Here is a 55807-nt window from a genome sequence, read left to right as displayed (position 1 = left end):
AGCGTCTGCTCGGAGATCGGTTCGCTGCCGTTGACCATGGCGGCGACGGACCCCAGCGACAGCTCGCCGCGCTCCTCGTCGGTGACGCGGCGGGCGCAGTAGTCGTAGGCGAAGTTGGGGGCGGCGGTGATCGCCCCTTGGTGCGCGGTGAGCAACCGCAGCCACCGGACGGGCTGTTGGACGAAGGCCAGCGGGTCCATCAGCACGGAGGGGACATGGCCGACGAGGGGGAGCACGACCGCGAGGACGAGACCCATGTCGTGGTAGAGCGGCAGCCAGCCGACGGTGCAGTTGTGTCCCGGGCGGATGCCGTAAGCCTCAAGAGCCTGCCGGGCGTTGGCGCAGACGTTGGCGTGGGTGATCTCCACGCCGGACGGCACACGCGTGGAGCCCGAGGTGTACTGAAGGTAGGCGCAGTCCCCGGGGCGGACCGGGACGACGTCCCCGCCCGCCGCCGGGCCCCCGGCGACCGGCTCCGAGACCAAGTCCCGCTCGGTGACCACGCGTACGCGCAGCCCGTCCTGGTTCGCGCAGAACTTCTCGACGGTCGGCAGTGAGTCGGGGCTGGTGAGGGCGAGTACCGGGTCGGCGTCGGCGAGGACGGCGCTGAGCTTCGCCGCGTGGCCGGGCAGGTCGGGCGGGAAGAGGGGCACGGCGATCGCGCCGGAGCACGCGGCTGCGAGGAAGCCGACGACGTAGTCCAGGTTCTGCGGCGCCACGACGGCGACCCGTTCGCCGACCGCGCCGGCGCGGCGCAGGGCGGTCGCGAGCGCGTCCACCCGCCGCTCCAGCTCGCCCCACGTCAGGCTTGAGGGAACGCCCCCGCGGTCGCCGGCGAAGTCCACGAAGGTGAACGCCGTTTCGTCGGGTGTGCGTGCCGCGGCTTGAGCGAGATAGTGACTGATCGTGTCTCTCACGGTTTCCAGCACTAAGTCACCGAACCTTTGTCTGAGGAAGGGGGCTGACTCCTGGCAGTGGTGAAGGAACAGCCAAACACGGAGGGATGCCGGGCATCCAGTGACACGCCGAGGCGAATCGCGGGCCGAAAAGGTCGACGGAATACCCGCGAGTCGCCCTTGATATGCCCAGGGTGCGGCGTATGCAGGAGGGGATTTGAGAACGCGGCTCCCCTTCCGCATCCTTCCCCTATCGCACGAGGCAGGTATCGTGAGCCGACCGCGTGTCATCGCCCTTCTCGTGGCCGTTCTCCTGCCGTCGTTCATGACGGCTCTGGACAACACCATCGTCAATGTGGCGCTGCCCGCAATTCAAGTCGAACTCGCTTTGAACGACGCCGACTTGAAATGGGTTGCGGCTGTTTATCCGCTCACGCTCGCCAGCTGTCTCCTGCTGGGCGGACACCTGGCCGACACCGTCGGGCGGCGCGCGACGCTCCTGCTGGGCGTCGCGCTCTTCGGCGTGTCCTCGGCCGGCGGCACGACGGCGGGCTCGGGGGAGGTGCTGATCGCGCTGCGAGGGCTCCAGGGCGTCGGCGCGGCGCTGATCCTGCCGGCGTCGCTGGCCGTCATGGCGCAGGACCTTCCCGCCCGCTCGCGCAACGTCGCCTTCAGCGCCATGACCGCCACGCTGGCCACGGCGCTGGCCTGCGGCCCCGTCGTCTCCGGCGTGATGACCCAACACCTGGGCTGGGAGTCGGTGTTCGCGATGAACGTGCCGCTCGGATGCGTCAGCCTCCTCTTCGGCTGCGCCGTCCCCCGGCGCGCCCTCTCGGACCGCTCCCCGTCCGCGCGACCGGTCACGCTGTCCCTGCGTGTCGTCGCACTGGCCTGCTGCGCGCTGGCGGCCCTCGCCCACTGGCTGATCGAAGGGGCCGCGTACGGTTTCACCGGCATTCCCGTCGTCATCTCGGGAACCGTGTTCGCGGCCTCGGCCGTCGGTCTGTCGTACGAACTGACGCTCCGCAGAAACGCGGCGCTGCGGCTCCTCTTCCGGCAACGCCCCTACCTCGGCGGAGTCATCACCCAACTGCTGGGCGGACTGAGTGTGAGCGGGGTCTATTTCTTCACGTCGCAATTCCTCCAGAACGGGCTCGGACTCACCCCGACATCGGCCGGTCTCACCTTTGTCCCCCTGGCCCTTTCCGTACTCGCCACCGCCCCTTTCATCGGCCGTGTCGCGAACCGCTGGGGGGACGGAAGGGTCTCGGCCGCGGGCCTTCTCCTGGTCGGCTCGGGATTGCTGCTGATCGCCCTGGGGAGCCAGGGAGGAACCGTCGTCCATATCCTGCCCGGACTTTCCGTCGTCGGCTTCGGATCCGCGCTCGCCGTGCCACTGACCACCCGCGCCCTGGAATCCTCGCCCGATCACCTTTCCGGTGTCGCCGCCGGATTGTTCAGCGCGATCCGGGAGGCCTCCGGGGTCGTCGGGATCGCCCTCGTGGGCGCGGTCGTGTCCTTCGTGGAACAGGGCGCCGCCACCGCGGGAGCCGGAGAGACGGACGCCTTCCTCTCCGGCTACCAAGCCGGCCTGTGTCTGGCGGCGGCGCTGGTCGGGGCCGGCGCCCCCGTCGCGCTGTGGGCGCTGCGACAGGGCGGGGACACCCCGGAAGGCGGCAGGGAGGCGTCCCCGTACTCCTCGGAACAGGGACGGTGACGATCGACACGCCGACGTCGCCAGCCGTTCACCCCGGTGGCCTGCCGTGACTTGCCGGTGCACCTCGCACGCCCAGACTGGGAAGGAGCCTGCGCACCGGCGGGAGCCGGGCCGGCCCACAGTCACCCTCGCCTTCTCACACAGCACAGCCATGTCCCGCCCCTCTCCTGACGGAAGGAACAGGTATGGCCACGCTCCTCTACCGGCTGGGCGCCTTCGGGGCCCGGCGGTGGCGAACGATGCTGACCGGCTGGCTCCTCGTTCTCTGCGCCGTGGCCGCACTGGGCGTCTCCTTCGCCGGCGCGTTCCAGGCCAGCAACTCCATCCCCGGCTCGCCGACGGAGGAGGCGCTGACCCGGATGGAGCGGCACTGGCCGGCGCCGGCCGGCACGTCCGGGCAGATCGTCTTCCAGGCGCCGCCGGGCCACCGGGTGAGCGAGCCCGGCCTGCGCAAGTCCCTGGCCTTCGCCCTCGACGCGGCGGGACGCGTGGACGGGGTGATCCGGGTGAGCGACCCGGCCACGAGCGGCCGGATCTCCGGCGACGCGCGCACGGCGGTCGCCCAGGTCCTCTTCACCGAGCGGGACGGCCACGTGCCCGGCGCGACGCTGCGGGCCGTCGAGGACGCCGCGGCCGAGGCCCGCAGGGCCGGCTTCGTCACCGCGTACGGCGGCGAGGCCTACGCCCCGCACAGCTCGCCCTTCGGCCCCACCGAGACGGTCGGCCTCGCGGTGGCACTGGCCGCTCTGGTGATCACGTTCGGTTCGCTGCTCGCGGCCGGCCTTCCGCTGATCACCGCCGTGCTGGGCGTCCTCGGCACGATGGTCGCCCTGACCGGCCTGGCGTCGGCGTTCGACATCTCCGACAACGCCCCGACCCTGGCCGTCATGCTGGGCCTGGCCGTCGGCATCGACTACGCCCTGCTCATCGTCTCCCGCCACCGCGCCCAGCTCGCCGCCGGCGTCCCCGTCCGGGAATCCATCGCCCGGGCCACCGCGACCGCGGGCAGCGCCGTCGTCTTCGCCGGGGTCACCGTGGTCATCGCGCTGGCGGGACTGTGCGTCGCGGGCGTCCCGATGCTGACCTCGATGGGCCTCGCGTCCGCCGGGGCCGTGGCGGTCGCCGTCGTCGTGGCGCTCGCCCTGCTGCCCGCGTTGATGGGCATGGCCGGCCGCAGACTCGTCCCCGGGCCCGGATCACGCGCCACCCGCCTGGCTCTCCAGGCCGGCCGCAAGGACGGCCAGTCCGCTCTCGGGGTGCGCTGGACCGAGGGAGTGCTGCGCCACCCCTTGCGCACCCTGATCCTCGGCACGGCCGTCCTCGTCGCCACGGCGATTCCCGCCGTGCGGCTCCAACTCGCCCTCACCGACGAGGGCTCCCAGGCCGTCAGCACGTCCAGCCGTCAGGCCTACGACATGATCGGCGACGCCTTCGGGCCCGGCGCGAACGGGCCGCTGGTGGTCGTCGTCGAGGACGCCGACCCGCGGGCCGTCCGGGCCACGGCCGCAGCCGTGGTGGACGAGCTGGCCGGCGTCGAGAACATCGCGCACGTCAGCGGCGTCGAGGTGGCCGGGGACGGGAAAGCGGCCCGGGTCCAGATCGTCCCCCGTACCGGACCCCGCACCCAGGAGACCAGCGACCTGGTCTCCCGGCTGCGGGAAACGACCCGGTCCGTCGCCGACGCGCACCACACCTACGCGGCGGTGACCGGGCTGACCGCCGTCAGCGTCGACGTCTCCTCCAGGCTCGGCGGCGCGCTGGCGCCCTTCGCCGTCGTCGTGATCGGCCTCTCCCTGCTGCTCCTGCTGGTCGCGTTCCGGTCGGTCGCGATCCCCCTCAAGGCGACCCTGGGCTTCCTGCTGTCCATCGGCGCCGCCTTCGGCGCGACCGTCGCGGTCTTCCAGTGGGGCTGGCTGGCCGGCCCGCTCGGCGTGCCCAGTCTGGGCCCGGTGGCCAGCTTCGTGCCCATCATCGTCATGGCCGTCCTCTTCGGCCTCTCCATGGACTACGAGGTCTTCCTGGTGTCCGCCGTGCGGGAGGACTACGTCCGCCACCGCGACGCCCGCGCGGCGATCACCGCGGGAGCGCGCGCCTCGGCCCGGGTGGTGACCTCGGCGGCCGTCATCATGATCTCGGTGTTCGTCAGCTTCCTGTTCTCGCACGCCATCGACATCATGCCGATCGCGTTCGCGCTGGCCTTCGGCGTCATGGTCGACGCCTTCCTGGTCCGGATGACCCTGGTGCCCGCGGCCCTGGCCCTCCTCGGCGACCGGGCCTGGTGGCTGCCCGGACGGCTCGACCGGATCCTGCCCCGCCTCGACGTCGAGGGCGGGAACCTCCCCGGCCCCGGGGCGGCCGGGCCCGACGCCGAGGAACACCGGCCCGGCGAACCCGCGAGACGGTGACCGGGGCGGCACGAGGACCGCCCCGGTGAGCGTCGGTCATTCGTGCGCGATCGCCGCCAGCACGTTCATCCGGGACGCCCGCAGCGCCGGCAGCAGCGCCGCCACCACGCCCACGACCGCCGAACCGACGACCACCGCGACGATCGTGCCCCACGGGACGGCCAGGGCCTTCATCCCCTGGAGGGCCAGCACCTGCTGCGTGCACAGACCCCACACCAGCCCGAGCCCGAGCCCCAGCACCGCGCCGAACACGGCGATCACCACCGACTCCAGCCGGATCATCCGGCGCAGCTGACGCCGGGACAGCCCGATCGCCCGCAGCAGCCCGATCTCCCGGGTCCGCTCCACCACCGACAGCGCCAGCGTGTTGACCACCCCGAGCACCGCGATCACGATCGCGAGCCCCAGCAGCGCGTACACCAGGTACAGCAGCACGGCGATCTGGTCGTGCACCAGGTCCTTGTAGTCGGCCTGGTCGCGCACCTGCACCTGCGGATACGGGTCGAGCGTCCGCTCCAGCCGGGGCCGCAGCGCGTCGGCGTCCGTGCCGTCGGCCGCGTTGACGTACAGCGCGGAGTCCTGACCGCCCGGCACGTACTTCTCCACGGTCGCGATGCCGACGAACAGACCGCCCTGCATGCCGTAGCCCTCTGCGGCGTCCTGGTCGGTCAGCGCGCCGACCCGCAGCGACGCCGTCCGCCCGCCGGGGAACTGCACCGGCAGCACACTGCCGAGGCGCACGCCGTGGTCCTTCGCGAAGTCCACGTCCATGCCCATCGCCCCGTCGGCCAGCGCCGCCGCCGCGCCCCCCGCCGTGTACGTCACATGGGCGACGTCGTCGACCCGGTCGTCGTACCCGGCGGCCGTGGTCTCCACCCGCTTGCCGTCGGGCAGCCGCACGGCGAGCGGCGCGAACCGCTGCCGTACGACGAGACCGACGCCGTCCGTCGCGCGGACCTTGTCGGTGACCTCCTTCGGGAACGGCGTGAAGTTGGCGTTCTGGACGACGAAGTCGGCGCCCAGGGTCTGGTCGATCTGCTCGTCGAAGGACTTCGACATCGAGGCGCTCGCCACCGACATGCCGCCCACCAGGGCGAGGCCCACCATGAGCGCCGCCGCGGTGGCGCCCGTGCGGCGCGGGTTGCGCAGGGCGTTGCGCTGGCTCATCCGGCCGACGGAGCCGAACAGGGCGGGGAAGGCCGCGCCGAGCACCCGGATCACCGGACGCACCAGCAGCGGTCCGGCGATGACGGTCGCGATCAGCGTGAGGACGACGCCGAGGCCCAGCAGGGACGCCGAGGTCGCCGTCCGGGAGGCGGTCGCGCAGCCGGCGAGCGCGGCCGCGCCGATCGCGCCGACGACCACCCCGACCACCGCCCGCGTCTTCAGCGGGCGGCCGACGCCCGCGACGTCCGCGTCCGACAGCGCCGCCATCGGCGACACGCCCGCCGCGCGACGGGCGGGCAGGTAGGCGGCGACGAAGGTGACGCCGACGCCGACGACGTACGCCGTCACCGGGGTCGCCCACCCGACGACCATCTCCGTCGTCTTCAGGTTCATGCCGAGCGTGCCCATGAGCCGGATCAGGCCGGCCGCGAGGCCGATGCCGGCCGCGAGGCCCAGCGTCGAGCCGACCAGGCCGAGCAGCACCGCCTCGGTGAGCACCGAGCGCCGTACCTGGCGCCGGTCGGCGCCCAGGGCGCGCAGCAGACCCAGCTCACGGGTGCGCTGGGCGATCAACATCGAGAACGTGTTGACGATCAGGAACACGCCCACGAGCACGGCGATGCCCGCGAATCCGAGCATCACGTACTTGATGACGTCGAGGAACCCGCCGAGATTCTCCGCCGCCGACTTGGCCTGCTCGTCGGCGGTCTTCACGTCGTAGGGGCCCGCGCCGACCGCGGCGGCCACACGCGTCTTCAGCTGCTCGTCGGTGACGCCTTCCGCCGCTTCCACGGAGACGGCGGTGGCCAGGCCGGGCGAGCCCAGCAGCTCGGTCGCGGCGACCTTCGGGTCGAGGAAGACCAGTGCCGCGCCCGGGTTGGTGGTCTTGAACGTGGCGATGCCGACGACCTCGACCCGGAACGAGCCGGGCTGCGCCATCACGGTGAGCGTGTCGCCGATCCGCACGTGCTTCTTGTCGGCGGTGTCGGCGTCGAGCAGGGCCTCGCCGGCGCCCTTCGGGGCGTGACCGGAGGTCAGTTCCACGGGGCTGCGGTCGGTGACGTTCCAGCCGGAGGCGATGGTGGGGGCACCGGTGGTGGGCCCCACGGACTGGTTCCTGCTGTTCATGACGGTGATGTTCTGCACGCCCACGTCGGCGTGGGCGGAGGCCACCCCGGGGACCCTGGCCACCGTGCCGGCGAGTGAGGCGGGCAGCGTCCGCACCGCGCCCGTCGGCACGGAGGAGGTGATGTCGTCCTTCGGCTCGACGGACACGTCGGCCGCGGTGGAGGCGAACAGCCGGTCGAAGGTACGGGTCACCGTGTCGGAGAAGATCAGGCTCCCCGCGACGAACGCCACCGAGAGGATCACCGCGAGCGCGGACAGGAGCAGTCTGCCCTTGTGGGCGAGGAAGCTCCGCAGGGTCGCTCTGAGCACGGTCAGTCCTCCCCGACGGGCTCGCCGGCCCGGGCGGCGACGCCGTCCCCCTCGGCGGCGCGGGCGGTGTTCCCCCCGGCGAACAGGCGCATCCGCTCCAGCACGGCTTCGGCGCTCGGATGCTGCATCTCGTCCACGATCCGCCCGTCGGCGAGGAAGAGCACCAGGTCGGAGTGGGCGGCGGCGCCCGGATCGTGGGTGACCATGACGACGGTCTGGCCGAGGTCGTCGACGGCCTCGCGCAGGAACGCCAGGACCTCCAGGCCGGCGCGCGAGTCCAGGTTGCCGGTCGGCTCGTCCGCGAAGATCAGCTCGGGGCGGGAGGCGAGCGCCCGCGCGCAGGCCACGCGCTGCTGCTGGCCGCCGGACAGCTGGGACGGCCGGTGCCCCAGGCGGTCCCGCAGACCGAGCGTGTCGATCACCTGGTCCAGCCACTCCCGGTCGGGCTTCTGCCCGGCGATGTCCATGGGCAGGGTGATGTTCTCGGCGGCGTTCAGTGTCGGGATCAGGTTGAACGACTGGAACATGAAGCCGATCCGGTCCCGTCGCAGCCGGGTCAGGTCCCGGTCCTTCAGGCCCGTGATCTCGGTGTCGCCCAGCCACACCTGGCCGGCCGAGACGCTGTCCAGCCCGGCCAGGCAGTGCATCAGCGTGGACTTCCCCGAACCCGACGGGCCCATGACCGCGGTGAAGCGGCCGCGCACGACGTCCACGTCCACCGAGTCCAGGGCGAGCACGGTCGTCTCGCCGGACCCGTAGGCCTTGGTCAGCCCGCGGGCGCGGGCCGCCACGTCGTGGGCCGAGGCCAGGCCGGGGGCGTGCTCCGCAGCAGGTGTGGACAAGGTGCCTCCTCGCTCGGTGGACGTGCCGACGTTCCTGTCCGGCCGAGCCTAGTGTGACCGGGCCCACACCCGGAACGATTTTCCGACTCACGGCGCCTCGGGTCCGGCTTCCAGGACCCCCGATCCGGCGGCGAGCTCGCGGGCGCGGCGGGCCCGCCGGGGCTCCCGCCCGCGTGAGCCCGCCGCGCCGCCTGCTACTGGATGAAGGCGCGCACCTGCGCGTAGACGCCCGGGTCGCTGTTCATGTCGGTGTGGGAGACACAGCCGACGCCGACGTTGGTCGCCCCGCTCAGCAGCGCGGAGTCGTCCGGGTCGATCGCCGCGTCGCAGTTCGACCAGTAGGCCGCGTAGGAGACGCTCCCCGGCGTCTCGTCACCGGAGTTGAGCGCGGTGACGAAGGAACTGCCGGTCCGCATCTCGTTGCACGAGGTGTACAGCCACCCGCAGAGCGAGGCGACCGACGTGCCGTGGTTGGTGCCGGCGAGGGAGACGAAGTCGTCGACGTACGCGGTGCCGCCGAGGTTCTTGAGGTAGTAGCGGGAGCTGAGCGCGCCCATGGAGTGCACCACGAGGTCGACCTTGCTCGCGCCGGTCCGCGCCAGCACGTTCTGGATCTCGGTGGCCAACTGCCGTGCCGTGGCGGCGTTCGACTGGGACCAGGTGTACGACCAGGCGTCCAGCTCGGCCGCCGTGTAGCCGTCGGCCTTGAAGGAGGCCGCCCATGCGTTCCAGCTGCCGCCGGAACCGTTGAAGCCGTGCACGAAGACGACGGGGTTGCGGGTTGCCGCGTGGGCCGGGGGAGCGGTGAGGGAGAGTGACAGAAGGAGCGATGCGGCCAGGGCCGACAGGGCCGTGGCGATGCGACGCCGGGAGCGCTGCATGGTGCCTCCTGGAACGTGTGGGGTAGCCAGGAGTGTCAGGCCGGGTCTACGCGCGCCGCATCGGTGAAGTCGCCGGTCTTTACGGTTCAAGTAACCCGTCGGTAGCGTGATGTGTGTGGTGTCTCCGGTGAACCCCCCACGTCTTGACCGCACTTGGCCACCACCGCCCCCGGCTCTCGCCCTCCGCGAAGGGGTCCGGGTGCGGATCCTGCGTTCGGTGCACGGTGATCCGCGCGCCGCCGCCGCCCTCGCCGTCCGGCTGACCGACCGTCAGCTGAGCGGCTCCGACCCCCTGCCTCCCGAACCGGCCGCCCTGCTCACCGAGTTGCTCGCCCCGTACCGACGCGCCGTCCGGGCGCTCCCCGACGGAACCCGGCTGCTGCTCCTCCTCGCCGCCGCCGACCAGTACCCGCTCGCCACCCACGCCTTCCTGCGCGCCGTCGCCGCGGCCCGCCTCGACACCCGTCCGCTGGAGGCCGCCGAGGCCGCCGGCCTCGCCCACGCCACCGCCGGCGGCGTCGGATTCGCCGACCCCTGGACCCGGATCGCCGCCTACGAGACCGCCGCCCCCGCCGACCGGCGCGACGCCCACCGACTGCTCGCCCGCGTCCTGCACGGCGCGGGCGAGTCCCCCCGCCGCTCCTGGCACCGGGCGGCGGCCGCGCTCGGCCCCAGCGCCCGGCTCGCCGCCGAACTGACCGCGGCCGCCGCGAGGGCCCGCGCCGCCGGGGAACCCGCCCTGTCAGGAGTCCTCGCCGAACGCGCCGCGGACCTCGTCCCCGACCCCCGCGCCGGAGCCCGCCTGCTCGCCCGGGCCGCCGCCGACGCCTGGAACTCCGGCGACGGCGACCGCGCCCGCCTCCTCGCCGCCCGCACCGACACCCCCGCCCTCGACGGCGTCCTCGCCCTGCGCGCAGGGCACGCGGGCGAGGCGTTCGACGCGCTCACCGAAGGGGCCGCACGGGCCGCCGACGGCTCCTCGGACCGGGCGGGCGAGCACGCCCGCCACCTTCTCGCCCACGCCACCGAAGCCGTCGTCTACACCGGCGACCTGCGCCGCTGCCGCGAGGCCGTCCACCTCGCCCACCGGCTCGGCATCGCGCCGCCCGGCGTCCTCGGCTCGCTCGCCGCCGCCGTCGACGGGCGCTACGACGACGCCCGGGACCTGCTGGAGGCCACCGCCGGGCGGTGCGGACCGGGTGGCGACCCCACCCTCCTGCTGCACGCCGGCATCGCCGCCCTGATGCTCGGCGACCACACCCGCGCCGCCACCGCCACCGTCCGCGCGGCCGGAGCCGCCCGTGCCCGCGGGCTCACGCCCCTCGTCTCCCAGGCCATGGAGTTCCGCGCCCATGCCGATCTGTGGACCGGCCGCCTGCGCGCCGCCGAGGCCGCCGCCCTGGACGCCCTGCGTCAGGCATACGCCACCGGCCAGGACAACGGCGCCTGCCACCTCCAGGCCGCCCTCGCGATGTTCGCCGCGCTCACCGGCGACGCCGCCCTGTGCCGGGACCGGGCCGCCGCCGCCCGCTCGTACGCCCTCGCGCACGGCCTGGGCCTGCCCGCCGCGCTCGCCCAGTGGGCGCTCGCCCTGCTCGACCTGGGCTTCGGCCGCTTCGACTCCGCCGCCGCACGGCTGCGCGCCCTCGCCGGCCTCGGACCCGGTCACGGACACCGAGCCGTCCGCCACCTGGCCACCCCGCACTACGTCGAGGCCGCCGTCCACACCGGGGACACCCGGATCGCCCGCGCCGCCCACGCCGACTACGACCGCTGGGCCCACGCCGTCCGCAGCGCCGACGACCTCGCCCTCAGCGCCCGCTGCCACGCCCTGCTGACCCCCGGAGCGGACGCCGTCGAGCACTACCGCACCGCCCTCGACCTCCATGACCGGGGCACCCGCGCCCTCGAACGCGCCCGCACGGAACTGCTGTTCGGCGCCGCGCTGCGCCGCCTGCGCCTGCGCGCCGAGGCCCGCGACCGGCTGCACAGCGCCAGGGAGGCGTTCGAGGCCTTCGGCGCCCCGCACTGCGCCGAACGGGCCCGCGCCGAACTGCGCGCCCTCGGGGCCCCCGCCGACACCGCACGCCCGCCGCAGAACCGGACGCCCCGTCTGACCGCCCAGCAACTCCGGGTCGCCCGCATGGCGGCCGACGGCGCCACCAACCGCGAGATAGCGACCTGCCTCGCGCTCAGCCCCCGCACCATCGACCACCACCTGCGCGGCGTCTTCACCCGGCTGGGCATCCGCTCCCGCATCGAACTGGTCCGCCTGCTGGAGGAGGACCACGACGCCTGAACGACGCCCTACGGCTGTGCCCGGTTGCGGAACGCCTCCGCCTCCCAGGTCCCGTCCAGCCGCGCCGCCAGCCAACCGGGTGCCCGCGTACGGAAGTCGGCGGGCGTGAGCGCGCCGGCGCCCTCGGGCAGGGCGCCCAGCAGCGGCGCGCCGGCGACGTCCGGGAGGTCGGTGACGTTGCACCGCATCGCCAGATCCGGGGAGTCGGGCCAGCTGCCGATCACGACTCCCAGCAACTCCAGGCCGCGCGAGCGCAGTTCACGGGAGGTCAGCTCGGTCGTGTTCAGCGTGCCCAGGCCCGGCGAGGCCACCACCAGCACCGGCGCCCGCAGCAGCTCCGCCGCGTCGGCCAGCGTCGCGCCCGTCTCGTCGAAGCGCACGAGCAGACCGCCCGCGCCCTCCACCAGGACCAGGTCGTGTTCGGCGGCCAGCTTGGCGGCGGCCTCGGCGATCGCCTGCGGACGCACCGCCGGCCGGCCCGCCCGACGGGCCGCCGTCGCCGGCGCCAACGGGTCCGGGTAGCGGGCGAGTTCAGCCGTCGTCACCGGCCCGGCGAGTCGCACGACCTCGTCGGCGTCCCCGCGCTCGTCCGGCCCCACACCGGTCTGCGCGGCCTTCAGGACGGCCACCGAGCGGCCCGCCGCCCGAGCGGACGCGGCCACGGCGGCCGTGGTGACGGTCTTGCCGACCTCCGTGCCCGTCCCCGTGATCACCAGGATCGGCATGCTCATCCCTCCCGCGCCGCGGCGCACACCGCGCGCGCGATCCGTGCCACGTCCGCGTCACCGGTGACGTACGGCGGCATCGTGTAGACGAGGTCGCGGAACGGCCGCAGCCACACGCCCTCGCGCACGGCCGCGTCCGTGGCGGCCTTCATGTCCACGTCGTGGTCGAGCTGGACGACGCCGATCGCGCCCAGGACCCGGACGTCCTTCACACCGGGAAGCGCGGCGGCCGGTGCCAGCCCCTCGCGCAGCCCCGCCTCGATCCGCCGGACATCGGCGAGCCAGTCCTGCCCGAGCAGCAGCTCGATCGAGGCGCAGGCGACGGCCGCGGCCAGCGGGTTGCCCATGAACGTCGGCCCGTGCGCCAGCACCGGCACCTCGCCCCGCGAGATGCCGTCGGCCACCCGGGCCGTGCACAGCGTCGCCGCCATCGTCAGATAGCCGCCGGTCAGCGCCTTGCCGACGCACATCACGTCCGGCGTCACCGCCGCGTGCTCCGCCGCGAACAGCGCGCCCGTGCGCCCGAACCCGGTCGCGATCTCGTCGAACACCAGCAGCACGTCGTGCGCGTCGCACGCCTCGCGCAGCACCCGCAGATACGCGGGGGAGTGGAACCGCATCCCGCCCGCGCCCTGCACCACCGGCTCCACGATCACCGCGGCCAGCTCGTGCGCGTGCCGCTCGATCGCGGCGCGCAGCCGCTCCGCGTACGCCTCGTCGTACTCCGCGGGCGGCGCGTCCACGAAGACCTGACGGGGCAGCACCCCGGTCCACAGCTCGTGCATCCCGCCCTCGGGGTCGCACACCGACATCGGCTGCCAGGTGTCCCCGTGGTAGCCGCCGCGCCAGGTCAGCAGCCGCTGCTTGCCGGGGCGGCCCAGCGAGCGCCAGTACTGCAGGCACATCTTCGCCGCGACCTCGACCGACACCGAGCCCGAGTCCGCCAGGAAGACGTGTTCGAGACCGTCGGGCGTCATGTCGACGAGGAGCTTCGCCAGCCGTACGGCGGGCTCGTGGGTGAGTCCGCCGAACATGACGTGGCTCATCCGGGCCAACTGCTCCCGCGCGGCCGCGTCCAGCACCGGGTGGCCGTAGCCGTGGATCGCCGACCACCAGGACGACATGCCGTCGACCAACTCGCCCGAGCCGTCCGCGAGCCGCAGCCGGACCCCGCTCGCCGACTCCACGACGAGCGGTTCGGACCGGCCGGGCATCGGTCCGTAGGGATGCCACACATGGCGCCGGTCGAGGTCCAGCAGCTCCGGCACACCCAGCTCAGGCATTGGGCGCGAGGTCCGTCCCGGTGCCCCTGCGGCGCACGGCGACCAGGTCCGTACGGGGCGCGGCGGCCGTCGGCGCGTCGACGGAACCCTGGGCGCCCGCGCTCTCGTCCTCCTCGGCGGCTGTGTGCGAGCCGCACACTCCGCCGCCCTCGTGCGAGCCGCACCCGCCGCCGGCGTGGGAACCGCAGCCCGCGCCCTGCGCGGATCCGCACCCGGCCCCGGCCTCGGCGTGCGAGCCGCAGCCGCCGCCGGCCGCCACCCGGTGCTCGGGCAGCGTGACCTCGCCCGCGCCCTCCACCTCGAACCCGGCGTCCGCGATCATCTCCAGGTCGGCCTTGCCCGCCTGGCCCTCGCTGGTCAGGTAGTCGCCCAGGAAGATCGAGTTGGCCACGTGCAGCGCGAGCGGCTGCATCGTGCGCAGGTGGACCTCCCGGCCGCCCGCGATGCGCACCTCGACGTCCGGGCACACGAACCGCGCCATCGCCAGAATGCGCAGACAGCGCTGCGGGGTGAGGTGCCACTCCTTGGCCAGCGGAGTGCCCTCGAACGGGATGAGGAAGTTGACCGGCACCGAGTCCGCGTCCAGCTCACGCAGCGAGAACACCACGTCGACGAGGTCCTCGTCGCTCTCGCCCATGCCGGCGATCAGACCGGAGCACGCCGACAGACCCGCCGCGTGCGCCTTGCGGACGGTGTCCACCCGGTCGGCGTAGGTGTGGGTGGTCGTGATCTCGCCGTAGGTGGCCTCGGAGGTGTTGAGGTTGTGGTTGTAGGCGTCGGCGCCCGCCTCGCGCAGCCGCTCGGCCTGGCCGTCGGAGAGCAGCCCGAGGCAGGCGCACACCTCGACGTCCTCGTTCTGCTCCTTGATCGCCTGGATCGTCTTGGAGACCCGGTCCACGTCCCGGTCGGTCGGGCCGCGCCCGGAGGCCACCAGACACACCCGCTTGGCGCCGCCGGCCAGCCCCGCGGCGGCCGCGTCGGAAGCCTCGTCGGGCTTGAGCCAGGTGTACTTGAGGATCCCGGCCGTGGAGCCCAGCCGCTGGGAGCAGTAGGAGCAGTCCTCGGGGCACAGCCCCGACTTCAGATTGACGAGGTAGTTGAGCTTCACCCGTCGCCCGAACCAGTGCCGGCGCACCTTGCCGGCCGCGGCCACCAGTTCGAGCAGGTCGTCGTCGGAGGTGGCCAGCACGGCCAGCGCTTCCTCGCGGGTCGGCAGCTCGCGCCGAAGCCCCTTGTCCACCAGCGTGTTCAGCAGGTCCATGAGAGCCGATCCTGTCCTACCGACCCGCTCCGGGCCAAGGTAGGGATCACACAACACACCCGCTTCGAGGTGTGGGTATTGCCACACCATGGGGGACCGGCCGGCCCGCTAGTGTCTGTCCGCTACCTACAAAAGACCCGGAGGACCCATGGCGTTCGACTGGATCGACGAGCAGTCGGAGTCGCGCCGCCGCGCCGGACTCGTACGCACCCTGCGCCCCCGTCCGGCCGACTCCCCGCTGCTCGACCTCGCGAGCAACGACTACCTGGGGCTGGCCCGCCATCCCGAGGTCACCGAGGGCGCGGCGCGTGCCGCCCGGACCTGGGGCGGCGGCTCCACCGGCTCCCGGCTCGTCACCGGCACCACCGAGCTGCACGCCGAACTGGAGCGGGAACTCGCCCGGTTCTGCGGCACCGAGGCGGCCCTCGTCTTCTCCTCCGGCTACGCCGCCAACCTGGCCGCGGTCACCGCGCTGGCCCCGCACGGCTCGCTGATCGTCTCCGACGCGGGCAACCACGCCTCGCTCATCGACGGCTGCCGACTGGCCCGCGGCATCACCCAGGTGGTCGCGCACGCCGACCCGGACGCCGTGCGCAAGGCGCTCGGCACCCACGACGGCCCGGCCGTGGCCGTCTCCGACACGGTCTTCTCGGTCGACGGCGACGCGGCCCCGCTGGCCGCCCTCGCGCGCGCGTGCCGGGAGCACGGCGCCGGTCTGGTCGTGGACGACGCCCACGGCCTCGGGGTGCTCGGCGACGGAGGCCGGGGCGCCCCGCACGCGGCGGGGCTGGCCGGCGCGGACGACGTCGTCGTCACGGTGACGCTGTCCAAGTCGCTGGGCAGTCAGGGCGGGGCGGTGCTCGGTCCCGCGCGTGTGATCGACCACCTGGTCAACGCGGCCCGGACGTTCATCTTCGACACGGGACTCGCCCCGGCGGCGGCGGGAGCCGCCCTGGCGGCCCTGAGGCTGCTGCGGCGGGAACCGGAACGCGCCGCACGCGCGCGTGCGGTCGCCGGCGAGCTGCACGCCCGGCTGACGGCCGCGGGCCTGGAAGCGGTGCGTCCGGACGCCGCGGTCGTCTCCGTGCGGGCTCCGTCCCCGGAGCAGGCTCTGCGCTGGGCGGCCGACTGCCGGACGGCAGGCCTGGCCGTGGGCTGTTTCCGTCCTCCCTCCGTGCCCGACGGTGTCTCACGTCTGCGGCTGACCGCCCGCGCGGACCTCGCCGAGCGGCAGATCGAGCGCGCCGTACGGGTGATCGACGAAACACGGCCCTGAGCGGGTGCGCCACGGCCGTGCGCCGGGGGGAACGGGCAGGGGTCAGCGGAACGCGGCCGTGAAGCCCGTCCAGCTCTCGGGGGAGAAGAGCAGGGCGGGACCGTCCGGGTCCTTGGAGTCGCGTACGGCGAGCAGTCCGGACCACGGTCCCGAGCCGGGGCGGGCCGTCTCCACGCAGTTGTTGGCTCCCGTGCTGTGGCTGCTGCGCAGCCAGCGCAGACCATCCGGGCAGCGGGGGTCGTCGAGTTCGATGCTGGAAGGTACGTGCCGAGGCAGTGCGGTCATGGTGCCTCCTTACACGCCGTCACCTATCGCGGCGATGTATTCCAGGGAGTCCTCGGGCGAAAGCGCGTTCGCCTGCAGGGCGTTGAAGGCCTCCGTGTAGACCCGGAGGTCTTCTTTCCGCTCGAGGTAGAGAGTACTCGTCAAGTGGTCGAGAACAACCACGTCCAGATCAGAAGTGCTCGAAAATGAGAAGAGAACGAAAGGGCCGGTGACGCCGATATGCGCCCCGGCAGTGAACGGCAGTACCTGCAGCCTCACTTGGGGAAGCCGCGCCGCCTCCAACAGCCGATCCAGCTGCCGCGCCATGACCTCGGGGCCGCCCACCTCCCGGCGCAGCACGGCCTCGTCCAGCACCGCGTCCAGCTTCAGAGGCGGATGGGCCCGCAGCACCTCCTGCCGGGTCAGCCGCACCTCCACCAGCGTGTCCAGCCGTTCCTCGGAGACTCCCTCCACGGCGGCCCGGGTCACCGCGCGGGCGTACTCCGCCGTCTGGAGCAGGCCCGGGACCACGGTCGTCTCCAGTGTGCGCATCGCGCCGGCCTGGGACTCCAGGCTGATGAAGTCCCGGTAGGTGGGCGGCAGGACGCCCCGGTAGGCGTGCCACCAGTGGTCCCTTCCGCCGCCGCCGTCGTCCAGGCCGGCCAACGCGAGCATCACCTCGCGCAGTTGGGGGTCGCCCACGCCGTAGGCGTCCAGGAGTGCGCGCACATCGGCCGGTTTCGCACCGCTGGCGCCGGTCTCGATCCGGCTCACCTTCGACTGGTGCCAGCCCACGAGCCGCGCGGCCTCCCCGCTGGTGAGGCCGGCCCGGGTACGCAACGCCCGCAGTTCCGCGCCCAGTTTCCGGCGGCGCACCGCGGGACCGTGCTGCATGGACCGCTCCTCACTCCTGGGGGCCGTGCAAATACGCTCTGCGGTAGCAGAGTTCACCGCATCGGGCGACAGATATATGCACTTCTTGGTGGATCGCCACCCGGGCGCGACGCGGTGATGGCACTCTGGCGGCGAAGCACCAGTCCGGGACCGTACTCGAACCATCCGCACCGTGTCGGACTCCGGTCCCGTGGGAAAGGGACGACGTCGCCATGGCAGACCATCTGGAAGCCTCCCTCACTCTGCCGAGCGATCCCGCCTCGGTGTCCACGGCCCGCGCCTTCGCACTCGACACCCTGGGGGAGTGGGGACTCCCGGCGGACGCGGACGTGTCCGACACCATCCGCCTCATCGTCTCCGAACTCGCCACCAACGCCGTTCAGCACACCTTCGGGATGTCGCCCACCTTCACCGTGGACCTCGTGCTCGACCGTGACGAGCACCTGCGCATCGGCGTCACCGACAGCCACCCCCGCTTCCCCAGGCGCCTGCCGGCCGCTGTCCAGCAGGACAACGGCCGGGGCATGGTGATCATTCGCTGTCTCACCGCGGAGCACGGCGGCAGACTCCGCGTCCGCCCCACCCGGGAGGGCGGCAAGACGGTGTCGATCGAGCTTCCGTGGGTCCTCCCGGCGGAACCGGTCCCGCCGAGCCCCGCGCCCGCGGCGTGACGCGGCGGACAGGCCCGGGCGGCCGGCGGGGGCCGTGGCGCGGGACTACTTGACCCGGCCGTACCAGACGCTCTTGGTCCAGATCTTCTGCAGCCGCACCACGTCGCCCGTCTTCGGCGAGTGCCAGATCTTGCCGTTCCCGGCGTAGATCCCGACGTGGTAGACGCTCGACCCCGAGTGGAAGAACACCAGGTCTCCGGCCTTGCGGCCGGACGCCCCGATGTGGCGCGTCTTGTTGTACTGCTGGGCCGCCGTACGGGGCAGCGTCTTGCCCGCCTTCTTGTACGAGTACATCGTCAGCCCGGAGCAGTCGAACCTGTTCGGACCGGTGGCGCCGTACTTGTACGGAGATCCCTTCTTCGAGGCCGCGACCTGGAGTGCCTTCGTCGCCGGGGTGGCGGCCGCGGCGTCGGCGGCGACGCCCGGAACCATGATCGAGCCGCCCACGGCGGCGATGGCGAAAGCCGAGGCCGTACCGGCCCGGGCCATGAGCGACGGGACACGATTGAGCGCAGTCATGCGCAACCCTTCGTCAGCCGCCTGTGAAGGATGACCTGTCGGATTCGGGCTGACAAAGTTGCCCGGCCGCTCGCGCGGCTTCACCCCAAGGGCTGCTCGACCCGGCGCCTCCAGTGCGGAGACGACCGTGCCGGCGACCCGTCGTGCTTGGGTCCTCCACTCCTGCCGATGCACTTCTGTCGACCTGTCATCCGAACGGCGGCAGGACTCGGCGTCCGCGCGGATCGCCCCGCCGCTTGTGGCGGGGTCTTGTCGTCAGTCAGGGATCTTGGCCTACCGATGTCCGAAAATCCCAACGGAACCGAGTATTTGTGGGGTTACTCACCACTCACCTGTTCGGGTGAACAAGCTGATGATCGATCAGATGTCTGCCCGCCATAAGCCTCCGACCAGCACCGGAACCCCTCGCGTCTCCCGCGGCGCGGTTCCGGCGCGCAACCGCAAGGGTCCAGAAGGAGCAGCGAGAACTCCTCCGAACAGCCGTACGCCATTTGGTCCGTTTCGGCTCCGCACCGGACACGCGGCGCGCGCGGCCCCCATCCGGCCCCACGGACACCCCGTCAGCCGTCGGAGAGCGGCGGCACCGCGACGCGCGCCGCCCTGCGCTCCCCGTCCAGCACGCGCAGCGCCCGCGCGAGCGTCGGCGCGTGCAGTTCGTGCTCGCCCCGCTGGTGCATCAGCGTCAGGGCGTCCCGCAGCGCCACCGCCTTGCCCACGAGCGCCTGTGCCGCGCGCAGCCCACGGTAGGTGTCCCCGTGGCGGGCGGGGTTGATCCGGCCGAGCAGGTCGACCGCCTCCAGGTAACCGTCGATCAGCTCGGCCTCCGCGCGGGTCAGCGCGGGCAGCGGCGGCAGCTCGGGCAGCATCGGCCACTCACTCCGCGCCCGGGCCGGTCCGGCGGTCCGGCACGATCCCGTCCGCCAGGCCGTACGCCACGGCCTCCCGCGCGTCGAGGACCTGGTCCCGTTCGAGGTCCGAGGCCACCTGCCGCAGGCTGCGCCCGGTGTGCCGTGCGAGCAGCTCCTCCAGCAGGGTGCGGGTGCGGACCAGCTCCTCGGCCTGGATCGCCAGGTCGCTGGGCTGTCCCCGCACCGGCTCGGGCAGCGCCGGCTGGCTGAGCACGACCCTGGCCCCCGGCAGCAGGTACCGCTTGCCGGGCGCGCCCGCCGCGAGCAGCACGGCCGCGTAGGCGCCGGCCTGGCCGAGGCAGGTGGTCGCCACGTCGCAGCTGATGTAGCGGAGCGTGTCGTAGAGGGCGGTCATCGCGCTGAACGAACCGCCGGGCGAGTTGAGGTACAGCGAGACGTCACGGTCCGGTTCCCGGTGCTCCAGGTACATGAGCTGGGCCATCACGTCGTTCGCCGCGATGTCGTCGACCGGCGTCCCCAGCAGGACGATCCGCCCCTCCAGGAGCTTCGAATAGGGATCCAGGGTCCTGAACCCCGTGCCGGTGCGTTCGGTGAACTCCGGCAGGACATGGCGGGCGAGCGGTCGGGTCATGGGTGCCCCTCCTTCTGCTTCTGTACAGAATGTACAGGACGTACGTGACGTTAGAATGGGGCCATGGCCTACGAGATTCCGGTGACACAAGCCCGGGCCGAACTCGCCGACCTGATCAACCGGGTGGTGTACGGCGGTGAGCGCGTCGTCGTGACGCGGCACGGAAAGCCGCTGGTCGCCCTGGTCTCCGCCGCCGATCTGGAGCGGCTGGACGCGCTCGACGCGCCGACGGAGGAGCAGGTGATCAGCTCGGTCTCCACCGTCCGCGACCCGGCGCCTTCCGCTCCCGGCGAACAGCGGCGGTTCGGCATCGCCGCGGAACACCGAAGGCCCGGCGCCTCCTGAGAACGCCCGCGAAGGCCGGGCAGCGCGGCGAGCGCTGACGGTCGTGCCCGGCGGGGGGAGCGGGCCGGACGCCGCGCAGGGCGTTGCCCCGGACGCCGTGCCGGGCCCCGTGGTGGACGGCGGGTGATCGCGCATGGTTAACGTCCGCGAAACGCGGTCCAACTAGCCTGCCCCTCCACGCCACCAGGCGCGTCGCCCGTGGCCGCGGCAGCCGGGCCCCGCACGGTCCGGAGCGAGGATGTGAGGTGGGAAGGTGCAACTGACCCCGCACGAGCAGGAGAGGCTGCTGATCCACGTGGCGGCCGACGTCGCCGAGAAGCGCCGGGCCCGCGGACTCAGGCTCAACCATCCCGAGGCGGTGGCCCTCATCACCTCCCACATCCTCGAAGGTGCGCGGGACGGGCGCACGGTCGCCGAGTTGATGGCCTCCGGCCGCAAGATCCTCACCCGCGACGACGTCATGGACGGCGTGCCCGAGATGATCCACGACGTCCAGGTGGAGGCGACCTTCCCGGACGGCACCAAACTCGTCACCGTCCACGACCCGATCGTCTGAGAGGGGCCTCGATGATTCCCGGCGAGATCCTCTTCGACGAGGACCCGATCGTGTACAACGAGGGCCGCGAGATCACCCGGCTCACCGTGCTCAACACCGCCGACCGGCCCGTGCAGGTGGGTTCCCACTACCACTTCGCCGAGGCCAACCCCGGCCTGGAGTTCGACCGGGCCGCCGCCCGGGGCAAGCGGCTGAACGTCGCCGCCGGGACCGCGGTGCGCTTCGAGCCCGGCCTGCCCGTCGAAGTGACCCTCGTGCCGCTCACCGGCGCCCGCGTGGTGCCCGGTCTGCGCGGTGAGACCGGAGGCGCCCTCGATGCCTGAGATCTCACGCCCCGCGTACGCCGACCTGTTCGGCCCGACCACCGGGGACCGCATCCGGCTCGCCGACACCGATCTGCTCGTCGAGATCGAGGAGGACCGCTGCGGCGGGCCCGGACTCGCCGGCGACGAGGCGGTGTTCGGCGGCGGCAAGGTCATCCGCGAGTCCATGGGCCAGTCCCGGGCCACCCGGGCGGAGGGCACGCCCGACACCGTCGTCACCGGCGCCGTCGTCATCGACCACTGGGGGATCGTCAAGGCCGACGTCGGCATCCGCGACGGGCGGATCACCGGCATCGGCAAGGCAGGCAACCCCGACACCATGGACGGAGTGCACCCCGACCTGGTCATCGGCCCCGAGACCGAGGTCATCGCCGGGAACGGCCGCATCCTCACCGCCGGGGCGATCGACGCGCACGTCCACTTCATCTGCCCGCAGATCGCCGACGAGGCACTGGCCTCGGGGGTCACCACGCTGGTCGGCGGGGGCACCGGGCCGGCGGAGGGCTCCAAGGCGACCACCGTGACGCCGGGCCCCTGGCATCTCGCCCGCATGCTGGAGGCGATGGAGCAGTACCCGCTGAACATCGGCTTCCTCGGCAAGGGCAACACCGTCTCGCACGACGCGATGCTGTCCCAGATCCGGGGAGGGGCGCTGGGGCTGAAGCTGCACGAGGACTGGGGGTCCACGCCCGCGGTCATCGACGCCTCGCTGACCGTCGCCGAGCGGACCGGCATCCAGGTCGCCATCCACACGGACACCCTCAACGAGGCCGGATTCGTGGGCGACACGCTCGCCGCGATCGCCGGACGCGGCATCCACGCCTACCACACCGAGGGCGCGGGCGGCGGACACGCGCCGGACATCATGACCGTCGTCTCCGAACCGCACGTGCTGCCCAGCTCGACCAACCCGACACGGCCGTTCACGGTGAACACCGCCGAGGAACACCTCGACATGCTGATGGTGTGCCACCACCTCAACCCGGCGGTGCCCGAGGACCTCGCCTTCGCCGAGTCCCGCATCCGGCCCTCGACGATCGGGGCGGAGGACGTCCTGCACGACCTCGGCGCCATCTCGATCATCTCCTCCGACTCCCAGGCCATGGGGCGGGTGGGCGAGGTCGTCATGCGGACCTGGCAGACGGCGCACGTGATGAAGCGGCGGCGGGGTGCGCTGCCGGGCGACGGGCGCGCCGACAACCGGCGGGTGCGGCGCTATGTCGCCAAGTACACGATCAACCCGGCACTCGCGCAGGGGCTCGCGCGGGAGATCGGGTCGGTGGAGACGGGCAAGCTCGCCGACCTCGTGCTGTGGGAGCCCGCGTTCTTCGGCGTCAAACCGCACCTCGTCATCAAGGGCGGCCAGATCGCGTACGCGCAGATGGGCGACGCCAACGCCTCCATCCCGACCCCGCAGCCGATCCTGCCCCGTCCCATGTACGGGGCGACGGGGCGGGCCCCGGCGGCCAACTCGTTCAACTTCGTGGCGCCGCTTGCGATCGAGGACGGGCTGCCGGAGCGGCTCCAGTTGGGCAAGAGGTTCGTCGCCATCGACTCGACGCGCGGCGTCACCAAGGCGGACATGCGGGAGAACGACGCCAGGCCGCGTGTGGAAGTGGACCCCGACAGTTTCGCCGTGCGCGTCGACGGTGAACTCGTCGAGGCGACACCGGCGGCCGAACTTCCCATGGCCCAGCGCTACTTCCTCTTCTGAGGGTGCGACGACATGACACGGGCAGCGCTTCTGGTCCTCGCCGACGGCCGCTTCCCCGCCGGCGGGCACGCCCACTCCGGCGGGGCGGAGGAGGCTGTGAAGGCGGGGCGGATCACCGACGCGGCGTCGCTGGAGTCCTTCTGCCGGGGTCGGCTGCACACGGCGGGTCTGGTGGCGGCGGCGCTCGCCGCGGCGGCCGCGGCCGGGGCGGACCCTGCGGAGCTGGACGCTGCCGCGGACGCGCGGACCCCGTCGCCGGCGCTGCGGCTGGTCGCCCGGAGGCTGGGCCGCCAGCTGATGCGGGCCGCTCGCGCGACTTGGCCGGGTGCTGAACTCGACGCCGTGGCAGATCGGTTCCCCAAGGGCGCGCATCAGGCGGTGGTGCTCGGGCTTGCGGCCCGCTCGGCGGGGCTGGGGCCGGAGGACGCCGCGTACTGCGCGGTGTACGAGAGTGTGAGCGGGCCGGCTTCGGCTGTGGTGCGGCTGCTGAGCCTGGATCCGTTCGAGGCGACGGGGGTGCTGGCCCGGCTGGCGCCGTCGCTCGACCGGGTGGTGGACCGGGCGGTGTCCGCGGGGGCGGCCGTCCTGGCGGAGGGGGTGGAGGCGCTTCCGGCTGCTTCCGCGCCGCTGCTGGAGATCGGGGCGGAGGTGCATGCGCAGTGGTCTGTGCGGTTGTTCGCCTCGTAAGGGGTCTCGCCCCCGCCGCCCCTGCCCGTCCCCCGAACCGGGGACTGCCGCCCCGGACCCCCGCTTCGGCCCTGGACGGGCCTCGTCCTCGAACTCCCCCAGAGGGGGGACCCCCAGACGGGCTGGATGTCCTGGACGGGATCTGTGTGGAGCCGTCGGACGGGCCGGGTGCCCCGGAGGGGACCTGTGAGCTGCCGCCCGGCGGGCTGGATGTCCCGGACGGAACCTATGTGGAGCCGTCGGACGGGCTGGATCAACGCCTTGGAGGAGTCGTACATGCATCTTGATCGCTCTCATCACGGTCCCGCCGCCGTCAGCGCCGACGCCCGGCGGGCCGACGGGGCTCGCAGGGCCCTGCGGATCGGACTCGGGGGGCCCGTCGGGTCGGGGAAGACCGCAACTGTCGCCGCGCTCTGCCGGGAGCTGCGGGAGGAGTTGGCGCTCGCCGTCGTCACCAACGACATCTACACGCGTGAGGACGCCGAGTTCCTGCTGCGGGAGGCCGTGCTGCCACCCGAGCGGATCACGGCCGTCGAGACGGGGGCCTGCCCGCACACCGCGATCCGGGACGACATCTCCGCCAACCTCGAAGCCGTGGAGGACCTGGAGGACGCGGTCGGGCCGCTCGACCTCGTGCTCGTGGAGTCCGGCGGGGACAATCTCACCGCCACGTTCTCCAAGGGGCTGGTGGACGCGCAGATCTTCGTCATCGACGTCGCCGGCGGTGACGACATCCCCCGCAAGGGCGGCCCGGGCGTGACCACCGCCGACCTGCTCGTCGTCAACAAGACCGACCTCGCGCCGTACGTCGGCTCCGACCTCGCCCGGATGGCCGCCGACGCCAAGGCGCAGCGCGCCGAACTGCCCGTCGTCTTCCAGTCGTTGCGGAGCGGGACCGGGGTGGCCGACGTGGCCGCGTGGGTGCGGACGCGGCTCGCCGCGTGGACGGCGTGACATGAGCGGTGTGCGTGCCACCGCGCGGATCCGGGCGGTGGCGGACGGGCGCGGGGGGACCTCGCTGCCCGTCCTGGAGAGCGACGGCCCGCTCGCGTTGCGCCGCACCCGCGCGGGCTCGGGCGGCGAGGCCCGGGTCGTGCTCGTCGGGGCGATGAGCGGGCCGCTCGGCGGTGACCGCTTCGCGGTCGAGACCGTCGTCGGCAGCGGCGCCCGGCTCCGCGTCGGCTCGGCCGCCGCCACGATCGCGCTGCCGGGCCAGACCAAGGACGAGGCCCGCTACGAGGTACGGATCGACGTCGCCGACGGCGGTGAACTGCATTGGCTGCCCGAGCCGTTGATCTCCGCCCGGGGCAGCGACCTGCACGTCGTCACCCACGCCGACCTCGCACCCGGGGCGCGGCTGGTGCTGCGTGAGGAGCAGGTGCTCGGGCGGGTGGGAGAGGAACCGGGACGGCTCACCAGCCGTCTCGTCGTACGGGTCGGCGGACGGGCCGTGCTCGACCAGGAGTTGGCCTGCGGGCCGGGGGCGCCCGGCGGCTGGGACGGGCCCGCAGTGCTCGGGGACGACCGGGCGGTCGGGCAACTGGTCCTGGTGCGCCCAGAGTTCGAAAATCGACCGGTGCCGGCGCGGATTCTCGGGGACGGCGCCGCGCTCATGCCGCTCGCCGGGCCGGCCGCGCTGGTGACCGCCGTCGCCCCGGACGGGCTGCGTCTGCGGCGGCTGCTGGACGACGCCCTCAACCGCGTTGTCTGACCCGGGCGTTCATCCGTTCAGCGGGCGTGTTTCTCCGGTTATCGGATTGGCAAAGAACGTCGGCGACACCTGTTCCCAGCGGCCTCACAGCCGCGAGGATCCCCCGTGACTGTCACAACTAGGCACGGGGAGATTCCCACTTGAGGGACATACGACCGAACAGGCGGACCGCGGCACTCGGCTCGGCCGGCGCGCTCGTCGCCGCCACGCTGATCGCCGGCGCGGTCGCCGCGCCCACCGCGAGCGCGGCCGGCGCGGTGAGCGGGCAGAGCGCGCAGACCGGTCAGACCGGTCAGGACCGGGAGATGCGCGGCGCCGCCATCGCCGCGGAGCGCGCCGCGGCGGCCGGCGTCGACTGGCGGGACTGCCCCGCCGACTGGGGCCTGGAGAAGCCGATCCAGTGCGGCTGGGTCACCGTCCCGCTCGACTACGCCAAGCCCGACGGCAAGCAGATCAAGCTGGCCGTCGACCGCATCGGCAACACCGGGACGAAGGACGAGCGCCAGGGCGCCCTCGTCTACAACCCGGGCGGCCCCGGCGGCTCCGGCCTGCGCTTCCCGCGCCGGGTCACCACCAAGGCGCCCGTGTGGGCCAACGTCGCCAAGGCCTACGACTTCGTCGGCTTCGACCCGCGGGGCGTCGGCAAGTCCGCGCCCATCTCGTGCGCCGACCCGACGGAGTTCGTCAAGGCGCCCAAGGGCGACCCGGTCCCCGACAGCGAGGCCGACAAGCTCGCCCACATCAAGCTCGCCCGCGAGTACGCCGAGGGCTGCGCCGAGCGCAGCGGCGAGATGCTGCCCCACATGACCACGCCGAACACCGTGCGCGACATGGACGTCATCCGCGCCGCGCTCGGCGAGAAGAAGCTCAACTTCCTGGGCGTCTCCTACGGCACCTACCTCGGGGCCGTCTACGGCACGCTGTTCCCGGGCCACGTCCGCCGGATGATCGTCGACAGTGTCGTCGACCCGTCCAAGGAGAAGATCTGGTACCAGGCCAACCTGGACCAGGACGTCGCCTTCGAGGGCCGCTGGAAGGACTGGCAGGACTGGGTCGCCGCCAACGACGCGACCTTCCACCTCGGCGCCACCCGCGACGCCGTCCAGGCCAAGTGGCTCTCCCTGCGCGCCGCCGCCAAGAAGAGCCCCATCGGCGGGGTCGTCGGCCCGGCCGAGCTGATCTCCTTCTTCCAGAGCGCCCCGTACTACGACTCCTCGTGGATCCCGGTGGCCACCGTCTTCAGCAAGTACGTCGCCGGTGACACCCAGGCCCTCGTCGACGCGGCGGCCCCCGACCTCACGGACACCGCCGGCAACGTCACCTCCGAGAACAGCAACGCCGTCTACACGGCCGTCGAGTGCGCCGACGCCAAGTGGCCGACGAACTGGCGGACGTGGAACCGGGACAACACCCGGCTGCACAAGGACCACCCGTTCATGACCTGGGCCAACGCCTGGATGAACCTGCCCTGCGCCTTCTGGCCGGCCAAGCAGCAGACCCCGGTGAACGTCAAGAGCCACAAGGACCTGCCGCCGGTGCTCATCGTGCAGTCCGAGCGGGACGCGGCCACTCCCTACGGCGGCGCCGTCGAACTGCACAAGCGCTTCGAGGGTTCGCGCCTGATCACCGAGAAGAACGCCGGCTCCCACGGTGTGACCAGCCTGGTCAACTCCTGCATCAACACCCGGGTGGACGCCTACCTCCTCACGGGCAAGCTGGACGGCGCGGACGTGACCTGCGCCCCGCACGCCACGCCCAAGCCGTAAACGCCGCTTGCGGACAGTGAAGGGGGCGGCCCGGAGTGATCCGGGCCGCCCCTCTTCCGTGCTCGACGCCCCGTCAGCTCAGCGGCAGCCGAGGGAACTTGCGCGCCTTCTCCTTCGCCTCGGCCTCCTCCGCCTTGACCACCGCGGCGTACTGGTCGACGTACTCCTGCTCGGACAGCGTCAGGATCGCGTACATGATCTCGTCGGTGATCGCGCGCAGGACGGCCTTCTCGTTCTCCATGCCGGCGTAGCGGGAGAAGTCGAGGGGCTCGCCGAAGCGGATCGCCACCGGGCGGATGTTCGGGATCACCTTGCCGGGCGGCTGCGCCTCGAAGGTGCCGATCATCGCGCACGGCACGACCGGCACCCCCGCCTTCAGCGCCATCACCGCGACGCCGACCTTGCCCTTGTAGAGGCGGCCGTCGTGCGAGCGAGTGCCCTCGGGGTAGATGCCCAGCAGCTCGTCCTTGCTCAGCACTCCCAGCCCCTCACGGATCGCCGCCTGCCCGGCCTCCTTGCCGGAGCGGTCGACGGGGATCTGCCCCGCGCTGCGGAAGAAGGCCGCCGTGAGCCGGCCCTTGATCCCGGGGCCCGTGAAGTACTCGGCCTTGGCGAGAAACGTGATGCGCCGCTTGAGGATCGCCGGCATGAGGAAGTGGTCGGAGAACGACAGGTGGTTGCCCGCGACGATGGCCGCTCCCGAGTCCGGCACGTGCTCGAGGCCTTCGATCCGCGGCCGGAAGACCAGTCTCAGCAAGGGGCCCAGCAAGACGTACTTGAGCACGTAGTAGAACAAGGTTGCTCCTCACTCCGGCGGATCGGCGGGATGGCCGCCTGACCAGGGTCCTGCTCAGGGGCGCCGCCCAGCAACCCCGGGGAGCCGCGGGAGGCGACGAAGCGACCCGGCGAGCGCGCGAACTGCACATGCGTGCCCGGCGTCGACCGCCGCCGGTTCACAGACGCACGATCACCAACGCCGTGTCGTCCGTCGCGCCTCCGTGGGGCAGGAGTTCCAGGAGCACCGCGTCGGCCAGGGTCTCGGGGTCGTCGGCGCGGTGCCGGGCGAGGGAGTCGGCGAGGCGGGTCAGGCCGATGTCCAGGTCCTCGTGGCGGCGCTCCACCAGGCCGTCGGTGTACAGCGCGAGGGTGGCGCCCGGGTCGAAGGACGTGGTCGCCTGCGGGCGGGGTACCGGGTCGGGGCGCGCGTCCAGCGGGGGGTCGGTGGCCCGGTCGAGGAACTCCACCCGGCCGTCGGCGTGCACGAGCACCGGAGGGGGATGACCGGCGCTGCTGTAGGCGATGGTGTGATGGTCGAAGTCGATGAACGTGGTGACCGCCGTGGCGGACTCGGCGCCGTCCACGACATGGGCGTACCGGCCGAGGACGTCCAGTGCCTGGGCGGGGCCCACGGCGACCCGGGAGGTGGCGCTCAGGGCGCTGCGCAGTTGCCCCATCACCCCGGCGGCCTCCAGGCCGTGCCCCACGACGTCCCCCACGGACACGCCGATGCGCCGGCCGCCGACCAGGTCCACCAGGTCGTACCAGTCCCCGCAGACGTTGAGCGCGCCGACCGCGGGCCGGTAGCGCACGGCGGCTCCGGGATGACGTACCTGAGTGTGCGCGGGCAGCATCGCCTCCTGGAGGGCGAGGGCCACCTCGCGCTCGCGGGCGTGGGCCAGGCGCAGGCGCTCGTTGAGCTCCTGGAGTTCGCGGGCCCTGGTGTACAGCTCGGCCTCCAGCACCCGGGCCCGGCCGCCGGCCCCGCGGCCGCCGCGGGCGCGGATCAGCTCCGTCACCTCCTCGACGCGGTGCACGACGAGCGCCACCGACCCGTCGGGTCCGATCACCGGCGCGTTGACGGGGCTCCAGTAGCGTTCCTCCCACTCGCCGGGTCGCTCGGGCGACTCGACGTCGTAGCGCTGGAGGGCCATGGCGTCGCGTTCGCCGGTGGCCAGCACGCGGTGCAGCGAGGCCTCCAGGTTGCGCACACCGCTCGCGGCCGGGTCGTTGGGGTTGTCAGGGAAGACCTCGAAGACATGGCGGCCGATCATCTGCTCGCGCCGGCGCCCCGCCACCCGCAGGAACTCCTCGTTGGCGTCGGCGTACACCAGCTGGGGGGTCAGCAGGGCGACCATCCCGGGCAGGGCCTGGAACACCGCCGCGTAGTCGATCTCCGTGTCGCTCATGACCCGTGCCCCATCTGCCGGTTTTGCGTCATTTTCTCATGGGGGCGGGACGCGGGTTGTCCGGCTGAAGAGGACCGGGGCGGCGGACGGGCCGCGCGCCGTCACACGTCGGGCGAGGTCAGGGACTGCTCCGCCCAGATGATCTTCCCCTCGGGGACGAACCGGGTGCCCCAGCGCCGGGTGACCTGAGAGACCAGCAGCAGCCCCCGGCCGCCCTCGTCCGTGGTGCGCGGATGGCGCAGATGGGGTGCGGTGGCGCCGCCGTCGTGGACCTCGCACACCAGCGCCCGCCCGCGGATCAGCCGCAGCCGGATCGGGCCGACGGCGTACCGGATGGCGTTGGTGACCAGCTCGCTGACGACCAGTTCGGTCGTGAACGACAGCTCCTCCAGCCCCCAGTCGGCCAGCCGGCGCGTCGCCGCCTTGCGGGCGTCGGCGACCGCCGCCGGGTCGGCGGGCAGCTCCCAGACCGCGACCCGGTCGGCCGGCAGCCGCCGGGTACGGGCCATCAGCAGGGCCACGTCGTCGTGCGGGCGGTCCGGGACGAGCGCGTCGATCACGGTCCGGCAGCTCAGGTCGAGCGACGCCGCCCGGACCGCCAGGGCCTGCCGCAGCCTGGTCCGGTCCGTGTCGAGCGCCCACCGCTCGCCGTGCCGGGCCATCAGCCCGTCCGTGTGCAGCGCCAGCGTCGTGTCCTCCGGCAGCTCCAGCACGGCCGCCTCGAACGGCGGGCCGCCCACGCCGAGGGGCGGTCCCTGGGGCAGGTCGGCGAAGGTGACCCTCCCGTCGGCCCCGACCAGGGCCGGGGCGGGGTGCCCGGCGGCGGCCATGGCGCACCGCCCGTCCACGGGGTCGTAGACGACGTAGAGGCACCCCGCTCCCACTGTCTGCGCGCCGCCCCCGTCGTCGGCGTCCGCGTCGTCGCCGTCCTCGTGGGCCCGGCTGCCCACCAAATCGTCCAGTCGGGCCAGCACCTCCTCGGGCGGCAGGTCCAGGGCGGCCAGCGTCCGCACGGCGGTGCGCAGCCGGCCCATCGCCGCGGCGGCGTCGATGCCGTGCCCCGGCGCCTCGCCCACGACGAGGGCCACCCGCGCACCCGACAGCGGGATCAGGTCGTACCAGTCGCCGCCGAGGCCGGTCAGCTCGTCGGCCGGCCGGTAGCAGGCGGCCGCCTCGACGGCGTCCTGCCCGGGCAGCCGGTGGGGGAGAAGGTTGCGCTGGAGCGCCAGCGCCGCGTCCCGCTCACGGGTGTAGCGGCGGGCGTTGTCCACGCAGACCGCCGCCCGCGACACCAGGTCCTCCGCGAGGGCGACGTCGTCCTCGCCGAAAGGTTCCTGCGTGCCCCGGCGCAGGAAGGTGGCGACGCCGAGCGTGGCGCCGCGCGCCCGCACCGGTACGACGAGCACGCTGGGCGGTCCCGCGTCACCGGCCACCGCCGGGAGCGCCGGACCCCACGCGCCGTCCTCGTCCATGAGCCGCTCGACGCTCCACGGCTGCCCCGAGGCCAGAACGCGCACGGGCGGCGAGTCCCCGCGGTAGACGACGACCTCGCCACCGGCGGCCCCCGCCGCCGAACCCCCCTGCTCCCCACACGCGCCGCCCGGCCGTCGCCCGGCCCGCCGCAGGGCCACGGACCCGCCGGGCCTCGCCGGCTGCCGCGCACCGGGCTCCGCACCCCGGAACACGGCCTCCAGGAGATCCACGGCGACGGCGTCCGCGAACCCCGGCACCGCCACCTCGGCCAGCTCCTGCGCCGTGCGCCCGATGTCCAGACCGCGGCCGATGTGCCGGCCGGCCCGGTCCAGCAACGCCAGGCGCTGCCGGGCCCGATGGCGGTCGGTGATGTCCACGACCGTGTAGTAGACGCCCATCGGATGGCCGTGCTCGTCGTCGAGCCGGGTGAACGACAGCATGTGCGCCGTCTCCCGGTGCGGAGCGGCGCGCAGCCGTCCCACGTGCTCGTACCCGAGGACCGGCTCACCGGTGTCGAGGACGTGCCGCATCTGCGCCTCCACCGCCCGGGCGTCGAAACCGGGCTGCACGTCGGCCAGCCGCAGCCCGAGCCGCCGCTCGGGCGGCCCGCCCCCGAACCGGCTGAGCGCCGCGTTCGACCACACGAACCGCAGATCGGTGTCGACGACCGCGATGCCCACCGGAGCCCCGTCCACCATCTGCTCCAGCACCGAGCGGTTCATGCTCCAGCCGGGCGCGTCCCCGATCTCGTTGAGCAGCGCCAGCCAGCGGGCCGGGCCGCCGGGCTCGTCGGCCGAGGTGATCCGCGCCATCACCGGCACCGGCTCCTGGTCCTTGCGGCGGGCGGACAGCAGCCCCGCCCACCCGCCGTCGCGACGGCACCGCTCCAGGACGTCCGGCACCCGCCCGGCGTCCCCCGGGGTCAGCAGCCCGGCCAGGTCCTTGCCCACCGCCTCGTCGCCCGCGTACCCCAGCAGGCGCTCGGCGTCCCTGGTCCAACTGGTCACCACACCCCGCGCGTCGAGCAGCAGCGGCGCGGCGTCCGCCACGTCGAACCCCCGACGGGCGACGCCGTCCTCGTCGTGTGAGCCCACGGCTGACCTCTCTGTCGCTGAGAGTGGTCTACCATCTCCGGCCCCCATCTTCACCCTCCTCACCGGCGCCGCAGGCGAGGCGAGAGAAGCGGAAGGTTTCCTTCCGGAGGGGGGCTGTTACGCGAGCACCTTGGCCAGCGCCCCCAGAGCCGCCGTCAGCTCCTCCTCGGTGATCGTCAGGGGCGGGGCCAGCCGGATCGTGGAGCCGTGGGTGTCCTTCACCAGGACGCCCTCCCGCAGCAACCGCTCCCCGATCTCCCGTCCCGTCCCCACCGCCGGATCCACGTCGACCCCCGCCCACAGTCCGCGTGCGCGGAAGCCGACGACGCCCCGCCCGACCAGAGCGGCCAGCCCCTCCCGCAGGACCGCTCCCAGCTCCGCCGCCCGCCGCTGGAACCCGCCCGTCTCCAGCAGCTCCACCACCGCCGTCCCCACCGCCGCCGCCAGCGGATTCCCGCCGAACGTCGACCCGTGCTCGCCCGGACGCAGCACGCCCAGCACGTCCCGCCGGGCCACCACCGCCGACACCGGCACGATCCCGCCGCCCAGCGCCTTGCCCAGCAGCACCACGTCGGGGACGACCCCCTCGTGCTCCACCGCCAGCGTCCGCCCCGTCCGGCCGAGACCCGACTGGATCTCGTCCGCGATGAACAGAGCGTTCGCCCGGCGGGTCAGCTCCCGCACCCCCGCCAGATAGCCGTCGTCGGGGATCACCACGCCCGCCTCGCCCTGGATGGGCTCGATCAGCACCGCCGCCGTCGTCTCGTCGACCGCCTCCTCCAGCGCCGCGAGATCGTTGTACGGCACGATCCGGAAGCCCGGCGTGAACGGACCGAACCCCGACCGCGCCGTCTCGTCCGTCGAGAAGCTCACGATCGTCGTCGTGCGGCCGTGGAAGTTATCCGCGGCGACCACGATCGTCGCCCGGTCCGCCGGCACGCCCTTCACCTCGTACGCCCACTTGCGGGCCACCTTGACGCCGCTCTCGACGGCCTCCGCGCCGGTGTTCATGGGCAGCACCATGTCCAGTCCCGTCAGCTCCGCCAGCCGTTCGGCGAACTCGGCGAGCCGGTCGTTGTGGAACGCGCGGGACGTCAGCGTCAGCCGGTCCAGCTGGCGGTGCGCGGCCTCCACCAGAGCCGGGTGCCGGTGGCCGAAGTTCAGCGCCGAGTAGCCGGCCAGCATGTCGAGATACCGGCGGCCCTCCACGTCCTCCACCCATGCCCCCTCGGCACGGGCCACGACCACGGGCAACGGGTGGTAGTTGTGCGCGAGGACGGGCTCCTCGGCCCGGATCAGCTCGGCGGAGGTGCGCGCGGGGGCGGTGACACGGGCGGGAGCGGTCATGAACGGATCTCCTGAGTGCAGCACTTGATGCCACCGCCGGCCTTCTGGAACTCGGACAGGTCGACGGGGACGGGGACGTAACCGCGCTCCTCCAGACGCGCGGCGAGGGCCTCGGCCCGCGGGGCGATGAACACATGACGGCCGTCGGACACGGAGTTCAGGCCGAACGCGAACGCGTCGTCGCGGGTGGCGAGCACCGCGTCCGGGTACAGCCGCGCCAGCACCGCCCGGCTGCCCGGCGAGAACGCTTCCGGATAGTAGGAGACGTTGTCGTCGTCGAGGACGAACAACGCCGTGTCCAGGTGGTAGAAGTGCGGATCGACCAGCGTCAGGCTGATCACCGGGTGGCCGAAGAACTCCTGCGCCTCCCGGTGCGCCTCCCGGGTCGTGCGGAACCCGGTGCCGGCGAGCACGTACCGGCCCGTCCACACCAGGTCCCCCTCGCCCTCGCACACGGACCGGGGCCGGTGGACCTCGTAGCCCGCCGCCTGGAACCAGGTGTCGTAGTGGGCGGACTCGCCGCGCCGCTCCGGCGCGTGGAACAGCGAGCCGAACACCCGGCCGCCGACGACGACCGCGGAGTTCGCCGCGAAGACCATGTCGGGCAGTCCGGGGGCCGGCTCCACGGAGTCCACGGTGTGTCCGTGGGCGCGGTAGGCGCGGATCAGCGACTGCCACTGCTCCCGCGCGAGGTCGACGTCGACGGGGGTGTCGGGACGCATCCACGGATTGATGGCGTACCGCACGGCGAAGTGTCTGGGTTCGCAGACCAGGAAGCGCCTGGAGCGGGGCGTACGGGCGCCGGTCACGGTGTCGGTCACAGAGGGGTCCCTCCGCTTCACTGTCTCCCAAGGCGTTCGACCGGCGTCGGGCACCGGCGTCGACGTGGGGTTGACACCACGGTAGAAAGCCGGGGGACGCCCGACAAGCGACGAGCGCTGCGTGTCAACGCACGATCACTGCGTGTCGACGCCGTTCAGCGCACTTCTGCTGCGTCGTCCGGGGCGGCGTGGGTGGCACCGGCCTCCGGGCTCTCCGGCAGCAGATGCGACAGCACCATCACACTGATCGTCTTGCGGATGAACGGCTCCACCCGGATCCGCTCCAGCACCTCCTCGAAGTGCTGCACGTCCCGCGCCCGCACGTGCAGCAGCGCGTCCGCGCCGCCCGTCACCGTCATCGCGGCGGTGATCTCCGGATGGTTGCGCACCACCTCCGCCAGCCGCCGCGGCGGCGCGGCCCCCTCGCAGTACACCTCCACGTACGCCTCCGTACGCCACCCCAGCGCCGACGGCTTCACCGTGGCCGTGAACCCCGTGATCACCCCCGACTCCCGCAGCCGGTCCACCCGCCGCTTGATCGCCGTCGCCGACAGTCCGATCGCCGTCCCGATCTCGGCGAAGCTCGTCCGGGCGTTCGCCATCAGCGCGGTGAGGATCTTCCGGTCGAGCTCGTCGAAGAGGGCGGGTCCGCTGTTCATGCGGGGACTGTATCCAGCGCCGACGGCCGGGCACCGCATCCGGCGGACACGTCCACGTCCGGTCCATGTCCAGGCCTGTCGATCGCGCCTAGACTCCACGTCCATGCTGCGTGTCCTCGCCGTCGACGACGAACGTCCCTCGCTGGAGGAGCTGTTGTACCTCCTCGACGCCGACCCCCGGATCGGCAGCGTGGAGGGCGCCGGTGACGCGACCGAGGCGCTGCGCCGGATCAACCGCGCGCTGGAGTCCGGCCCCGGGGGCCCGGAGGCTGTGGACGTCGTCTTCCTCGACATCCAGATGCCCGGCCTCGACGGCCTCGACCTGGCCCGGCTGCTCACCGGGTTCGCCCGCCCGCCGCTGGTCGTCTTCGTCACCGCCCACGAGGACTTCGCCGTCCAGGCCTTCGACCTCAAGGCCGTCGACTACGTCCTCAAACCCGTCCGCAGGGAACGCCTCGCCGAAGCGGTCCGCCGGGCCGCCGAACAGCGCGGCGCGGCCCCCCGCATACCCGTCCACGAACCCGATCCCGACCAGATACCCGTCGAACTGGGCGGCGTGACCCGGTTCGTCGCCGTCGACGACATCACCCACGTCGAGGCCCAGGGCGACTACGCCCGGCTGCACACCGACCGCGGCAGCCACCTCGTGCGGATACCGCTGTCCACCCTGGAGGAACGCTGGCGCGCCCGCGGCTTCGTCCGCATCCACCGCCGCCATCTCGTCGCCCTCGGCCACATAGGCGAACTCCGCCTGGGCGCGGGCACGGTCAGCGTCGTCGCCGGCGGCGAGGAACTCCAGGTCAGCCGGCGTCACGCCCGTGAGCTGCGGGACCTGCTGATGAGGAGGCCGTAGCCGTGCCGCAGGACCCCGCCGAGCGCCGCGTCGTCGTCACCGGCCCGCCCCGCGGCGGCAACCGGCGCGGCCGGCGCGCCGTCGGCTACCACCGCCCGCGCGCCGAGATAGCCGAGCAGACCACCCTCGGCCACACCTACGTCCGCTCCCTCATGCGCACCCAACTGCGTTCCGCCCTCACCGTGTTCGCCGTCCTCGCCCTCCTCGTCGGCCCGCTGCCCCTGCTGTTCGCGGCGCTGCCCGACGCCCGCCGCCTTCAGTGGGCGGTCCTCGGCTTCGGCGTACAGGCCCCGCTGATCCTGCTCGCCCGCTGGTACGTCCGCCGCGCCGAACGCAACGAACGCGACCTGGTGCGCCTGGTCGAGGACCGATGAAGCACCGACACGACCCGCACCCGGGCGACGTGGGGGCCGACGCCCGATGAACCCCACGTTCGCCGTGCCCGCCGTCGCCCTCGTCGTCGTGGCGACCGTCCTCGTCGGCGCCTTCGGTCTGCGCATCTCCCGCACCACCTCCGACTTCTACGTCGCCTCCCGGACCGTCGGCCCCCGCCTCAACGCCGCCGCCATCAGCGGCGAGTACCTCTCCGCCGCCTCCTTCCTCGGCATCGCCGGACTGGTGCTCGTCCAGGGCTCCGACATGCTCTGGTACCCGGTCGGCTACACCGCCGGCTACCTCGTCCTGCTCCTCTTCGTCGCCGCCCCGCTGCGCCGCTCCGGCGCCTACACCCTCCCCGACTTCGCCGAGGCCCGCCTCGCCTCACCGGCCGTCAGACGCCTCGCCGGCGCCTTCGTCGTCGGCGTCGGCTGGCTCTACCTGCTGCCTCAACTCCAGGGAGCCGGACTGACGTTGACGGTCCTCACCGGCGCGCCCGACTCCCTGGGCGGACTGATCGTCGCCGTCGTCGTCACCGCGACCGTCGCCGCCGGCGGCATGCGCAGCATCACCTTCGTGCAGGCCTTCCAGTACTGGCTCAAGCTCACCGCCCTGCTCGTCCCGGCCCTCTTCCTGGTCCTCGCCTGGCAGGGCGACGGCGCCCCCCGGCACGCCTTCGCCGAACCCCCCGCCTTCCGCGAACAGCGGACCGTACGCGTCGACGACACCCTCGACCTCCGTCTGGAGCGGCCCCTCACCGTGACGGTGACAGGGACCGTCGACGGCCGCCGCCACGAGGCCGCCGAGCTCCGCCTCGCCGCCGGCGCCCACCGCGTCGAGCGCGGCACACGCCTCACCTTCCCTGAGGGCTCCGCCGTCCCCGCCGCCGGCCGGGGCGGCGACGGCGGCATGTCCACCTCTCTCGCCGCCGGCCGTGAGGAACGCCCCCTGTACGCCACCTACGGGCTGATCCTCGCCACCTTCCTCGGCACCATGGGCCTGCCGCACGTCGTCGTCCGCTTCTACACCAGCCCGCACGGCGTGGCCGCCCGCCGCACCACCGTCGCCGTCCTCGCCCTCGTCGGCGGCTTCTACCTGCTGCCGCCCCTCTACGGCGCCCTGGGCCGCCTGTACGCCCCGGAACTCGCCCTCACCGGCGACGCCGACGCCGCCGTCCTCCTGCTGCCGGACCGCATGATCGGCGGCCTCGGCGGGGATCTGCTGGGCGCGCTGGTCGCCGGCGGGGCCTTCGCCGCGTTCCTGTCGACCGCCTCGGGCCTGACCATGGCCGTGGCCGGCGTCCTCGCCCAGGACGTACTGCCCGCCCGGGGCGTGGGCCACTTCCGGCTGGGCACCACACTGGCCATGGCGGTGCCGCTCGCGGCGAGCCTGCTGGTCGGCGGACTCCCGGTGGCCGACGCGGTGGGGCTGGCCTTCGCCGTCTCGGCGTCCTCGTTCTGCCCGCTGCTCGTCCTCGGCATCTGGTGGCGGCGGCTGACCCCGCCCGGCGCGGCCGCCGGGATGCTGGTCGGCGGCGGCTCCGCCTTCGCCGCCGTCGCCGCGACCATGGCGGGCCTGCCCGTGACCGGCACCCCGCACGCCCTGCTGGCCTGGCCGGCCCTGTGGTCGGTGCCCCTGGGCTTCCTCACCATGATCCTCGTCTCCCTGGCCACCCCGGCCAGGGTCCCGGCCGGGACGGCGGCGATCCTGGCCCGCTTCCACCTGCCCGAGGAACTGCGCGCCGAGGAACTGCGGGAGGTGCGGGCATGAGCGGCTTCCTCGCCGGCCTGTGCATAGCGATCCTGCCCTTCCTCGCCGCCGGCTTCTGGCTCGGCCGGCGCACCGCCCGCCCGGAAAGCCTCGGCGGCCTCGGCACGCCCGTCGAACACGCCACCTTCCAGACCCTGCACACCGCCTCCCTGGCCGCGCCCCCGCTCAGGGCCGGCCTCACCGAGGAGACCGCCCGCAGATCCGCCCGCCGGCTGCGCACCCTCCTGGGCACCGACGCCCTGTGCCTCACCGACCACCGGCGCGTCCTGGTCTGGGACGGCGTCGGCGCGCACCACCGCCGGGAGATCATGGCCCGGCTGGCCGGCCCGCTGGACACCGGCCGCGGCGAGGCCTTCCCGCTGACCTGCCACGCCCCCGACTGCCCCGTCCGCTGGGCCGTCGTCGCCCCGCTCACCGTGGACGACCGGGTGCACGGAGCCCTCGTCGCCTGCGCGCCCCGCGAGTCCGCCGTCCTCGTCCGCGCCGCCGGCGAGGTGGCCCGCTGGGTCAGCGTCCAGCTGGAGCTGGCCGACCTCGACCGGTCCCGCACCCGGCTCATCGAGGCCGAGATCAAGGCCCTGCGCGCCCAGATCTCCCCGCACTTCATCTTCAACTCGCTCGCGGTGATCGCCTCGTTCGTGCGCACCGACCCCGAACGCGCGCGCGAGCTGCTGCTGGAGTTCGCCGACTTCACCCGCTACTCGTTCCGCCGGCACGGCGACTTCACCACCCTCGCCGACGAGCTCCACGCCATCGACCACTACCTGGCGCTGGTCCGCGCCCGCTTCGGCGACCGCCTCGCCGTCACCCTGCAGATCGCCCCCGAGGTGCTCCCGGTCGCGCTGCCCTTCCTCTGCCTCCAGCCCCTGGTGGAGAACGCCGTCAAACACGGCCTGGAGGGCAAGGCCGGCACCTGTCACATCCGGATCACCGCCCAGGACACCGGCGCCGAGGCCCTCGTCGTCATCGAGGACGACGGCGCCGGCATGGACCCCGACCTGCTGCGCCGCATTCTCGCGGGAGAGGTCAGCCCGTCCGGCGGCATCGGACTGTCCAACGTCGACGACCGGCTCCGCCAGGTCTACGGCGACGACCACGGCCTGGTCATCGAGACCGCGCCCGGGGCGGGCATGAAGATCACCGCACGGCTGCCGAAGTACCAGCCCGGCGTGCACTCCGCCGCCCGCCCCGAGCAGTGATCAGCTCGCGCGCGTCACCACCAGGGCGAGCGTGACCAGTCCGAGCACGACCCAGCCGAACCACAGCCAGCCGTTGCTGCCTAGCGCCACCGTGTAGGCGGTCACCACGACGAGACCGCCGAGGGTGAGCACCCCCATGGTCTTCGTCGAACCGTCCGTGGAACCGGGCATCGCGACACCCTCCTCCGGCACACCCTCCTCAGGGCGTGTCCCCCTCCATGGTGCCCTGGTTCCGGCGCTCATGGTGCGAGGACCCCATGGGAACCCTCAGCCCCGGCGAGCGTTCAAGGAGGCCAGATACGCGTTGTAGGCCTCCAGCTCCTTGTCGCCGTCGCGGTCGGCGGCCCGGTCCTCGCGCTTGGCCTGGCGCTGCTCCGAGCGGTACCACTGGAACAGCAGCGCGATCAGCACCAGCACCGAGGGGATCTCGCTGAACGCCCAGGCGATCCCGCCGGCCGCGTTCTGGTCCGAGAGCGGGTCGACGCCGAGGGAGGCGGGCGGGTTCTCGAACGACTTCACCATCGGCGCGGTCGCCATCATCAACGCGATGCCGAAGAACGCGTGGAACGGCATGCCGGCGAACAGCTCCAGCATCCGCATCAGATAGCCGGGCCGGTTGGGCCCCGGGTCCACGCCCATGATCGGCCAGAAGAACACCACGCCCACGGCGAGGAAGTGCACCATCATCCCGACGTGGCCCGCCTTGGAGCCCATCAGGAAGTCGAAGAGGGGCGTGAAGTACAGCGCGTACAGGCTCGCGATGAACAGCGGGATCGTGAACGCGGGATGGGTGACGATCCGCATGTACCGGCTGTGCAGCAGCATCAGCAGCAGCTCACGCGGCCCCTTGCGGCCCCGGCCCGCCGTCGGCAGCGCGCGCAGCGCCAGCGTGATCGGCGCGCCGAGCAAGAGGAGGATCGGCGACAGCATGCTGATCACCATGTGCTGCACCATGTGCACGCTGAACATGACCATGCCGTAGTCGTTCAGCCGGGTGCACATCATCAGCGCGACGGTCAGCACGCCGGCGACGTACGACACGGTCCGCCCGACGGGCCACGCGTCCCCGCGCCGCCGCAGCCGCAGCACCCCCCACGCGTACAGGCCGAGCCCCACCAGACAGGCGACGAGGAAGAACGGGTCCGCCGACCAGTGAAGACCCCGCCCCAGCGTGAACGGCGGCAGATCCATGGTCGTGCCGTGCCCGCTGTGATCCATTGCGCCGGCTCCTGATTCGTGGGGGGTTCGTACGATTCCAGCCCCCCAAGACTAGAGCTGCCCCCGGCGATCTCCGTCACCGGGGGCAGCTCACACAGGCACCGTGCCTACAGGACGGTCTCCGCCTCCTCGTAGCGCTCGACCGGCACGGTCTTCAGCGTCTCCACGGCCTCCGCCAGCGGCACCATCACGATGTCCGTGCCCCGCAGAGCCGTCATCCGGCCGAACTCGCCCCGGTGCACCGCCTCCACGGCGTGCCACCCGAAGCGGGTCGCGAGCACCCGGTCGTACGCCGTCGGCGTCCCGCCCCGCTGCACGTGCCCGAGGATCACCGGCCGGGCCTCCTTGCCGAGCCGGGACTCCAGCTCGACCGACAGCTGCCGGGCGATCCCCGCGAACCGCTCGTGGCCGTAGATGTCCTTGCCGCCCTCGTCGAAGGCCATGCTGCCCGGCTTCGGCTTGGCGCCCTCCGCGGCCACCACGATCGCGAACCGCTTGCCCGCCTCGAAGCGCTCCCCGACCCGCCGGGCCAGCTCCTCGACGTCGAACGGACGCTCCGGCACGACGATGGCGTGCGCGCCGGCCGCCATGCCGGAGTGCAGCGCTATCCAGCCGGTGTGCCGCCCCATGACCTCCACCACGAGCACCCGCTGGTGCGACTCCGCGGTGGTCTTCAGCCGGTCGAGGGCCTCCGTTGCGACCCCGACGGCGGTGTCGAAGCCGAAGGTGACGTCGGTGACGGCGATGTCGTTGTCGATGGTCTTGGGCACGCCCACGACGGGCAGCCCAGCGTCCGACATCAGCCGGGCCGCCTTGAGCGTGCCCTCGCCGCCGATCGGGATGACGGCGTCGAGGCCGAGCTCCTCGACGTGGCCCTTCGCCCGCTCCACGCCGTCCCGCAGATGGGAGGGCTGGACACGGGAGGAGCCGAGGATGGTCCCGCCGCGGGCGAGGATGCCGCCCACCGCGTCGAGGTCGAGCTTGAGGTAGTCGCATTCCAGGAGGCCTTTCCAGCCGTCCCGGAAGCCGATGACCTCGTCGCCGTGGTCGGCGACGGCGCGGTGCACGACGGACCGGATGACGGCGTTCAGGCCGGGGCAGTCGCCGCCGGACGTGAGGACACCAATGCGCATAGCCCGATAAACCTTCTCCATGGGGGCCGGGTCCGGACCACGCTGTCCGGCTCGATCCCCGCCACCCTAGCGGCAGGAGGGGGCGGGGCCGAAGCACACGTCCGCCTGCTGGACGTGCCCGCTCACCTGTGCGGACGCACCGTCAGACGGGCTGCTGACGCTGCCCCGAAGAGCAGGTGAACACACCGTCGGACAGGTGGCCGCGCGCCGGTGCTCAGGCAGGCTGCTGCGCGGAGGCGATGCGCTCGTCGCGGAGCGCCTCGTACCAGCGGTCGTCGATCGGCGGGAGCGCGTTCACGTCGAGCGCCAGCTTCAGCAGCAGGTCCGCGATGAGCGGGTTGCGCGCCAGCACCGGGCCGTGCATGTACGTGCCGAACACCGTGTCGTTGTACGCGCCTTCGGTGCCGTCGCCCGTGCCGTTGCCCCGGCCGAGCTGCACACGCGCGAACGGGCGGGCCGTGGGGCCGAGGTGGGTGACGCCCTGGTGGTTCTCGAACCCGGTCAGCGGCGGCAGTCCGAGACGCGGGTCGATGTCGCCCAGCACGTCGCCGACGCAGCGCTCGCCCTCCCCTCGCGTGGTGGTGACGTCGAGCAGACCGAGGCCCGGCTCGCGCTGCCCGAGGTCGTTGACGAACTCCTGGCCGAGGATCTGGTAACCGGCGCACACCGCGAACACGATCGCGCCGTTCTGCACCGCCTGGTACAGGTGCCCGTCGCGGCGCAGCCGCTCGGCCGCGAGCCGCTGCGGACGGTCCTCGCCGCCGCCGATCAGGTAGATGTCGCCGGAGGTGGGGATCGGCTGGTCGCTGCGCACGTCCAGTCGCGCCACGTCCAGGCCGCGCTGCCGCGCCCGGCGCTCCACGACCAGGACGTTGCCCTGGTCGCCGTAGGTGCTGAGGAGGTCCGGGTAGATCCAGACGACCCGCAGCTGGTTGTCGCTCATCAAGTGATCGTCCCTCGTGCTCAGTTGCCGACGCGGCGGCGCAGGTCCTGGAAGGCGGTGTAGTTGGCGATGACCTCGATCCGGCCGGGCGGCGCCATCTGCACGGCCTGGTCGATGTCCTCGCACACCTGGAAGTGCTGGTTCGCGACTTCCAGACGCACCGCGAGGTCCAGCTTGCGGTCGCCGATGACGAAGATCGGGTGGCCGGTCAGCCGGGTGTAGTCGACGTCCCACAGCCAGGAGGTGTCGGTGCCGTCGGCGCCGCGCGCGTTCACCGACAGGATGACCGGGGTGGGCGGCGGGTCGATCAGGCTGAACGTCTCGAGCCAGCCGGCCGGGTTCTTCGCCAGCAGCAGCCGCAGGTCGCGCTGCATGAACTGGACGACGTCGTAGCGTCCGGCGACGGCCTGCACCTGGTACATCCGCTCCAGCGCCACCTGCGGCGGCACCCCGAAGACGGCGGCGACGGCGGCCGAGGAGGCGGCGTTGGCCTTGTTCGCGCGGCCCGGCAGCTGGAGATGGATCGGCCAGGCGGAGCCGTGCGGGTCGAGCACGTGGTCGCCGGAGAGCACCCAGCTGGGCGTCGGTCGGCGGAAGCCGCACTCGCCGCAGAACCAGTCGTCGCCCGGACGCTGCATCACACCGCCGCAGGACGGGCAGGACCAGGCGTCGTCCTTCCACATCTGCCCGGCGGCGACCCAGACGACGTTGGGGGAGGAGGAGGCGGCCCACACCACCAGCGGGTCGTCGGCGTTGGCGACGACGACCGACTTGGAACCGGCCAGCCCCTCACGCCAGTTCTCGGCGAGCATGCGGGTCTCCGCGGCGCGGTCGAGCTGGTCGCGGGAGAGGTTGAGCAGGGCGATGCACTTGGGGGCGGTGTCGCGGGCCACGCCCGCGAGGTACTTCTCGTCGACCTCGATGACGCCGTATCTGGCCTCCGAGCCGCCCGCGAGGGCGGAGGTGATGCCGGCCGGCATGTTGGCGCCCAGCGCGTTGGAGACGACCGGCCCCGCGGCCCGCAGCGCCTCGGCGATCAGCCGGGTCGTGGTCGTCTTGCCGTTGGTCGCCGACACCAGGACGACGTCCAGGTTCTGGGCGAGCCGGGCGAGGAGGTCGGGGTCGAGTTTCAGCGCCACCCGGCCGCCGATCACCGAACCGCTGCCGCGCCCTGCGGCGCGGGACGCCGCCGCGACCGCCTTGCCCGCGGTCACCGCCAGCTTGGCCCGCGGCGTGAGCGGGTCCGAGTTGCCTGCCATCAGTTCTCGATCCTCCTTGCGTACGCGCCGCGCTTGAAGCCTGTCGGCACCTGGTAGGTGGTCAGCCTATCGAGATCCAATCGCACTCCCGAATCCCGGCACCGTTCGACGTCACGCACGGCATGCGCGTGTCAGGAAGGACCGTACCCTTGCGCCATGCGACACGGCTCCATCCCGGGCGCCCGAGGGCGGGTCCGGCCCCTCATCCTGCTCGGCGATCCCGTTCTGCGGGAACCCTGCCGGGAGGTCACCGACTTCGGCCCCGAACTCGCCCGTCTGGTCGAGGACATGTTCGCCACGATGTACGCGGCCCAGGGCGTGGGCCTGGCGGCCAACCAGGTGGGGGAGTCCCTGCGGGTGTTCGTCTACGACTGCCCGGACGACGACGAGGTCCGCCATCTGGGCCATGTCGTCAACCCGCGCCTGGTGGAGGCGGACGGGCTCGTGTTCCGCGGCCCGGAGGGCTGTCTGTCCCTGCCGGGTCTGGAGGCGGGCACCGAGCGCCACGACCACGCCGTGGTCGAGGGCTTCACGGTGACGGGCGAGCGCCTGCGCGTCCACGGCACGGGATTCTTTGCCAGATGCTTGCAACACGAGTGCGACCACCTGGACGGCACGGTGTACGCGGACCGGGTCACGGGATGGCGCGGGCGCAGGCTGACGCGTCAGGTGGCGCGGGCCTCCTGGCGTGGGTGAAGGTCAGGTCAGAAGCCGGGGCCGCCGACCCTGTCCCCCGCGGCGGCCAGCCGGCCCCACAGCAGGTCGGCGAGGCTGCGCACCAGCTCGGCCCGGCTGCACGGCCGCTCGCCGAGCCACCAGTCGCCCGCCGCGTGCATCATCCCGACGATCCCGTGTCCCCAGACGCGGGCGAGCTGCTGGCTCCCGGGTCCGAGGTCCAGCCGGTCCTCGATGACCTGGGCCAGCTCCTCACCCATCCGCCGCAGCAGCGGAATGGAATGCTTGCCGACGTCGAACCCCTGGTCACCGCCCTGGCCGGCGTCGGCCGGGTGCATCAGGAACCGGTACACCTGGGGCCGGGCCTCGATCGCCGCGAGGTAGGTGTCCAAGGTGGCCTCGACCCGGTCCCGGCGCTCGGCGGGCGCGTCCAGCGCGGCCCGCAGCGAGTCCAGCAGCGCGTCCGTGTGCCGTTTGGCCAACGCCGCGTAAAGTCCGCCCTTGTCGCCGAAGTGGCGGTAGAGGATCGGCTTGGTGATGCCGGCCTCGGCGGCGATCGCGTTCATCGAGGCCTGCGGGCCGTCACGCAGCACCACCCGGTCCGCGGCCTCCAACAGCTCCCGCCTCCGGCGGTCGGCGGATCGCTGCTGCTCGGTCCGCTGCGTGGTGTCCATGATCTCTCCCCACCCGTGCTGTTTCGATGGCGCCTGCGCAAACTAACACCTGACAGCAGCCTGACATCGAACGGGCTGACGGGCGGTCGTCAGGAGTTGACTTTTACTACCGACCGGTAACACACTCCTGTTACCGCAAGTAACACGCACGTCAAGGCGTGCGGCCGCCGCTGGAGGGGTCATGGCCGAGTTCACCATGGAGCTCAACGACGAACAGAAGGAGGTCCGCGACTGGCTGCACGGGTTCGCCGCCGACGTCATCCGCCCCGCGGCCGCCGAATGGGACGAGCGTGAGGAGACTCCCTGGCCGGTCATCCAGGAAGCCGCCAAGGTCGGCATCTACTCCCTCGACTTCTACGCCCAGCAGTACTTCGACCCCACCGGCCTCGGCATCCCCATGGCCATGGAGGAGCTGTTCTGGGGCGACGCGGGCATCGCCCTGTCCATCGTCGGCACCGGCCTCGCCGCCGTGGGCGTCCTCGCCAACGGCACCGAGGAGCAGATCGGCACCTGGATTCCCCAGATGTACGGCGACGCCAGCGACGTGAAGGTCGCCGCCTTCTGCTCCTCCGAGCCCGACGCCGGCTCGGACGTGGCCTCCATGCGCACGCGTGCCGTGTACGACGAGGCCAAGGACGAGTGGGTGATCAACGGCACGAAGACCTGGGCGACCAACGGCGGCATCGCCAACGTCCACGTGGTCGTCGCGGTGGTCGACGCCGAGCTGGGCTCCAAGGGACACGCCTCCTTCATCGTCCCGCCGGGCACGCCCGGGCTGTCCCAGGGCCAGAAGTTCAAGAAGCACGGCATCCGCGCCTCGCACACCGCCGAGGTCGTCCTGGAGAACGTGCGCGTCCCCGGCTCCTGCCTCCTCGGCGGAAAGGAGAAGCTCGACGAGCGGCTGGCGCGCGCCCGGGAGCGGGCCAGGGCGGGCGGCGAGCGGGTGAAGAACGCGGCGATGGCCACGTTCGAGGCCTCGCGGCCGGCGGTCGGCGCGATGGCCGTCGGCACCGCCCGCGCCGCGTACGAGGTCGCCCTCGACTACGCGAAGACGCGCGAGCAGTTCGGCCGCCCGATCATCGACAACCAGGGCGTCGCCTTCCAGCTGGCCGACATGGCGACCTCCGTCGACGCGGCGCGGCTGCTGGTGTGGCGGGCGTCCTGGATGGCGGTCAACGGCAAGCCGTTCAAGGCGGCCGAGGGCTCCATGTCCAAGCTGTTCGCGAGCGAGACGGCGAAGAAGGTGACGGCGCAGGCCGTCCAGATCCTCGGCGGCAACGGCTACACGCGGGAGTACCCGGTGGAGCGGATGCACCGGGACGCGGCGATCTACACGATCTTCGAGGGCACCAGCGAGATCCAGCGGCTCGTCATCGCCCGGACGTTGTCCGGCGTGCCGATCCGGTGACGCCGGGGGCGGATCTGCGCGATGCGGTCCGCGGGCCGGTGGGTGGCTGATCGCGCAGTTCCCCGCGCCCCTTGAGCAGGTGCACTGCACGTACCTGAGGGGCGCGGGTCTGCGTCGATGTGCGGCTACGCAGTGGTCCCGCTGCTGTGGGCGATGCACGCCACGTCGATGCGGTCCGCCAGCTTGGCCAGTTCGATGGTCAGCGCGGCGACGGTGTCCTCGTCCAGCCCCTCCGCGCCCGCCTCGACGAGGTGCAGCCACCGCCCGCCCAACGTGCGGAGCAGCTTGCTCACGTCGGCCGCGGACACCTGCAAGGTCCCGCGGTCGTCGACGATCAGAGGCAGGGTCACTTCGCGGTTCACACCCGGGATCGTAGCCGCGCGAGCGTCACGCACCGTGCCAAACCGTGGTGATGTTGCAGAACTCCCGGATTCCGTGCCCGGACAGCTCACGGCCGTATCCGGACCGCTTCACGCCCCCGAACGGGAACGCCGGGTGGGACGCGGTCATGCCGTTGACGAACACCCCGCCCGCCTCCAGATCCCGGACGAACCGGTCGACGTCGGCCTCGTCGCGGGTCCAAACGTTGGAGCTCAGGCCGAACGGCGAGTCGTTGGCGAGGAGCACCGCCTCGTCGAGGTCGCCGGCCCGGTACAGCGTGGCCACCGGCCCGAACGCCTCCTCGCGGTGGATGCGCATCTCGCGGGTGACGCCGGCGAGGACGGTCGGCGGGTAGTACCAGCCGGGGCCCTGCGGCCGTTCTCCGCCGCACAACGCCGTCGCGCCGCCGCGCCGCGCGTCGTCCACGAGCTCCTCCAGGTCGTCGCGCCCGCTCTCGCTCGCCAGCGGACCGACCTCGGTGTCCTCCTCCAGCGGATCGCCGACCTTCAGCGCCCTCATCCCCTCGGCGAAGCGCTCGGCGAACCGGTCGTACACGTCCGTGTGGACGATGAACCGCTTGGCGGCGATGCACGACTGCCCGTTGTTCTGCACGCGCGCGGTGACCGCGACCTGGGCGGCCCGGTCCACGTCCGCGGACGGCATGACGACGAACGGGTCGCTGCCGCCCAGCTCCAGCACCGTCTTCTTGATCATCTGCCCGGAGGTGGCGGCGACGGCGCGTCCCGCGGGCTCGCTGCCGGTGAGGGTGGCCGCCTTGACGCGATCGTCGCGCAGGATGTCGTCGACCGCGCCCGAGCCGATCAGCAGGGTCTGGAAACAGCCCTCGGGGAAGCCGGCCCGGTGGAACAGGTCCTCCAGATACAGCGCGGTCTGGGGGACGTTGGAGGCGTGCTTGAGCAGGCCCACATTGCCCGCCATCAGCGCGGGCGCGGCGAAGCGGACCACCTGCCACAGCGGGAAGTTCCACGGCATCACCGCGAGGACGGGCCCGAGCGGCCGGTAGCGGACCAGGGCGCGGGAGCCGCCGGAGTCCGTCACGTCCGCTTCGGCCGGCTCCTCGTCGGCGAGCAGGCCCTCCGCGCGCTCGGCGTACCAGCGCATCGCCTTGGCGCACTTCGCGGCCTCCGCGCGGGCCTGCTTGACCGGCTTGCCCATCTCGGTGGTCATCACCCGGGCGATCTCCGGCGCGTCCTCGTCGAGGAGGTCGGCGGCCCGGTTCAGCAGCCGGGCGCGCTCCGCGAACGCCGTCGTGCGGTACGTGCGGAACGTGGCCTCGGCGAGCTGGAGCCGGCGTTCGAGCTCCTCCTCGCCCATGGCCTCGTACGTCTTGAGCGTCTCGCCGTTCGCCGGGTTCACCGTCGCGATGGGCATGACCGACCTCCTGGAATGCTGGCTGTGCTTCGACCTTCGCGCGCCGCGCCGAGGGCCGCAACGCGTACGCGTCTGCTCAGCCCGAGTGCTCCGCCAGCCGGTCCAGAAACGCGGTCTGTGCCGTGACGATCAGCTCACGCGCCCGGGCCAGGCCGAGCCAGGCGACCCGGTCCAGTTCGGGGAACTCCGCCGTCCGGCCCGACCCGGGCGGCCACTGCATGACGAACGTGCCCGGCACGACGGCCGCCGGGTCGAGGTCGGCCTCGACGGCCCACGCCGTCACGACCTTGCCGCCTGTCTGCCGCACCCGGCCCAGCGGCACCGCCTCGCCGTCCGGCGGGGGCAGCCCCAGCTCCTCCCGGAACTCCCGCCGGGCGGCGTCCCACGCGGGCTCGTCGGGGTCGTACTCGCCCTTGGGGACGGTCCACGCACCGGCGTCCTTCTTCGCGAAGTACGGGCCGCCCATATGTCCGAGCAATACCTCCAAGCCGTCGTCGGTGTGCCGGAACAGCAGCAGGCCGGCGCTGTGCTTCGCCGTCACGGCCGCACCTCGGGGTGCGCGGCGAGCAGCGTCTGCACCGTGTCCGCCTCGCGCGGCCGCTTGTCCTCGCGGTAGCGGATCACACGGGCGAAGCGGAGGGTGACGCCGGCCGGGTAGCGGGTGGAGCGCTGCAGGCCGTCGTAGGCGATCTCCACGACGAGTTCCGGGCGTACGGTCACCCCCCAGCGCTCCTCCCGCACGGCGAGGCTGCGCAGCCGCTCGGTCTGCCAGGTGAGCAGGGCGTCGGTCATGCCCTTGAACGTCTTGCCGAGCATGGCGAAGCCGCCGTCGGCGGTGCGGGCGCCCAGGTGCAGGTTGGACAGCTTGCCGGTGCGGCGGCCGTGGCCCCACTCGGCGGCCAGCACCACCAGGTCGAGGGTGTGCACGGGCTTGACCTTCAGCCAGGACGCGCCGCGCCGGCCCGCGCTGTAAGGGGCGTCCAGGGACTTCACGACGACGCCCTCGTGGCCGCGCAGCAGCGTCTCCTTCAGGAACTCCTCGGCCGCCGGCAGGTCCGGCGGTCCTGACACCAGGGTGCGGCGGACCCGCAGCGGCTCGGGCGTCAGCCGGACCAGCTCCGCGTGCCGCTCGGCGAACGGCAGGTCGAGCAGGTCCCGGCCGTCCACCGAGAGCGCGTCGAAGAAGACGGGGGAGACCGGGACGGCCGCCGCGGCCGTCGCCACGTCCACGCGTGAGCCGACCCGCCCGGCCGTCTCCTGGAAGGAGCGGGGCCGCCTCGCCGCGTCGAGGGCGATCACCTCGCCGTCCAGGATGAACCGGGTGCCGCGCAACTCCAGCGCCGCAGCGCTGACTTCGGGCAGCCGGTCGGTGATGTCGTCGAGGGTGCGGGTGTGGATCCGCACGGCGTCTCCGTCCCGGTGGACCTGGACGCGGATGCCGTCGAGCTTCTCCTCCACCGCGCACGCGCCCAGTCTGCCGACCGCCTCGGCCACCGAGGTCGCGGAGTGCGCGAGCATCGGCTGGACCGGGCGGCCGACGGTGAGCCTGAAGCGCTCCAGGGCCGCCGGACCGTCCGCCAGCAGCGCCTGGGCCACCGGCTGGAGCGCCCCGGCGAGCATCACCGCCCGCCGCACGTCCCCCGCCGCCGCGCCGGTCGCCCCGGCCAGCCCTTCCACCGCGACCGCGTCCAGCGCGCCCTGCCGGACCTCGCCGGTGAGCAGCCCCAGCAGGAAGCGCTGTTCCTCCCCGGTGGCCGCGCCCATCAACTCCTCGACCAGCCTGGCCCGTTCGGCCTGGGAGCCGGGCCCCGACACCTTGCCCAGCTCGGTCAGCCGGGCGTCCACCTCGCGCACGGTCAGGGTGGCGTCGCCGGCCGGTGCGACCGGGCGGCCCAGCAGCTTCCAGCCCACGCCGAGGCGGCCCTGCGGGAGCCGGCCGGCGAGGTAGGGGATGACGATCGGCGCGTCCTCGGCCTCCGCCTCCCGGAAGAGCTCCGCGAGCAGGGCGATCTTGCGGGAGCGCGCCGAGGACGCGGCGACCTCCCGTGACACGTCGGCGAGCCGGGACAGCAGCATGCAGCCATGGTGCAACGCCGCGCGGGGCAACGCACGTGTGCTGCGATGACCCCATGAACGACGACCCCAGGAACGACGACCCCAGGAACGACGCCCCCCGGAACGACGACCTCGGGAACGACCACTCCGGGAACGACGGCGACGTGGACGCCACGGAGGAAGTGCTCGCGGAGGTCGGCCCGCGGCTGCGGCGGCTCCGCAAGGCGCGGGGCGCGACGCTGGCCGGGCTGTCCGAGGCGACCGGCATCTCGGTCAGCACGCTGTCCCGGCTGGAGTCGGGTCTGCGCAAGCCCACCCTGGAACTGCTGCTGCCGATCGCGCGGGCCCACGAGGTGGCGCTCGACGAACTGGTGGGCGCGCCGGCTGTGCGCGATCCGCGGGTGCGCTCGCAGCCCATCCGGCGGCACGGGCGCACGTACTGGCCGCTCACCCGTCAGCCCGGCGGCCTCCAGGCCTACAAGGTGCTGATGCCGCAGGGGCACGACGAGCCGGAGCCGCGCACCCATGAGGGCTATGAGTGGTTGTACGTGCTGGCCGGACGGCTCAGGCTGGTCCTCGGCGACCACGACATCGTGCTGGGGGCCGGCGAGGCCGTCGAGTTCGACACCCGGGTGCCGCACTGGTTCGGGTCGGCGGGGGAGGGGCCCGCGGAGTTCCTCAGCCTGTTCGGGCCGCAGGGGGAGCGGATGCACGTACGGGCGCGTCCCCGGCGGGCGTGACGCGAGAGACGGTTCCCTGATCGGCAAGCGACCGCTTAGTATGCGAAGGAGGCCGGTCGCCGACCAGCCGGTCACCCGAGTCGGACGACGCAGTCCCGTGGAGGCTCCGCATGCAGGCATGGCAAGTGCACGAGAACGGCGAGCCGGGCGAGGTGATGCGTCTGGAGGAGGTGGCGCGGCCGACCCCCGGCGAGGGCCAGGTCCTGCTGAGGGTGCGCGCCGCCAACGTCAACTTCCCGGACGTGCTGATGGCGCGGGGCCACTACCAGGTCCGGCCCCCTCTGCCGTTCACCCCGGGCGTGGAGATCTGCGGCGAGACCGAGGACGGGCGGCGGGTCATCGCCAACCCGGCGCTGCCGCACGGCGGTTTCGCCGAGTACGCCGTGGCGGACGCCGCCGCCCTGCTGCCCGCCCCCGACGCGCTGGACGACGCCGAGGCCGCCGCCCTGCACATCGGCTATCAGACGGGCTGGTTCGGGCTGCACCGCCGGGCGCGTCTGGAAGCCGGCGAGACGCTGCTCGTCCACGCCGCCGCCGGCGGGGTCGGCAGCGCGGCCGTGCAGCTCGGCAAGGCCGCGGGCGCGAGGGTGATCGGCGTCGTGGGCGGCGCCGACAAGGCCGCCGTCGCCCGCGAGCTGGGCTGTGACACGGTCATCGACCGGCGCGCCGAGGACGTCGTCGCCGCCGTGAAGGAGGCCACCGGCGGCCGGGGCGCCGACGTGATCTACGACCCCGTCGGCGGCGACGCCTACACCCAGTCGGCCAAGACCGTCGCCTTCGAGGGCCGGATCGTGATCGTCGGCTTCGCCAGCGGCGCGATCCCGAGCCCGGCGCTGAACCACGCCCTGGTGAAGAACTACTCGATCCTCGGGCTGCACTGGGGCCTCTACAACACCAAGAACCCCGAACTCGTCCAGCACTGCCACGAGCAGCTCACCGAACTGGCCGCCCGGGGCGCGATCAAGCCGCTGGTGAGCGAGCGCGTGCCGCTGAGCGAGGCCGCCGCCGCCGTCCAGCGGGTCGGCGACGGCCACACCACCGGCCGCGTCGCCGTCGTACCGGGCCTGACGAGCCCGGAGCAGCCGCAGAACGGAGCCTCCGCATGACCGACGCAGCACAACTCCGCCGGCGCACCAGGGAGCTGCTGGAAGCGCACCCGCCGGCGACCACCGACCGCCTGGACTTCCTGCGGGCCCGCTTCGACGCCGGACTCGCCTGGGTGCACTATCCCGAGGGCCTCGGCGGCCTCGGCGCGCCCCGCTCCCTCCAGGCCGTCGTGGACGCCGAGTTGGAGGCCGCGGACGCCCCCGACAACGACCCCCGGCGCATCGGCATCGGCCTCGGCATGGCCGCGCCGACCGTCCTGCGCTACGGCACCGAGGAGCAGAAGCGGCGCTTCCTGCGGCCCCTGTGGACGGGCGAGGAGGTCTGGTGCCAGCTCTTCAGCGAGCCCGGCGCCGGCTCCGACCTGGCCGCTCTCGGCACCCGCGCCGTCCGCGACGGCGAGGACTGGGTCGTCGACGGCCAGAAGGTGTGGACCTCCAGCGCCCACCTCGCCCGCTGGGCCATCCTCATCGCCCGCACCGACCCCACCGTGCCCAAGCACGCCGGCATCACCTACTTCGTCTGCGACATGACCGACCCCGGGGTCGAGGTGCGCCCGCTGCGCCAGATCACCGGCGAGGCGGAGTTCAACGAGGTGTTCCTCACCGGTGTCCGCATCCCCGACTCCCGCCGCCTCGGCGAGATCGGCGACGGCTGGCGGGTCGCGCAGACCACGCTGAACAACGAACGCGTCGCGATCGGCGGCATGCGCCTGCCCCGCGAGGGCGGCATGATCGGCCCGGTCGCCAAGACCTGGCGTGAGCGGCCCGAGCTGCGCACCCACGACCTGCACCAGCGGCTGCTGAGGCTGTGGGTGGACGCCGAGGTCGCCCGCCTCACCAGCGAACGGCTGCGCCAGCAGCTCGCCCTGGGCCAGCCCGGCCCCGAAGGCGCCGGCATGAAGCTCGGCTTCGCCCGCCTCAACCAGGAGATCAGCGGCCTGGAGGTCGAACTCCTCGGTGGGGAAGGCCTGTTGTACGACGACTGGACCATGCGCCGGCCCGAGCTGGTCGACTTCACCGGACGCGAGGCCGGCTACCGCTACCTGCGCTCCAAGGGCAACAGCATCGAGGGCGGGACCAGCGAGGTCCTGCTGAACATCGTCGCCGAGCGCGTCCTGGGCCTGCCCGCCGAGCCGCGCACCGACAAGGACGTCGCCTGGAAGGACCTCGCCCGATGACGGATCTTCTGTACTCCGAGGAGGAAGAGGCGCTGCGGTCGGCGGTACGGGACCTGCTCGCCGACCACTGCGACGCGCCCGGCGTGATCGCCCGCACGGAGTCCGACGCCCCGCACGACCTGGCGGCCTGGAAGGCGCTCACCGACGGCATGGGACTCGCGGGTCTGCTGGTGCCCGAGGCGCAGGGCGGACAGGGCGCCACTCACCGCGAAGTCGCGGTGGTGCTCGAGGAGTTGGGGCGGTCGGTCGCGCCCGTGCCCTATCTGACCAGTGCCGTGGTGGCCACCGAGGCGCTGCTGGAGTGCGGTGACGAGGAGCTGCTCGGCCGGCTGGCCTCCGGTCGTACGATCGGCGCCCTGGCGGTCGGGCTGCACACCGCCCCGGGCGCCGACTTCACCGCCGTACGGATCGAAGGCGGGCTGCTGCACGGGGAGTTGACCGGCATCGCGGACGCCGTCGTCGCCGACGTCCTGCTCGTGCCCGCCGAGGACGGCGGACTGTACGCCGTTCAGGCGTCCTCGGTCACCGTCACCCCGCAGGTCTCCCTCGACCTGACCCGCCCGCTCGCCACGGTCACCCTCGCCGGCGCCCCCGGCCGCCGCCTGGGCGACGCCGCACCGGCTGTCCGGCGGGCCCTGCGGGCCGGAGCGGGACTGCTGGCGTCCGAGCAACTCGGTCTGGCCGAGTGGGCGTTGACCGAGACGGTCCGCTATCTCAAGGACCGCAAGCAGTTCAACCGGCCCGTCGGCGGCTTCCAGGCGCTCAAGCACCGGCTCGCCCAGCTGTGGCTGGAGGTCGTCAACCTCCGCGCCGCCGCACGCAACGCGGCCGACGCGCTCGGCGGCGGCGAGTCCGCCGAGGAGACGGCCGTGGCCGTGGCCGTGGCCCAGGCCTACGCGGCGTCCGTGGCCGTCCATGCCGCCGAGGAGGCGCTGCAACTGCACGGCGGGCTCGGCATGACGTGGGAGCACCCCGTCCACCTCGCCCTCAAGCGTGCCAAGGCCGACTCGATCGCCTACGGCACGGCCGGCGCCCACCGGGAGGCCCTGGCCGAACTGGTCGACCTGCGCGCCCCCTGACCGGCGACGCGGGAAACCCGGGAAAAAGCCCGACCCCACTCGGGGGCGGGCTTTTTCGCTCGTTCGGCGGACAGGTCAGTCGCACGGACGAAACCTCCCTTACGCCACACTTGCGGCCGAACGCCACCGAACGGGCGTGGCGGAGGAGGTTGACGTGGCCGTTTCCATTTCCGTGGTGCTGTTGCTGCTGATCCTGGCGGTGATCTTCCTGCGCACCGGCGGACTGAAGATCTCGCACGCCCTGGTCTGTCTGCTGCTCGGCTTCTTCCTGGCCGGCACGAACATGGCCCCCACCATCCACAGCGGCCTCACGGCCACCGCCGAGATCGTCGGCAGCATCCAGCCGTAGCGGCCCGGTCGCTAGTGCCGTGACCGGAAAGGTTCACCGGCTCGCGGCAAACCTTTCCGGTCACGGCACTAGCGGAGGAACACCCCGATGCCGTTGGGCACCGGGCGTTCCGTCCCGCCCGAGGGGTGGTTGCGCACCGTGGCCCGGGCGGCGCCCGGCGCGCGGGCGACCAGGGTCGAGGAGCCGCCGCCGTCCAGGCTGAAGCCCTCCGTCGCCCCCAGGCTCCGCAGCGCCTCGGCGACTTCGGCGATCGTCAGGCCCGCGCGGTACCGGGGCGCGCCGTCGGTAGCGAACAGCAGCACGCGTCGCCCGCCGTCCGCGATGCCTACGGCGGTGCGCACCGCCGAGGTCCGCCTGTCGAGACCGGGCAGCGGACGTCCGCCGGACAGCACCGGGTAGCCGCCGACCGCGAAACGGTAGGCGCGCCCCGACAGCGAGGCGAGGGCGTACCGCACCGCGACGGACTGGCCCCGCACCAGCCCGCGCAGCCGCCCGGCGCCCGCCTCCCGGCCCACCAGCACCGTGCTGCCCGGCGCGACGGGCCCGGCGCCCGGTGCGGCCGAGGCCGACACCACCCGGCCTGCCTTCACCGTCACCTCGTAGGTCCGCGTTCCGCACGCCGCGGCCCGGTCGGCGTCCGAGCCGCAGGTGGCGCGCTTGCGCGAGACGCTGCCCCAGTCCGACGTGTACGCGCCGACGGAGTTCTCCGGCAGCGCGTACTGGTTGAGGCCGCCCAGCGGCTGCCGCCGGCCGTCGACGGTGAACGACCCCTTCAGCGCCAGCGCGTCGATGCGGGCCCGGCCGTCGGAGCCCACGCCGAACATGGCGTCGGTGTCCGTGCCGGGCGGCAGCTCGGGGCCGAAGCGCTGCGCCGTGGGCACCGCGCCCTTGAGCGCCTCGCCGTCCGCGATCGCGGGGCCCACGCTCGCGCCGGTCGCGGCGACGCCCGGATGCTGGGCCTCGCTGATGTCGAAGAAATCGCCGTTGACGCCGGCCACCGCCTTGCGCGCCGCGGCCTGCTGGGACAGGGGAGCGCGGGCCGCCACCTTCCCCGGGTGCAGCAGACCGAGGCGCACCCGGGCGTTTGTCAGATCGACGCTCACGACGTGCACATGCGTGAGTCCGGCCGTGGCCGGCAGGTCGTACTGCCGGTACACCACCCCCGGCGCGACGGCGGCGCCCGCCCCGGTCGCGGCGCCCGCGGACGCCGCTCCCGTCAGGGCCGCGCCGGCCAGCGCGGCGAGTGCCGTCAGCAGGGTCAGCCGCATCCCGCGTGCCCGCGAGGCCTTCTGAGTGCGTGT

Annotated in this window: 53 protein-coding genes and 1 riboswitch (2 of these 54 only partly in view); of the genes, 24 read left to right on the top strand and 29 right to left on the bottom strand. The window is 73.0% G+C overall.

The features are described from left to right. Nucleotides 1-917 carry the 5' portion of a fatty acyl-AMP ligase gene (locus ACIRS4_RS21825; protein ID WP_404198376.1) on the bottom strand. It extends 853 nt beyond the left edge of the window, so only the first 917 of its 1770 coding nucleotides appear in the window; the start codon lies at nt 915-917; the stop codon falls past the left edge of the window. Between the two features lie 250 nt (nt 918-1167). Here ACIRS4_RS21825 and ACIRS4_RS21820 point away from each other — a divergent pair, with 250 nt between their 5' ends. Together ACIRS4_RS21820 and ACIRS4_RS21815 are read left to right on the top strand one after the other, a co-directional pair. After that, nucleotides 1168-2613, top strand: coding sequence for an MFS transporter (locus tag ACIRS4_RS21820; RefSeq protein ID WP_404198374.1), 1446 nt, complete (start codon nt 1168-1170; stop codon nt 2611-2613). A 185-nt stretch (nt 2614-2798) separates the two neighbouring features. Continuing rightward, nucleotides 2799-5018 carry an MMPL family transporter gene (locus ACIRS4_RS21815; protein WP_404198371.1) on the top strand — a complete coding sequence of 740 codons (2220 nt, stop codon included), beginning with the start codon at nt 2799-2801 and terminating at the stop codon, nt 5016-5018. A 36-nt stretch (nt 5019-5054) separates the two neighbouring features. Here ACIRS4_RS21815 and ACIRS4_RS21810 read toward each other — a convergent pair whose 3' ends face one another. The 3 genes from ACIRS4_RS21810 to ACIRS4_RS21800 all read right to left on the bottom strand — a co-directional run bounded on the left by ACIRS4_RS21810 (nt 5055) and on the right by ACIRS4_RS21800 (nt 9345). Continuing rightward, nucleotides 5055-7622, bottom strand: coding sequence for an ABC transporter permease (locus tag ACIRS4_RS21810; protein ID WP_404198369.1), 2568 nt, complete (start codon nt 7620-7622; stop codon nt 5055-5057). A 2-nt stretch (nt 7623-7624) separates the two neighbouring features. Further along, nucleotides 7625-8464, bottom strand: coding sequence for an ABC transporter ATP-binding protein (locus ACIRS4_RS21805; protein ID WP_404198367.1), 840 nt, complete (start codon nt 8462-8464; stop codon nt 7625-7627). Nucleotides 8465-8658: 194 nt separating this feature from the next. Further along, nucleotides 8659-9345 (bottom strand): esterase/lipase family protein, encoded by a 687-nt coding sequence (locus ACIRS4_RS21800; RefSeq protein ID WP_404198365.1) that lies wholly within the window; start codon nt 9343-9345, stop codon nt 8659-8661. Nucleotides 9346-9454: 109 nt separating this feature from the next. Here ACIRS4_RS21800 and ACIRS4_RS21795 point away from each other — a divergent pair, with 109 nt between their 5' ends. Next, entirely contained in the window at nt 9455-11644 is a 2190-nt protein-coding gene (locus ACIRS4_RS21795) for a LuxR C-terminal-related transcriptional regulator (protein ID WP_404198363.1), read from the top strand. Nucleotides 11645-11652: 8 nt separating this feature from the next. Here ACIRS4_RS21795 and bioD read toward each other — a convergent pair whose 3' ends face one another. The 3 genes from bioD to bioB are packed head-to-tail and all read right to left on the bottom strand — an operon-like array spanning nt 11653 to nt 14913. Beyond that, nucleotides 11653-12369 carry a dethiobiotin synthase gene (gene bioD / locus ACIRS4_RS21790; protein WP_404198918.1) on the bottom strand — a complete coding sequence of 239 codons (717 nt, stop codon included), beginning with the start codon at nt 12367-12369 and terminating at the stop codon, nt 11653-11655. A gap of 2 nt (nt 12370-12371) precedes the next feature. Continuing rightward, on the bottom strand, nt 12372-13652 hold the full coding sequence (locus ACIRS4_RS21785) for an adenosylmethionine--8-amino-7-oxononanoate transaminase (protein ID WP_404198360.1): 1281 nt from the start codon (nt 13650-13652) through the stop codon (nt 12372-12374). After that, on the bottom strand, nt 13645-14913 hold the full coding sequence (gene bioB, locus ACIRS4_RS21780) for a biotin synthase BioB (RefSeq protein WP_404198357.1): 1269 nt from the start codon (nt 14911-14913) through the stop codon (nt 13645-13647). Before bioB ends, ACIRS4_RS21785 begins: the two co-directional genes overlap by 8 nt. 148 nt (nt 14914-15061) lie before the next feature. On the opposite strand from bioB, the gene ACIRS4_RS21775 reads away from it, so the two are divergent. Further along, on the top strand, nt 15062-16189 hold the full coding sequence (locus ACIRS4_RS21775) for an 8-amino-7-oxononanoate synthase (protein ID WP_404198354.1): 1128 nt from the start codon (nt 15062-15064) through the stop codon (nt 16187-16189). A 42-nt stretch (nt 16190-16231) separates the two neighbouring features. Here ACIRS4_RS21775 and ACIRS4_RS21770 read toward each other — a convergent pair whose 3' ends face one another. Together ACIRS4_RS21770 and ACIRS4_RS21765 are read right to left on the bottom strand one after the other, a co-directional pair. Beyond that, nucleotides 16232-16474 carry a DUF397 domain-containing protein gene (locus ACIRS4_RS21770; protein ID WP_404198352.1) on the bottom strand — a complete coding sequence of 81 codons (243 nt, stop codon included), beginning with the start codon at nt 16472-16474 and terminating at the stop codon, nt 16232-16234. A gap of 9 nt (nt 16475-16483) precedes the next feature. After that, the gene (locus ACIRS4_RS21765; protein WP_404198349.1) at nt 16484-17347 is read right to left on the bottom strand and encodes a helix-turn-helix domain-containing protein; all 864 of its coding nucleotides are present in this window, start codon (nt 17345-17347) and stop codon (nt 16484-16486) included. Nucleotides 17348-17559: 212 nt separating this feature from the next. Here ACIRS4_RS21765 and ACIRS4_RS21760 point away from each other — a divergent pair, with 212 nt between their 5' ends. Beyond that, nucleotides 17560-18018 (top strand): ATP-binding protein, encoded by a 459-nt coding sequence (locus tag ACIRS4_RS21760; RefSeq protein ID WP_404198346.1) that lies wholly within the window; start codon nt 17560-17562, stop codon nt 18016-18018. Nucleotides 18019-18063: 45 nt separating this feature from the next. Here the strand turns inward: ACIRS4_RS21760 and ACIRS4_RS21755 are convergent, their stop codons facing one another. The 3 genes from ACIRS4_RS21755 to ACIRS4_RS21745 all read right to left on the bottom strand — a co-directional run bounded on the left by ACIRS4_RS21755 (nt 18064) and on the right by ACIRS4_RS21745 (nt 20037). Continuing rightward, a complete protein-coding gene (locus ACIRS4_RS21755) occupies nt 18064-18537 on the bottom strand; it encodes a C40 family peptidase (protein ID WP_404198343.1) in 474 nt (157 codons plus the stop codon). A 3-nt stretch (nt 18538-18540) separates the two neighbouring features. Then, nucleotides 18541-18732, bottom strand: a riboswitch (cyclic di-AMP (ydaO/yuaA leader). A gap of 365 nt (nt 18733-19097) precedes the next feature. Beyond that, entirely contained in the window at nt 19098-19403 is a 306-nt protein-coding gene (locus ACIRS4_RS21750) for a hypothetical protein (protein ID WP_404198340.1), read from the bottom strand. Between the two features lie 7 nt (nt 19404-19410). After that, nucleotides 19411-20037 carry an ATP-dependent Clp protease proteolytic subunit gene (locus ACIRS4_RS21745; RefSeq protein WP_404198337.1) on the bottom strand — a complete coding sequence of 209 codons (627 nt, stop codon included), beginning with the start codon at nt 20035-20037 and terminating at the stop codon, nt 19411-19413. A gap of 63 nt (nt 20038-20100) precedes the next feature. On the opposite strand from ACIRS4_RS21745, the gene ACIRS4_RS21740 reads away from it, so the two are divergent. The 8 genes from ACIRS4_RS21740 (at nt 20101) to ACIRS4_RS21705 (ending at nt 27139) form a co-directional block, all read left to right on the top strand. Further along, nucleotides 20101-20382: a type II toxin-antitoxin system Phd/YefM family antitoxin gene (locus tag ACIRS4_RS21740; RefSeq protein ID WP_404198334.1), complete on the top strand. Its 282-nt coding sequence runs from the start codon at nt 20101-20103 to the stop codon at nt 20380-20382. Nucleotides 20383-20635: 253 nt separating this feature from the next. Beyond that, the gene (locus ACIRS4_RS21735) at nt 20636-20938 is read left to right on the top strand and encodes an urease subunit gamma (RefSeq protein WP_404198331.1); all 303 of its coding nucleotides are present in this window, start codon (nt 20636-20638) and stop codon (nt 20936-20938) included. Nucleotides 20939-20949: 11 nt separating this feature from the next. Further along, nucleotides 20950-21261 (top strand): urease subunit beta, encoded by a 312-nt coding sequence (locus ACIRS4_RS21730; RefSeq protein WP_404198328.1) that lies wholly within the window; start codon nt 20950-20952, stop codon nt 21259-21261. Next, nucleotides 21254-22975: an urease subunit alpha gene (locus tag ACIRS4_RS21725; protein WP_404198325.1), complete on the top strand. Its 1722-nt coding sequence runs from the start codon at nt 21254-21256 to the stop codon at nt 22973-22975. The genes ACIRS4_RS21730 and ACIRS4_RS21725 overlap by 8 nt, the downstream gene beginning before the upstream one ends. A 12-nt stretch (nt 22976-22987) precedes the next feature. Beyond that, nucleotides 22988-23662 carry an urease accessory protein UreF gene (locus tag ACIRS4_RS21720; protein WP_404198323.1) on the top strand — a complete coding sequence of 225 codons (675 nt, stop codon included), beginning with the start codon at nt 22988-22990 and terminating at the stop codon, nt 23660-23662. 276 nt (nt 23663-23938) lie between these two features. Further along, nucleotides 23939-24616, top strand: a complete 678-nt coding sequence (gene ureG, locus ACIRS4_RS21715) for an urease accessory protein UreG (RefSeq protein WP_404198320.1) — start codon at nt 23939-23941, stop codon at nt 24614-24616. 1 nt (nt 24617) lies between these two features. Continuing rightward, complete coding sequence (locus ACIRS4_RS21710) at nt 24618-25373, top strand: urease accessory protein UreD (RefSeq protein WP_404198317.1); 756 nt, start codon at nt 24618-24620, stop codon at nt 25371-25373. A gap of 140 nt (nt 25374-25513) precedes the next feature. Continuing rightward, the gene (locus ACIRS4_RS21705; protein ID WP_404198314.1) at nt 25514-27139 is read left to right on the top strand and encodes an alpha/beta hydrolase; all 1626 of its coding nucleotides are present in this window, start codon (nt 25514-25516) and stop codon (nt 27137-27139) included. Nucleotides 27140-27212: 73 nt separating this feature from the next. Here ACIRS4_RS21705 and ACIRS4_RS21700 read toward each other — a convergent pair whose 3' ends face one another. From ACIRS4_RS21700 to ACIRS4_RS21675, 6 genes are all read right to left on the bottom strand, one after another. Next, on the bottom strand, nt 27213-27935 hold the full coding sequence (locus ACIRS4_RS21700) for a lysophospholipid acyltransferase family protein (RefSeq protein ID WP_404198310.1): 723 nt from the start codon (nt 27933-27935) through the stop codon (nt 27213-27215). 157 nt (nt 27936-28092) lie between these two features. Then, nucleotides 28093-29325 (bottom strand): PP2C family protein-serine/threonine phosphatase, encoded by a 1233-nt coding sequence (locus ACIRS4_RS21695; RefSeq protein ID WP_404198308.1) that lies wholly within the window; start codon nt 29323-29325, stop codon nt 28093-28095. A 101-nt stretch (nt 29326-29426) separates the two neighbouring features. Further along, nucleotides 29427-31892, bottom strand: a complete 2466-nt coding sequence (locus ACIRS4_RS21690) for a SpoIIE family protein phosphatase (protein ID WP_404198306.1) — start codon at nt 31890-31892, stop codon at nt 29427-29429. A 117-nt stretch (nt 31893-32009) separates the two neighbouring features. Next, complete coding sequence (gene rocD / locus ACIRS4_RS21685) at nt 32010-33239, bottom strand: ornithine--oxo-acid transaminase (protein ID WP_404198303.1); 1230 nt, start codon at nt 33237-33239, stop codon at nt 32010-32012. Then, nucleotides 33236-34048: a dimethylargininase gene (gene ddaH / locus ACIRS4_RS21680; RefSeq protein ID WP_404198915.1), complete on the bottom strand. Its 813-nt coding sequence runs from the start codon at nt 34046-34048 to the stop codon at nt 33236-33238. Before ddaH ends, rocD begins: the two co-directional genes overlap by 4 nt. 167 nt (nt 34049-34215) lie before the next feature. Continuing rightward, complete coding sequence (locus ACIRS4_RS21675; protein WP_404198300.1) at nt 34216-34719, bottom strand: Lrp/AsnC family transcriptional regulator; 504 nt, start codon at nt 34717-34719, stop codon at nt 34216-34218. 103 nt (nt 34720-34822) lie between these two features. On the opposite strand from ACIRS4_RS21675, the gene ACIRS4_RS21670 reads away from it, so the two are divergent. From ACIRS4_RS21670 to ACIRS4_RS21655, 4 genes are read left to right on the top strand one after another with little or no spacing between them, the layout of a single operon-like run. After that, the gene (locus tag ACIRS4_RS21670; protein WP_404198298.1) at nt 34823-35572 is read left to right on the top strand and encodes a LytR/AlgR family response regulator transcription factor; all 750 of its coding nucleotides are present in this window, start codon (nt 34823-34825) and stop codon (nt 35570-35572) included. Nucleotides 35573-35574: 2 nt separating this feature from the next. Then, on the top strand, nt 35575-35946 hold the full coding sequence (locus tag ACIRS4_RS21665) for a hypothetical protein (RefSeq protein ID WP_404198295.1): 372 nt from the start codon (nt 35575-35577) through the stop codon (nt 35944-35946). A gap of 46 nt (nt 35947-35992) precedes the next feature. Beyond that, nucleotides 35993-37717 (top strand): cation acetate symporter, encoded by a 1725-nt coding sequence (locus ACIRS4_RS21660; protein WP_404198293.1) that lies wholly within the window; start codon nt 35993-35995, stop codon nt 37715-37717. Further along, complete coding sequence (locus tag ACIRS4_RS21655; RefSeq protein WP_404198290.1) at nt 37714-38916, top strand: sensor histidine kinase; 1203 nt, start codon at nt 37714-37716, stop codon at nt 38914-38916. The genes ACIRS4_RS21660 and ACIRS4_RS21655 overlap by 4 nt, the downstream gene beginning before the upstream one ends. Here ACIRS4_RS21655 and ACIRS4_RS21650 read toward each other — a convergent pair whose 3' ends face one another. The 5 genes from ACIRS4_RS21650 to ACIRS4_RS21630 form a co-directional block, all read right to left on the bottom strand. Next, nucleotides 38917-39087 (bottom strand): hypothetical protein, encoded by a 171-nt coding sequence (locus tag ACIRS4_RS21650; protein ID WP_130439938.1) that lies wholly within the window; start codon nt 39085-39087, stop codon nt 38917-38919. Nucleotides 39088-39183: 96 nt separating this feature from the next. Beyond that, nucleotides 39184-40134 carry a cytochrome c oxidase assembly protein gene (locus ACIRS4_RS21645; RefSeq protein ID WP_404198286.1) on the bottom strand — a complete coding sequence of 317 codons (951 nt, stop codon included), beginning with the start codon at nt 40132-40134 and terminating at the stop codon, nt 39184-39186. A 107-nt stretch (nt 40135-40241) separates the two neighbouring features. Then, complete coding sequence (locus tag ACIRS4_RS21640; RefSeq protein ID WP_130439942.1) at nt 40242-41267, bottom strand: 6-phosphofructokinase; 1026 nt, start codon at nt 41265-41267, stop codon at nt 40242-40244. A 214-nt stretch (nt 41268-41481) separates the two neighbouring features. Beyond that, nucleotides 41482-42210 carry a type 1 glutamine amidotransferase gene (locus ACIRS4_RS21635; RefSeq protein WP_404198283.1) on the bottom strand — a complete coding sequence of 243 codons (729 nt, stop codon included), beginning with the start codon at nt 42208-42210 and terminating at the stop codon, nt 41482-41484. A 20-nt stretch (nt 42211-42230) separates the two neighbouring features. Then, nucleotides 42231-43469: a MurT ligase domain-containing protein gene (locus ACIRS4_RS21630; protein ID WP_404198280.1), complete on the bottom strand. Its 1239-nt coding sequence runs from the start codon at nt 43467-43469 to the stop codon at nt 42231-42233. 156 nt (nt 43470-43625) lie between these two features. Here ACIRS4_RS21630 and def point away from each other — a divergent pair, with 156 nt between their 5' ends. Further along, nucleotides 43626-44165, top strand: a complete 540-nt coding sequence (gene def / locus ACIRS4_RS21625; RefSeq protein WP_404198277.1) for a peptide deformylase — start codon at nt 43626-43628, stop codon at nt 44163-44165. An 8-nt stretch (nt 44166-44173) separates the two neighbouring features. Here the strand turns inward: def and ACIRS4_RS21620 are convergent, their stop codons facing one another. Continuing rightward, on the bottom strand, nt 44174-44818 hold the full coding sequence (locus ACIRS4_RS21620; RefSeq protein ID WP_404198274.1) for a TetR family transcriptional regulator: 645 nt from the start codon (nt 44816-44818) through the stop codon (nt 44174-44176). 181 nt (nt 44819-44999) lie between these two features. Between ACIRS4_RS21620 and ACIRS4_RS21615 the strand changes: the two genes are divergently transcribed. Then, a complete protein-coding gene (locus ACIRS4_RS21615) occupies nt 45000-46226 on the top strand; it encodes an acyl-CoA dehydrogenase family protein (protein WP_404198272.1) in 1227 nt (408 codons plus the stop codon). Between the two features lie 125 nt (nt 46227-46351). On the opposite strand, the gene ACIRS4_RS21610 is transcribed toward ACIRS4_RS21615, so the two are convergent. The 4 genes from ACIRS4_RS21610 to ACIRS4_RS21595 all read right to left on the bottom strand — a co-directional run bounded on the left by ACIRS4_RS21610 (nt 46352) and on the right by ACIRS4_RS21595 (nt 50075). Next, entirely contained in the window at nt 46352-46588 is a 237-nt protein-coding gene (locus tag ACIRS4_RS21610) for a DUF6213 family protein (protein ID WP_404198269.1), read from the bottom strand. Nucleotides 46589-46613: 25 nt separating this feature from the next. Then, on the bottom strand, nt 46614-47999 hold the full coding sequence (locus ACIRS4_RS21605; protein WP_404198267.1) for an NADP-dependent succinic semialdehyde dehydrogenase: 1386 nt from the start codon (nt 47997-47999) through the stop codon (nt 46614-46616). A 76-nt stretch (nt 48000-48075) separates the two neighbouring features. Beyond that, nucleotides 48076-48540, bottom strand: a complete 465-nt coding sequence (locus ACIRS4_RS21600) for an NUDIX domain-containing protein (RefSeq protein ID WP_404198265.1) — start codon at nt 48538-48540, stop codon at nt 48076-48078. Continuing rightward, nucleotides 48537-50075, bottom strand: coding sequence for an ATP-dependent DNA ligase (locus ACIRS4_RS21595; protein ID WP_404198262.1), 1539 nt, complete (start codon nt 50073-50075; stop codon nt 48537-48539). The genes ACIRS4_RS21600 and ACIRS4_RS21595 overlap by 4 nt, the downstream gene beginning before the upstream one ends. Before the next feature lie 53 nt (nt 50076-50128). Here ACIRS4_RS21595 and ACIRS4_RS21590 point away from each other — a divergent pair, with 53 nt between their 5' ends. The 5 genes from ACIRS4_RS21590 to ACIRS4_RS21570 all read left to right on the top strand — a co-directional run bounded on the left by ACIRS4_RS21590 (nt 50129) and on the right by ACIRS4_RS21570 (nt 54506). Then, nucleotides 50129-50794: a helix-turn-helix domain-containing protein gene (locus tag ACIRS4_RS21590; RefSeq protein ID WP_404198259.1), complete on the top strand. Its 666-nt coding sequence runs from the start codon at nt 50129-50131 to the stop codon at nt 50792-50794. A gap of 110 nt (nt 50795-50904) precedes the next feature. Then, on the top strand, nt 50905-51900 hold the full coding sequence (locus ACIRS4_RS21585) for an NADPH:quinone oxidoreductase family protein (RefSeq protein ID WP_404198256.1): 996 nt from the start codon (nt 50905-50907) through the stop codon (nt 51898-51900). After that, nucleotides 51897-53078, top strand: a complete 1182-nt coding sequence (locus ACIRS4_RS21580) for an acyl-CoA dehydrogenase family protein (protein ID WP_404198254.1) — start codon at nt 51897-51899, stop codon at nt 53076-53078. Before ACIRS4_RS21585 ends, ACIRS4_RS21580 begins: the two co-directional genes overlap by 4 nt. Continuing rightward, entirely contained in the window at nt 53075-54157 is a 1083-nt protein-coding gene (locus tag ACIRS4_RS21575; RefSeq protein ID WP_404198252.1) for an acyl-CoA dehydrogenase family protein, read from the top strand. Before ACIRS4_RS21580 ends, ACIRS4_RS21575 begins: the two co-directional genes overlap by 4 nt. A 154-nt stretch (nt 54158-54311) precedes the next feature. Beyond that, entirely contained in the window at nt 54312-54506 is a 195-nt protein-coding gene (locus tag ACIRS4_RS21570) for a hypothetical protein (RefSeq protein ID WP_130439968.1), read from the top strand. Between the two features lie 68 nt (nt 54507-54574). Here ACIRS4_RS21570 and ACIRS4_RS21565 read toward each other — a convergent pair whose 3' ends face one another. Continuing rightward, nucleotides 54575-55807: the 3' portion of a phosphodiester glycosidase family protein gene (locus ACIRS4_RS21565; RefSeq protein WP_404198249.1), read on the bottom strand. It continues 3 nt past the right edge of the window; 1233 of the gene's 1236 nt are visible here — the last part of the coding sequence; its start codon lies off the right edge, out of view; its stop codon occupies nt 54575-54577.

This window comes from Streptomyces sp. NPDC101166 (assembly GCF_044768125.1).
Taxonomy (GTDB): Bacteria; Actinomycetota; Actinomycetes; order Streptomycetales; family Streptomycetaceae; genus Streptomyces.
This window is presented reverse-complemented; position numbering and strand designations above follow the sequence as displayed.

Excerpts from the sequence above, each read along its gene's own strand:
- ACIRS4_RS21755 (WP_404198343.1), bottom strand. The coding sequence starts at position 18,537 with ATGACTGCGCTCAATCGTGTCCCGTCGCTCATGGCCCGGGCCGGTACG.
- ACIRS4_RS21760 (WP_404198346.1), top strand. The coding sequence starts at position 17,560 with ATGGCAGACCATCTGGAAGCCTCCCTCACTCTGCCGAGCGATCCCGCC.
- ACIRS4_RS21815 (WP_404198371.1), top strand. The coding sequence starts at position 2,799 with ATGGCCACGCTCCTCTACCGGCTGGGCGCCTTCGGGGCCCGGCGGTGG.
- ACIRS4_RS21795 (WP_404198363.1), top strand. The coding sequence starts at position 9,455 with ATGTGTGTGGTGTCTCCGGTGAACCCCCCACGTCTTGACCGCACTTGG.
- ACIRS4_RS21765 (WP_404198349.1), bottom strand. The coding sequence starts at position 17,347 with ATGCAGCACGGTCCCGCGGTGCGCCGCCGGAAACTGGGCGCGGAACTG.
- ACIRS4_RS21745 (WP_404198337.1), bottom strand. The coding sequence starts at position 20,037 with ATGACCCGACCGCTCGCCCGCCATGTCCTGCCGGAGTTCACCGAACGC.
- ACIRS4_RS21580 (WP_404198254.1), top strand. The coding sequence starts at position 51,897 with ATGACCGACGCAGCACAACTCCGCCGGCGCACCAGGGAGCTGCTGGAA.
- ACIRS4_RS21635 (WP_404198283.1), bottom strand. The coding sequence starts at position 42,210 with ATGAGCGACAACCAGCTGCGGGTCGTCTGGATCTACCCGGACCTCCTC.
- ACIRS4_RS21750 (WP_404198340.1), bottom strand. The coding sequence starts at position 19,403 with ATGCTGCCCGAGCTGCCGCCGCTGCCCGCGCTGACCCGCGCGGAGGCC.
- ACIRS4_RS21640 (WP_130439942.1), bottom strand. The coding sequence starts at position 41,267 with ATGCGCATTGGTGTCCTCACGTCCGGCGGCGACTGCCCCGGCCTGAAC.
- def (WP_404198277.1), top strand. The coding sequence starts at position 43,626 with ATGCGACACGGCTCCATCCCGGGCGCCCGAGGGCGGGTCCGGCCCCTC.
- ACIRS4_RS21730 (WP_404198328.1), top strand. The coding sequence starts at position 20,950 with ATGATTCCCGGCGAGATCCTCTTCGACGAGGACCCGATCGTGTACAAC.
- ACIRS4_RS21655 (WP_404198290.1), top strand. The coding sequence starts at position 37,714 with ATGAGCGGCTTCCTCGCCGGCCTGTGCATAGCGATCCTGCCCTTCCTC.
- ACIRS4_RS21785 (WP_404198360.1), bottom strand. The coding sequence starts at position 13,652 with ATGCCTGAGCTGGGTGTGCCGGAGCTGCTGGACCTCGACCGGCGCCAT.
- ACIRS4_RS21575 (WP_404198252.1), top strand. The coding sequence starts at position 53,075 with ATGACGGATCTTCTGTACTCCGAGGAGGAAGAGGCGCTGCGGTCGGCG.
- ACIRS4_RS21720 (WP_404198323.1), top strand. The coding sequence starts at position 22,988 with ATGACACGGGCAGCGCTTCTGGTCCTCGCCGACGGCCGCTTCCCCGCC.
- ACIRS4_RS21615 (WP_404198272.1), top strand. The coding sequence starts at position 45,000 with ATGGCCGAGTTCACCATGGAGCTCAACGACGAACAGAAGGAGGTCCGC.
- ACIRS4_RS21675 (WP_404198300.1), bottom strand. The coding sequence starts at position 34,719 with ATGAACAGCGGACCCGCCCTCTTCGACGAGCTCGACCGGAAGATCCTC.
- ACIRS4_RS21670 (WP_404198298.1), top strand. The coding sequence starts at position 34,823 with ATGCTGCGTGTCCTCGCCGTCGACGACGAACGTCCCTCGCTGGAGGAG.
- ACIRS4_RS21775 (WP_404198354.1), top strand. The coding sequence starts at position 15,062 with ATGGCGTTCGACTGGATCGACGAGCAGTCGGAGTCGCGCCGCCGCGCC.
- ACIRS4_RS21595 (WP_404198262.1), bottom strand. The coding sequence starts at position 50,075 with ATGCTGCTGTCCCGGCTCGCCGACGTGTCACGGGAGGTCGCCGCGTCC.
- ACIRS4_RS21605 (WP_404198267.1), bottom strand. The coding sequence starts at position 47,999 with ATGCCCATCGCGACGGTGAACCCGGCGAACGGCGAGACGCTCAAGACG.
- ACIRS4_RS21645 (WP_404198286.1), bottom strand. The coding sequence starts at position 40,134 with ATGGATCACAGCGGGCACGGCACGACCATGGATCTGCCGCCGTTCACG.
- ACIRS4_RS21770 (WP_404198352.1), bottom strand. The coding sequence starts at position 16,474 with ATGACCGCACTGCCTCGGCACGTACCTTCCAGCATCGAACTCGACGAC.
- ACIRS4_RS21585 (WP_404198256.1), top strand. The coding sequence starts at position 50,905 with ATGCAGGCATGGCAAGTGCACGAGAACGGCGAGCCGGGCGAGGTGATG.
- ACIRS4_RS21725 (WP_404198325.1), top strand. The coding sequence starts at position 21,254 with ATGCCTGAGATCTCACGCCCCGCGTACGCCGACCTGTTCGGCCCGACC.
- ureG (WP_404198320.1), top strand. The coding sequence starts at position 23,939 with ATGCATCTTGATCGCTCTCATCACGGTCCCGCCGCCGTCAGCGCCGAC.
- ACIRS4_RS21695 (WP_404198308.1), bottom strand. The coding sequence starts at position 29,325 with ATGAGCGACACGGAGATCGACTACGCGGCGGTGTTCCAGGCCCTGCCC.
- bioD (WP_404198918.1), bottom strand. The coding sequence starts at position 12,369 with ATGCCGATCCTGGTGATCACGGGGACGGGCACGGAGGTCGGCAAGACC.
- ACIRS4_RS21590 (WP_404198259.1), top strand. The coding sequence starts at position 50,129 with ATGAACGACGACCCCAGGAACGACGACCCCAGGAACGACGCCCCCCGG.
- ACIRS4_RS21800 (WP_404198365.1), bottom strand. The coding sequence starts at position 9,345 with ATGCAGCGCTCCCGGCGTCGCATCGCCACGGCCCTGTCGGCCCTGGCC.
- ACIRS4_RS21620 (WP_404198274.1), bottom strand. The coding sequence starts at position 44,818 with ATGGACACCACGCAGCGGACCGAGCAGCAGCGATCCGCCGACCGCCGG.
- rocD (WP_404198303.1), bottom strand. The coding sequence starts at position 33,239 with ATGACCGCTCCCGCCCGTGTCACCGCCCCCGCGCGCACCTCCGCCGAG.
- ACIRS4_RS21630 (WP_404198280.1), bottom strand. The coding sequence starts at position 43,469 with ATGGCAGGCAACTCGGACCCGCTCACGCCGCGGGCCAAGCTGGCGGTG.
- ACIRS4_RS21710 (WP_404198317.1), top strand. The coding sequence starts at position 24,618 with ATGAGCGGTGTGCGTGCCACCGCGCGGATCCGGGCGGTGGCGGACGGG.
- bioB (WP_404198357.1), bottom strand. The coding sequence starts at position 14,913 with ATGGACCTGCTGAACACGCTGGTGGACAAGGGGCTTCGGCGCGAGCTG.
- ACIRS4_RS21650 (WP_130439938.1), bottom strand. The coding sequence starts at position 39,087 with ATGCCCGGTTCCACGGACGGTTCGACGAAGACCATGGGGGTGCTCACC.
- ACIRS4_RS21740 (WP_404198334.1), top strand. The coding sequence starts at position 20,101 with ATGGCCTACGAGATTCCGGTGACACAAGCCCGGGCCGAACTCGCCGAC.
- ACIRS4_RS21660 (WP_404198293.1), top strand. The coding sequence starts at position 35,993 with ATGAACCCCACGTTCGCCGTGCCCGCCGTCGCCCTCGTCGTCGTGGCG.